The organism is Paenibacillus pinisoli (assembly GCF_003605435.1).
Classification (GTDB): domain Bacteria; phylum Bacillota; class Bacilli; order Paenibacillales; family Paenibacillaceae; genus Pristimantibacillus; species Pristimantibacillus pinisoli.
In genome coordinates, this window is record NZ_QXQB01000008.1 from 57,672 (window position 1) to 114,550 (window position 56,879).

60 protein-coding genes, 1 pseudogene and 1 riboswitch (2 of these 62 cut by a window edge) are annotated in these 56,879 nt (G+C 52.1%); of the genes and pseudogenes, 52 read left to right on the forward strand and 9 right to left on the reverse strand.

Annotated elements, in window-relative coordinates; genetic code table 11:
• The 3 genes from D3P09_RS25435 to D3P09_RS25445 all read left to right on the forward strand — a co-directional run.
• A protein-coding gene (locus D3P09_RS25435) for an ABC transporter substrate-binding protein (protein WP_120114250.1) crosses the window boundary here: on the forward strand, positions 1-1,136 show its 3' portion. The gene continues 205 nt to the left of window position 1, outside the view; only the last 1,136 of its 1,341 coding nucleotides appear in the window; its start codon lies beyond the left edge, outside the window; the stop codon is at positions 1,134-1,136.
• Between the two features lie 117 nt (positions 1,137-1,253).
• Positions 1,254-2,114: a carbohydrate ABC transporter permease gene (locus tag D3P09_RS25440; protein ID WP_243644498.1), complete on the forward strand. Its 861-nt coding sequence runs from the start codon at positions 1,254-1,256 to the stop codon at positions 2,112-2,114.
• Positions 2,115-2,136: 22 nt separating this feature from the next.
• A complete protein-coding gene (locus D3P09_RS25445; RefSeq protein WP_120114252.1) occupies positions 2,137-3,009 on the forward strand; it encodes a carbohydrate ABC transporter permease in 873 nt (290 codons plus the stop codon).
• 123 nt (positions 3,010-3,132) lie between these two features.
• Here D3P09_RS25445 and D3P09_RS27870 read toward each other — a convergent pair whose 3' ends face one another.
• Positions 3,133-3,276, reverse strand: a complete 144-nt coding sequence (locus tag D3P09_RS27870; protein WP_165867582.1) for a hypothetical protein — start codon at positions 3,274-3,276, stop codon at positions 3,133-3,135.
• Between the two features lie 209 nt (positions 3,277-3,485).
• Between D3P09_RS27870 and ychF the strand changes: the two genes are divergently transcribed.
• On the forward strand, positions 3,486-4,586 hold the full coding sequence (ychF, locus tag D3P09_RS25450; protein WP_120114253.1) for a redox-regulated ATPase YchF: 1,101 nt from the start codon (positions 3,486-3,488) through the stop codon (positions 4,584-4,586).
• A 48-nt stretch (positions 4,587-4,634) separates the two neighbouring features.
• Here the strand turns inward: ychF and D3P09_RS25455 are convergent, their stop codons facing one another.
• Together D3P09_RS25455 and D3P09_RS25460 are read right to left on the reverse strand one after the other, a co-directional pair.
• Positions 4,635-4,997 (reverse strand): hypothetical protein, encoded by a 363-nt coding sequence (locus D3P09_RS25455; RefSeq protein ID WP_133305057.1) that lies wholly within the window; start codon positions 4,995-4,997, stop codon positions 4,635-4,637.
• 176 nt (positions 4,998-5,173) lie between these two features.
• Positions 5,174-5,530, reverse strand: coding sequence for a transposase (locus D3P09_RS25460; RefSeq protein ID WP_165867583.1), 357 nt, complete (start codon positions 5,528-5,530; stop codon positions 5,174-5,176).
• Between D3P09_RS25460 and D3P09_RS28540 the strand changes: the two genes are divergently transcribed.
• The 3 genes and pseudogenes from D3P09_RS28540 to D3P09_RS25475 all read left to right on the forward strand — a co-directional run bounded on the left by D3P09_RS28540 (position 5,439) and on the right by D3P09_RS25475 (position 6,994).
• Positions 5,439-5,690, forward strand: a complete 252-nt coding sequence (locus D3P09_RS28540; RefSeq protein ID WP_120114256.1) for a DUF6444 domain-containing protein — start codon at positions 5,439-5,441, stop codon at positions 5,688-5,690. The two genes, D3P09_RS25460 and D3P09_RS28540, sit on opposite strands and share 92 nt — an antisense overlap.
• Positions 5,671-5,874: pseudogene (locus tag D3P09_RS28545) on the forward strand (IS66 family transposase zinc-finger binding domain-containing protein); the annotation flags it as partial. The gene D3P09_RS28540 and the pseudogene D3P09_RS28545, both read left to right, overlap by 20 nt.
• 97 nt (positions 5,875-5,971) lie before the next feature.
• Positions 5,972-6,994, forward strand: a complete 1,023-nt coding sequence (locus D3P09_RS25475; protein WP_120114258.1) for a hypothetical protein — start codon at positions 5,972-5,974, stop codon at positions 6,992-6,994.
• A gap of 76 nt (positions 6,995-7,070) precedes the next feature.
• Here the strand turns inward: D3P09_RS25475 and D3P09_RS25480 are convergent, their stop codons facing one another.
• From D3P09_RS25480 to D3P09_RS28260, 3 genes are all read right to left on the reverse strand, one after another.
• Entirely contained in the window at positions 7,071-7,274 is a 204-nt protein-coding gene (locus D3P09_RS25480) for a fibronectin type III domain-containing protein (protein WP_120114259.1), read from the reverse strand.
• A gap of 217 nt (positions 7,275-7,491) precedes the next feature.
• Positions 7,492-7,647: a stalk domain-containing protein gene (locus D3P09_RS28550; protein ID WP_120114260.1), complete on the reverse strand. Its 156-nt coding sequence runs from the start codon at positions 7,645-7,647 to the stop codon at positions 7,492-7,494.
• On the reverse strand, positions 7,607-7,897 hold the full coding sequence (locus D3P09_RS28260; protein ID WP_165867584.1) for a stalk domain-containing protein: 291 nt from the start codon (positions 7,895-7,897) through the stop codon (positions 7,607-7,609). Before D3P09_RS28260 ends, D3P09_RS28550 begins: the two co-directional genes overlap by 41 nt.
• 218 nt (positions 7,898-8,115) lie before the next feature.
• Between D3P09_RS28260 and prfA the strand changes: the two genes are divergently transcribed.
• The 4 genes from prfA (at position 8,116) to sdaAA (ending at position 12,123) form a co-directional block, all read left to right on the forward strand.
• Entirely contained in the window at positions 8,116-9,186 is a 1,071-nt protein-coding gene (prfA, locus tag D3P09_RS25495; protein WP_120114262.1) for a peptide chain release factor 1, read from the forward strand.
• 127 nt (positions 9,187-9,313) lie between these two features.
• The gene (gene prmC / locus D3P09_RS25500) at positions 9,314-10,273 is read left to right on the forward strand and encodes a peptide chain release factor N(5)-glutamine methyltransferase (RefSeq protein ID WP_120114263.1); all 960 of its coding nucleotides are present in this window, start codon (positions 9,314-9,316) and stop codon (positions 10,271-10,273) included.
• A gap of 229 nt (positions 10,274-10,502) precedes the next feature.
• Positions 10,503-11,255: an L-serine ammonia-lyase, iron-sulfur-dependent subunit beta gene (gene sdaAB / locus D3P09_RS25505; protein ID WP_120114264.1), complete on the forward strand. Its 753-nt coding sequence runs from the start codon at positions 10,503-10,505 to the stop codon at positions 11,253-11,255.
• On the forward strand, positions 11,233-12,123 hold the full coding sequence (sdaAA, locus tag D3P09_RS25510) for an L-serine ammonia-lyase, iron-sulfur-dependent, subunit alpha (RefSeq protein ID WP_120114265.1): 891 nt from the start codon (positions 11,233-11,235) through the stop codon (positions 12,121-12,123). Before sdaAB ends, sdaAA begins: the two co-directional genes overlap by 23 nt.
• Positions 12,124-12,191: 68 nt before the next feature.
• Here the strand turns inward: sdaAA and D3P09_RS25515 are convergent, their stop codons facing one another.
• Both D3P09_RS25515 and D3P09_RS25520 read right to left on the reverse strand, forming a co-directional pair.
• Positions 12,192-12,629, reverse strand: a complete 438-nt coding sequence (locus tag D3P09_RS25515) for a carboxymuconolactone decarboxylase family protein (RefSeq protein ID WP_120114266.1) — start codon at positions 12,627-12,629, stop codon at positions 12,192-12,194.
• Between the two features lie 55 nt (positions 12,630-12,684).
• Entirely contained in the window at positions 12,685-13,587 is a 903-nt protein-coding gene (locus tag D3P09_RS25520; protein WP_120114267.1) for an RNA polymerase sigma-70 factor, read from the reverse strand.
• 147 nt (positions 13,588-13,734) lie between these two features.
• Here D3P09_RS25520 and spoIIR point away from each other — a divergent pair, with 147 nt between their 5' ends.
• The 12 genes from spoIIR (at position 13,735) to D3P09_RS25580 (ending at position 26,212) form a co-directional block, all read left to right on the forward strand.
• Positions 13,735-14,463: a stage II sporulation protein R gene (spoIIR, locus tag D3P09_RS25525; protein WP_120114268.1), complete on the forward strand. Its 729-nt coding sequence runs from the start codon at positions 13,735-13,737 to the stop codon at positions 14,461-14,463.
• Positions 14,464-14,602: 139 nt separating this feature from the next.
• Positions 14,603-15,691 (forward strand): L-threonylcarbamoyladenylate synthase, encoded by a 1,089-nt coding sequence (locus tag D3P09_RS25530; protein WP_120114269.1) that lies wholly within the window; start codon positions 14,603-14,605, stop codon positions 15,689-15,691.
• Positions 15,692-15,757: 66 nt separating this feature from the next.
• Positions 15,758-16,315: a manganese efflux pump MntP gene (locus D3P09_RS25535; RefSeq protein WP_120114270.1), complete on the forward strand. Its 558-nt coding sequence runs from the start codon at positions 15,758-15,760 to the stop codon at positions 16,313-16,315.
• Between the two features lie 37 nt (positions 16,316-16,352).
• A complete protein-coding gene (locus tag D3P09_RS25540; protein WP_120114271.1) occupies positions 16,353-16,934 on the forward strand; it encodes a low molecular weight protein arginine phosphatase in 582 nt (193 codons plus the stop codon).
• 60 nt (positions 16,935-16,994) lie between these two features.
• A riboswitch (ZMP/ZTP riboswitch) is annotated at positions 16,995-17,076 on the forward strand.
• Between the two features lie 124 nt (positions 17,077-17,200).
• Positions 17,201-17,659 (forward strand): ribose 5-phosphate isomerase B, encoded by a 459-nt coding sequence (gene rpiB / locus D3P09_RS25545; protein WP_120114272.1) that lies wholly within the window; start codon positions 17,201-17,203, stop codon positions 17,657-17,659.
• Between the two features lie 23 nt (positions 17,660-17,682).
• A complete protein-coding gene (locus D3P09_RS25550; protein WP_120114273.1) occupies positions 17,683-18,297 on the forward strand; it encodes a TIGR01440 family protein in 615 nt (204 codons plus the stop codon).
• Between the two features lie 84 nt (positions 18,298-18,381).
• Positions 18,382-19,629 (forward strand): serine hydroxymethyltransferase, encoded by a 1,248-nt coding sequence (locus tag D3P09_RS25555; RefSeq protein WP_120114274.1) that lies wholly within the window; start codon positions 18,382-18,384, stop codon positions 19,627-19,629.
• Positions 19,630-20,534: 905 nt separating this feature from the next.
• The gene (locus D3P09_RS25560) at positions 20,535-22,217 is read left to right on the forward strand and encodes a peptide ABC transporter substrate-binding protein (RefSeq protein ID WP_165867585.1); all 1,683 of its coding nucleotides are present in this window, start codon (positions 20,535-20,537) and stop codon (positions 22,215-22,217) included.
• 126 nt (positions 22,218-22,343) lie between these two features.
• The gene (locus tag D3P09_RS25565) at positions 22,344-23,276 is read left to right on the forward strand and encodes an ABC transporter permease (protein ID WP_120114276.1); all 933 of its coding nucleotides are present in this window, start codon (positions 22,344-22,346) and stop codon (positions 23,274-23,276) included.
• A 3-nt stretch (positions 23,277-23,279) separates the two neighbouring features.
• Entirely contained in the window at positions 23,280-24,224 is a 945-nt protein-coding gene (locus tag D3P09_RS25570) for an ABC transporter permease (RefSeq protein WP_120114277.1), read from the forward strand.
• A 33-nt stretch (positions 24,225-24,257) separates the two neighbouring features.
• A complete protein-coding gene (locus D3P09_RS25575; protein ID WP_120114278.1) occupies positions 24,258-25,259 on the forward strand; it encodes an ABC transporter ATP-binding protein in 1,002 nt (333 codons plus the stop codon).
• The gene (locus tag D3P09_RS25580) at positions 25,256-26,212 is read left to right on the forward strand and encodes an ABC transporter ATP-binding protein (RefSeq protein WP_120114279.1); all 957 of its coding nucleotides are present in this window, start codon (positions 25,256-25,258) and stop codon (positions 26,210-26,212) included. Before D3P09_RS25575 ends, D3P09_RS25580 begins: the two co-directional genes overlap by 4 nt.
• 106 nt (positions 26,213-26,318) lie before the next feature.
• On the opposite strand, the gene D3P09_RS25585 is transcribed toward D3P09_RS25580, so the two are convergent.
• On the reverse strand, positions 26,319-28,526 hold the full coding sequence (locus tag D3P09_RS25585) for an Ig-like domain-containing protein (protein ID WP_133305059.1): 2,208 nt from the start codon (positions 28,524-28,526) through the stop codon (positions 26,319-26,321).
• Between the two features lie 257 nt (positions 28,527-28,783).
• Here D3P09_RS25585 and D3P09_RS25590 point away from each other — a divergent pair, with 257 nt between their 5' ends.
• The 29 genes from D3P09_RS25590 to D3P09_RS25730 all read left to right on the forward strand — a co-directional run.
• On the forward strand, positions 28,784-29,887 hold the full coding sequence (locus D3P09_RS25590; RefSeq protein WP_243644500.1) for a mechanosensitive ion channel family protein: 1,104 nt from the start codon (positions 28,784-28,786) through the stop codon (positions 29,885-29,887).
• A 163-nt stretch (positions 29,888-30,050) separates the two neighbouring features.
• Positions 30,051-31,127: a D-alanine--D-alanine ligase family protein gene (locus D3P09_RS25595; protein WP_120114281.1), complete on the forward strand. Its 1,077-nt coding sequence runs from the start codon at positions 30,051-30,053 to the stop codon at positions 31,125-31,127.
• Between the two features lie 5 nt (positions 31,128-31,132).
• Entirely contained in the window at positions 31,133-32,239 is a 1,107-nt protein-coding gene (gene alr, locus D3P09_RS25600; protein WP_120114282.1) for an alanine racemase, read from the forward strand.
• Between the two features lie 10 nt (positions 32,240-32,249).
• On the forward strand, positions 32,250-33,092 hold the full coding sequence (locus D3P09_RS25605) for a D-alanyl-D-alanine carboxypeptidase family protein (protein WP_120114283.1): 843 nt from the start codon (positions 32,250-32,252) through the stop codon (positions 33,090-33,092).
• The gene (locus D3P09_RS25610; RefSeq protein WP_165867586.1) at positions 33,073-34,125 is read left to right on the forward strand and encodes an acyltransferase; all 1,053 of its coding nucleotides are present in this window, start codon (positions 33,073-33,075) and stop codon (positions 34,123-34,125) included. Before D3P09_RS25605 ends, D3P09_RS25610 begins: the two co-directional genes overlap by 20 nt.
• A gap of 444 nt (positions 34,126-34,569) precedes the next feature.
• A complete protein-coding gene (upp, locus tag D3P09_RS25615; protein ID WP_120114285.1) occupies positions 34,570-35,199 on the forward strand; it encodes a uracil phosphoribosyltransferase in 630 nt (209 codons plus the stop codon).
• A 37-nt stretch (positions 35,200-35,236) separates the two neighbouring features.
• Positions 35,237-36,385, forward strand: coding sequence for a non-hydrolyzing UDP-N-acetylglucosamine 2-epimerase (gene wecB / locus D3P09_RS25620; RefSeq protein WP_120114286.1), 1,149 nt, complete (start codon positions 35,237-35,239; stop codon positions 36,383-36,385).
• Between the two features lie 191 nt (positions 36,386-36,576).
• Positions 36,577-36,810, forward strand: a complete 234-nt coding sequence (locus D3P09_RS25625; protein WP_120114287.1) for an AtpZ/AtpI family protein — start codon at positions 36,577-36,579, stop codon at positions 36,808-36,810.
• Entirely contained in the window at positions 36,803-37,183 is a 381-nt protein-coding gene (locus D3P09_RS25630; RefSeq protein ID WP_120114288.1) for an ATP synthase subunit I, read from the forward strand. The genes D3P09_RS25625 and D3P09_RS25630 overlap by 8 nt, the downstream gene beginning before the upstream one ends.
• A gap of 9 nt (positions 37,184-37,192) precedes the next feature.
• Entirely contained in the window at positions 37,193-37,963 is a 771-nt protein-coding gene (atpB, locus tag D3P09_RS25635) for a F0F1 ATP synthase subunit A (RefSeq protein ID WP_120114289.1), read from the forward strand.
• A gap of 109 nt (positions 37,964-38,072) precedes the next feature.
• Positions 38,073-38,291, forward strand: a complete 219-nt coding sequence (atpE, locus tag D3P09_RS25640) for a F0F1 ATP synthase subunit C (protein WP_119802130.1) — start codon at positions 38,073-38,075, stop codon at positions 38,289-38,291.
• Positions 38,292-38,377: 86 nt separating this feature from the next.
• Positions 38,378-38,863 (forward strand): F0F1 ATP synthase subunit B, encoded by a 486-nt coding sequence (gene atpF, locus D3P09_RS25645; protein WP_120114290.1) that lies wholly within the window; start codon positions 38,378-38,380, stop codon positions 38,861-38,863.
• A complete protein-coding gene (locus tag D3P09_RS25650) occupies positions 38,860-39,408 on the forward strand; it encodes a F0F1 ATP synthase subunit delta (protein WP_120114291.1) in 549 nt (182 codons plus the stop codon). Before atpF ends, D3P09_RS25650 begins: the two co-directional genes overlap by 4 nt.
• Before the next feature lie 15 nt (positions 39,409-39,423).
• A complete protein-coding gene (atpA, locus tag D3P09_RS25655; RefSeq protein WP_120114292.1) occupies positions 39,424-40,929 on the forward strand; it encodes a F0F1 ATP synthase subunit alpha in 1,506 nt (501 codons plus the stop codon).
• Between the two features lie 156 nt (positions 40,930-41,085).
• Positions 41,086-41,946 (forward strand): ATP synthase F1 subunit gamma, encoded by an 861-nt coding sequence (atpG, locus tag D3P09_RS25660; protein ID WP_120114293.1) that lies wholly within the window; start codon positions 41,086-41,088, stop codon positions 41,944-41,946.
• Between the two features lie 32 nt (positions 41,947-41,978).
• Positions 41,979-43,382 (forward strand): F0F1 ATP synthase subunit beta, encoded by a 1,404-nt coding sequence (gene atpD, locus D3P09_RS25665; RefSeq protein ID WP_120114294.1) that lies wholly within the window; start codon positions 41,979-41,981, stop codon positions 43,380-43,382.
• A gap of 24 nt (positions 43,383-43,406) precedes the next feature.
• Positions 43,407-43,808: a F0F1 ATP synthase subunit epsilon gene (locus D3P09_RS25670; protein ID WP_120114295.1), complete on the forward strand. Its 402-nt coding sequence runs from the start codon at positions 43,407-43,409 to the stop codon at positions 43,806-43,808.
• Positions 43,809-44,160: 352 nt separating this feature from the next.
• Positions 44,161-46,785, forward strand: a complete 2,625-nt coding sequence (locus D3P09_RS25675; RefSeq protein ID WP_165867587.1) for an S-layer homology domain-containing protein — start codon at positions 44,161-44,163, stop codon at positions 46,783-46,785.
• Between the two features lie 175 nt (positions 46,786-46,960).
• A complete protein-coding gene (locus D3P09_RS25680) occupies positions 46,961-47,326 on the forward strand; it encodes an NADH-quinone oxidoreductase subunit A (RefSeq protein WP_120114297.1) in 366 nt (121 codons plus the stop codon).
• Positions 47,317-47,835: a NuoB/complex I 20 kDa subunit family protein gene (locus D3P09_RS25685; RefSeq protein ID WP_120114298.1), complete on the forward strand. Its 519-nt coding sequence runs from the start codon at positions 47,317-47,319 to the stop codon at positions 47,833-47,835. The genes D3P09_RS25680 and D3P09_RS25685 overlap by 10 nt, the downstream gene beginning before the upstream one ends.
• Positions 47,832-48,671 carry an NADH-quinone oxidoreductase subunit C gene (locus tag D3P09_RS25690; RefSeq protein ID WP_243644502.1) on the forward strand — a complete coding sequence of 280 codons (840 nt, stop codon included), beginning with the start codon at positions 47,832-47,834 and terminating at the stop codon, positions 48,669-48,671. The genes D3P09_RS25685 and D3P09_RS25690 overlap by 4 nt, the downstream gene beginning before the upstream one ends.
• A 7-nt stretch (positions 48,672-48,678) precedes the next feature.
• Positions 48,679-49,779, forward strand: a complete 1,101-nt coding sequence (locus D3P09_RS25695) for an NADH-quinone oxidoreductase subunit D (protein ID WP_120114299.1) — start codon at positions 48,679-48,681, stop codon at positions 49,777-49,779.
• Positions 49,779-50,792 (forward strand): NADH-quinone oxidoreductase subunit NuoH, encoded by a 1,014-nt coding sequence (gene nuoH, locus D3P09_RS25700; RefSeq protein ID WP_120114300.1) that lies wholly within the window; start codon positions 49,779-49,781, stop codon positions 50,790-50,792. Before D3P09_RS25695 ends, nuoH begins: the two co-directional genes overlap by 1 nt.
• Positions 50,793-50,814: 22 nt before the next feature.
• Complete coding sequence (gene nuoI, locus D3P09_RS25705) at positions 50,815-51,264, forward strand: NADH-quinone oxidoreductase subunit NuoI (protein WP_120114301.1); 450 nt, start codon at positions 50,815-50,817, stop codon at positions 51,262-51,264.
• On the forward strand, positions 51,265-51,780 hold the full coding sequence (locus D3P09_RS25710; RefSeq protein ID WP_120114302.1) for an NADH-quinone oxidoreductase subunit J: 516 nt from the start codon (positions 51,265-51,267) through the stop codon (positions 51,778-51,780).
• Entirely contained in the window at positions 51,781-52,083 is a 303-nt protein-coding gene (gene nuoK / locus D3P09_RS25715; protein WP_120114303.1) for an NADH-quinone oxidoreductase subunit NuoK, read from the forward strand.
• 5 nt (positions 52,084-52,088) lie between these two features.
• A complete protein-coding gene (gene nuoL / locus D3P09_RS25720) occupies positions 52,089-53,960 on the forward strand; it encodes an NADH-quinone oxidoreductase subunit L (protein WP_120114304.1) in 1,872 nt (623 codons plus the stop codon).
• Positions 53,957-55,576, forward strand: a complete 1,620-nt coding sequence (locus D3P09_RS25725; RefSeq protein WP_120114305.1) for a complex I subunit 4 family protein — start codon at positions 53,957-53,959, stop codon at positions 55,574-55,576. The genes nuoL and D3P09_RS25725 overlap by 4 nt, the downstream gene beginning before the upstream one ends.
• A gap of 3 nt (positions 55,577-55,579) precedes the next feature.
• Positions 55,580-56,879 carry the 5' portion of an NADH-quinone oxidoreductase subunit N gene (locus D3P09_RS25730; protein WP_120114306.1) on the forward strand. Its footprint extends 437 nt past the window's final position, so only the first 1,300 of its 1,737 coding nucleotides appear in the window; its start codon is at positions 55,580-55,582; the stop codon falls past the right edge of the window.

Below are 56,879 nucleotides of genomic sequence, written 5' to 3' on the forward strand. Positions count from 1 at the left end.
GCGAAGCTTTCCAAAAAGCGCTGGACGAGTTCACAGCTGCTAATCCGCATGTAAAAATCGAGAACGACACAATGTCCGCTAACGATGACGGTTTTAGAACAAAAGTAAATACAGACATGACAAGCGGCAACGAGCCGGACCTTCTGTTCTACTTCATCGGCACTGACGCTTCAGAAATCATCAAGTCTGGTAAAGTTGTACCTCTTGACGAGGTTCTTGACGGCGACCCAGAGTGGAAAAACGGTTTCGCTCCAGCGGCTCTTGAGTTCGCTAAACACGAAGACGGCAAAACATACGCAATTCCTTTGACAGGTTTCTTCGAAGGTCTGCTTGTTAACAAAAAGATCTTCGCTGACAACAACATCGAGCTTCCAACTGATTGGGAGAAAATGAAAGCAGCTGTTTCCGGCCTGAAAGCTAAAGGCATCATTCCTTTGTCCGGTCCATTCGACCAATCCCACTACCTGCTTGAGCACTTCATTCTGGCAGCAGCTGGTTCCGAGAGCCAAAACAAAGGTCTGAAAGAAGCTGTAGATCCAAACTGGGCAAAAGGCCTGGACGCTATGAAAGAACTGTATGACCTTGGCGCATTCCCAGAAGACGCTGCTACAATCGACCTTGGTATGGCAGCGAACTACTACTCCGAAGGCTTGGCTGCTATGGTCCTTGAAGGATCGTGGGCAATCGGCGGTCTGTCCGACGAGACAAAAGCTAACACAACTGTTCTTCCTTTCCCTGCTATCCCAGGCGGCGCAGGCACAGGCAAAGACGTTGTAGGCGGCTTCGGTACTGGTTTCTACGTATCCAAAGCAACTTATGACGACGCTGCTAAGAAAGAAGCTACAATCGCATTGCTGAAACACCTGACTTCCCCTGCAACAATCAAAAACATCGCTACAGCTAACGGCGGTACGCCAGCAGCTGCAGGCGTTGAGCCAGAAGGCATGGCACAAGCAGTTCTTGACGGATTCAAAATGGTATCGGAAGCTACTTCCGTTAACTCGCCAATTGACTCCAAAGTTACTCCAGAAACATTCTCCGAGCTTCGCGCTAACGTACAGCCTGTCGTAACAGGCAAGAAAACCGGTGCTGAAGCGATTGATGCGGCTAAGAAAATCGAGGACGCAGCGAAGTAAGAACGTTTCTAACGATTCATTCGCGCAAGGAAAAATGATAGCCGCCGCCCCTCTGATTCAAGGGCGGCGTCATCATTTCCGAGCCTTGCGGCAGAAAATAAACATCAAAGGTGATAAATGATGAAGGGCGATCGCAAGTATATCGTGATGTTTCTGTTGCCGGCGGCAGCATTTATGTCAGTGTTCCTGTACTATCCGTTCTTTAAGAGCTTGTTTCTGAGCTTCTTCAGAACAAAAGGGTTTACGACAAAAACGTATGTCGGCTTGGATAACTATGTCCGTATGTTCTCAGACAATTTACTTGGCGCCGCCACCCTTCATACATTGGAATTAATGTTTTATGTAATCGTGTTCCAAGTGGGTATCGCGCTGATTCTGGCAGTTTTAGTCGACAACATTACTTGGGGTAAAGGTTTTTTCAGAACGGTGTTTTTCTTCCCGGTCGTGATCTCGGGTACGGCAATCGCATTGCTTTTCGTATTGTTCTACAATTACCAATTCGGATTGCTGAATACAATCCTGCAAAACCTCGGCTTCTCGAAAGTAAACTGGCTAAGCGAAAGCACGGCCCTCAAAGCGGTTGCGATTCCAACCGTATGGCATTATGTAGGCTTCTATTTCGTACTTTTCCTTACCGCGATGACCAAGATTCCATCCGACTTTTACGAAGCGGCTAAGCTGGAAGGGATTACAGGCGTTAAGAAAACGTTCCTGCTGACCATTCCGCTTATTATGAGCGATATCAAAGTTGTTATTACGCTGGCGATTACGGGCACGCTCAAGGTGTTCGAATTCATCTACGTATTGACTAGAGGCCAGAACGGAACCGAAGTGCTCGGTACGTACATGTACAAGAAAGCGATGGTTGACCTGAACTACGGTTATGGCTCAACAATTGCCATCTACATTGTAGTGTTCGGCGTACTCTTGTCTCTGCTCGCCAACCGACTTCTGAAAAGAGATGAAATCACATACTAAGCTGGTTTAGGGGTGTACGTTTATGCAGCAATTAGCAAGAGGAGAGCAAAAAGTATACAAACGGAAGAAAATCAATTTCAGCGTTGGGCAATTGATTTCCTACCTCGTGTTGTTCGCTTGGTCCCTGTCGACGATATACGCCATGTTCTGGATCGTGAACAACTCGTTCAAGGTATCCCGTGACGTTATGAACAGCTCGTTTAAAATCGCATTTGATCCTGTAATGGTTAACTATACAAATGCATTCGACCGTATCAATATCGGCAAAGGCTACCTGAACAGCTTGATTATGTCCGGCGGCACGGTACTGCTGGTGCTTCTGTTCGGCGGCCTGGCGGCGTATGTACTCTCCCGGTTTAACTTCCGGGGCAGAAAAGCGCTGTTCTCGATCCTGTACGCAAGCCTGCTTATCCCGGCATTCGCAACAGTAGTTCCAGTCTACGAATTGCTGATCAAGACGCAATTGGTCAACACGTATTTCGGCTTGATGTTCCCTCAGACGGCGGGCAACTTGACCTTCGCGATTCTTGTTCTGGCTGGCTACATGTCTACGATCCCGAAGGAGCTTGAGGAAGCGGCCTTTATTGATGGATGTAACCGATTTACGTTATTTACCAAGATTTTATTGCCGATCTCGAGACCTGCATTTGCTTCCGCAGCGATTTTCGTCTTCCTGTGGTCGTATAATGACTTGTTCTCCGCGCTCATCTTTGTTAACAAAGAAGCAGTCCGTCCAATCGTATTGCTCCTGAGCGAGATCAGCTCCCAGTACGGTACGGATTTTGGTCTGATGGCTACTGCCGTTTCGTTGACCGTCGTTCCTGTTTTGATCGTATACCTGTTTATTTCGAAGTATATCGAGAAGGGCCTGACAGAAGGCGCGGTGAAGGGCTAATCCTTTCCTTGCCCTGTCTTATAGGTGGGAGACTCTGCAGCCACGCAGTGGCCGGTATGAACCGGCTGCAGCGTGGCTGTATGAGTTTACGGTACTGAATGAATGCCATTATCGTGTTCGGGGCTAGTCTGTCTTCTTATTGGCGGATGAGAAGTTGGTCACCGATTTAGCGTCCTCCACGTTATCGTTCACAAAAGCCATATCTTGATTTTTGGCTTTCATCTTAGTGGTTCCTTTGTAATTGCCTTTATGGGATTGATTCTCCATTGTCTTCACCTCCTGCTGATCCATAGTATGGCCTGCAGGAGCAAGAGCATTCCTTGCTGCTTAGCTGTGGGATTGCTTAGGATGTGCCGGCCAGCGCGCTAATGCCGCAGAATGCGGTATGGATTGGCCGTAGCCCTTTCAAAGTGGAAGGCGCTAAGGTATAATTACGGAAGTTGTTTACTTTTCGGATAATAAGGAGTGTCTCATACATGGCTTTGAAAGCTGGGATTGTAGGTCTGCCGAACGTGGGCAAGTCGACCTTGTTTAATGCGATTACGCAAGCGGGAGCGGAGTCTGCGAACTACCCGTTCTGTACGATTGATCCTAACGTAGGGGTAGTAGAGGTGCCGGATGAGCGTCTGGACAAGCTTGTGGAGCTGGTTGTTCCGAAGAGCATCGTGCCAACGGCATTCGAGTTTGTGGATATTGCCGGACTTGTTGCAGGCGCGAGCAAAGGCGAAGGACTCGGCAACAAATTCCTTGCCCATATTCGCGAAGTTGACGCAATCGTGCATGTGGTGCGCTGCTTCCAGGATGAGAACATTACGCATGTCGCGGGCAAAGTAGATCCGATCAGCGACATTACGACAATTAACCTGGAGCTGATTCTCGCTGACCTGGATACGGTGGAGAAACGGATCGAGCGCGCGCGTAAAAACTTGAAGGGCGGCGACAAGAAAGTCGCTCAGGAAGTGGAAGTGCTGGAGCGTTTGAAGGAATCGCTATTCAATGACAAGCCTGCCCGCAGCCTGGAGCTGACAGACGATGAGAAGGTGCTTGTTCGTGATCTTCATCTGCTTACGATGAAGCCGGTGCTGTATGCGACGAATGTCAGCGAAGCAGAGGCAGGCGGTACTGACGACAACGAATACGTACAAATCGTGCGTAAGTTCGCTGCTGAGGAAGGTGCGGAAGTGGTGCCAATCAGCGCGAAGGTGGAATCCGAGATTGCCGAGCTTGAAGGCGAGGACAAGGAGATGTTCCTGCAAGAGCTGGGCATGGCGGAATCTGGCCTTAACCGGTTGATTCGCGCAGCCTACAAGCTGCTTGGCCTATACACGTACTTCACAGCAGGCGTACAGGAAGTCCGCGCATGGACGATTCGCCAAGGCACGAAAGCGCCTCAAGCGGCAGGCGTGATTCATACCGACTTCGAGCGCGGCTTTATCCGTGCAGAGGTCGTGTCGTTCGATGATTTGGCCGCGGCAGGTTCCATGGGCGTGGCTCGCGAGCGAGGACAGCTCCGTCTGGAAGGCAAGGAATATGTGGTGCGCGACGGAGACGTTATGCACTTCCGCTTCAATGTATAAGGGATAGCTAATCAATGTCAACAGGTTAAGACTTATCAATGTAAAAAGTCAACAATTCACCTTGTGATTATGATGGAATTTGGATTTTCCGGGTGAAGGATTTCTAGGAATCGAGCGCCCCAATCGCTTAGGTACGACAGATCGGGTGATTTCATCAATGATACTCTGAATCATAGCGGTACTTGTGTCAGGATCTTCCTGAACAACAGCTGGAAGAAACCGGTCTTTAAAAATACCGATCAACTCATTCCGACTGGTTTGGTAGTCATATCGGTTCTCTTTATCTTTACGTGCTTCGTCGATTTCGACTTGCGCATCATAAGTCGTAATCGCAACCGTATTGGCCAGATAAAGCGTCGCATAAAAGTCCTGTTGGATCCCTTCAACCGTACGTGAAGTGAAATTTTCCATCTGCAGTTTATTCTTAACCAGATCGTATTTGGTTTTCACGGGCCAGCGCAAAAAATAGAGCTTTTTGACGCCTGGATTCCCATGCGCTTTTCGGTGAGTTGCGTGATGAGCGTTTCGGTTTCGCCGCTATCCAGCTTGAATTTGACCACACGTATGCGTTTGCCGTTCTGTTCTAGCTATACGATGCCATCTGGACGGGGTTGCGCATCAATGGCCAAGTTGAACTTTTCTCGGACTCGCATGACGAATTGACGCCCGTTTTGAACAAGCAAATCGATCAATTCGAACGAAGCATAGCCACGATCACACACGAACAATTGCTTCTCGTGATTATCCAGTGCTTTGCAGTTTTCCAGATGTCGATTAGCTAAGGTACTCTTGTCGGTCGATAAGGGAGCCAGAAGCGCATCCATCACGATGTCGTTGAGGACATCATAAGCGATGGAACCTTGTGCGATTGCGAAGAGGCGTGCCTTCTCGTTCCACCAAAATAGCCGCAATTCCAGAAAACCGCCATCTTCAGATGGATACAAGAAACCTCAACCGAAAAGTCTGCGTGAAAAAGGAAATCGCGCTCCCGGTGGGCAAGTCGGCCACACCACAAAGGACAAACGCCTCAAATTCTCCACGACCCCGGATAAGGTCGTGGAGAATTTGAGGCGTTTGTTCATGCGGTTACAGTTTGGAAAATAAACCTGCACTTCATCACAAAAAACGTCAAGTGCACGATTTGCCGCCCAATAATCTGGAAGTAACGGAGCATAAATCCGAAGTGAAGCGTTGCCCCTGTTGCGAACACGTCGTAAAAGGAAAAGCTCCCAGCAGATATATATGGTTACAGACTACGTGCTGCCGAGATTTACTTGAGGTTACTTAAGGTAATAAAAAAATTCCATAAATTATATAAAATGATCTTGACTTTAATAAATTTAATATATATGCTAAAATTAACATGATATAGGAGGTTATTGATTATGAGAAGAAAAGCGTTCGTTTTGCTGTTATGTGCATTATTCTTAATGGCGATTTCATCTAATGCTATTGCAAAAAGTAATCCTGATGTACATCAACAAGATAGAACAGTAACATTCCAAAATCTTAATTTAAAAACACTTATCCCTAGTAATTGGGAAACTAAAAATCTATCAAATACTCTTTATTTGATTCCAGAAAATGAAGAAGAAAAGGATAAGGCAAATATAATAATTAATAGTCTAAATATTACAACCAAAGGCATCCAGCATCTATCCAGAAACTTATTAGATAAGGCGGGGGACACTTCAGAGTGGGTTAACTTAATTTTCGAAGAATATAGAAACCAAGGAATTGAGATAAACAGATATGAAGATCCGGAGCTGGGAACTGTATTTACAAATGAGACGGAAAGTCTTTATACATTTTCAATTTATTTATTGCAGGATGGCCAACCGTATTCAATTTATTTGATACTATCTAAACAGAATGGTTTTGAAGATCCGACAATCAGTTCCTATTTTTCGGATTTCATAAATATTGCAAAAAATCTAAGCCCAATTAATAATTCAATAGAGTTTACTGTATTGGATCCGATTGGAGAGGAATATGGTATTTCAGAACTCATAGACAATAATGAGTTTAATATTAGGTCGGTAAACTATAAACAACACGCAGTGCCTATAATTGGTGCAGGTTCTCTCGTGAGATTCTTAACCTACTCCAAGAGTGGTTCTACTATGACTAGCACGATGTTGACTAATGATTTAAAAGTTGAATCATGGTACATAGGCGCCTCAAACTGGAGATTAGATAGGTCCGGTATTACGAATGGGCCGAATTATAACTGTTTCGAACCAGACCTTGCAACAAAAAATATGGTTAAGCAAGTCGATCCGAATACACTTACGGCTTACGACAGTTGGTATCACAATGTAAATGTTTCAACGGCATCGGTTCCTTACACCGTTGTGTGGACAGGATTCGCCTCAGTATGCGAGAATTCATGGAATCCTTACAGTTAATTGTTTTTATTGAGACTGTCTATTAACCTATACGAGAGCGTCAAACGCCTTCATCTGCCTCGGATGCTATGGGACATTATCCCACAGAAAACGTGTAGGTCACATCGGCCGTAAGACCGGCGATCGTTGCGCTCGTGCCGGTGACATTGACGTTCGTCGCGCCGTAAGAAACGGTGTACCCCGTTGCGCCCACGTTGTCGGTCGACGCGGTCCAGGAGAGGCTGATGGAGGAGGACGTTGTCGAAGTGACCGTCAGATTGGTCGGCGCGGTCGGTTTAATCGTATCGGTCGGAGCTGCGTTCGTCGTGCGGACAGCGCATTGTGCTGGTACCCGACACGTTGTCGACGGCGTCTCGGGCCTTCACGGTGAACGTATACGTGGTGTTCGAGGAGAGAGATTCCCTTGTTGCTAAATCATCCTTAACCTTCTGGATTACGTAGTCATATTCTTTTTGGTTTGCTGATCTGTAAGTATGCTTACCGTGTAGGACGTTGATTCATTTACAGTAGTAATTTCTTCGGTAGGAGTTGGCTTTGGTGTTGGGTTCAGGTGTTACAGTTCCTCTGCCACTCGTTATGGTTGCAGTGAAAGTATTTACATCCCACTTCAGATCAGCGCCCAATGCCTCGCTGACGAAACGGAGTGGAATCATGGTGGAGCCGTTGAGTAATCTCAGCTTTAGCGGCTAAGGTAACGGTTTTACCGTTTACAGTAGCTGTTGTCTTGCCAATCGTTAAAACAACCGTAGTGTTACCCTTTGTTGCGGTAACTGTTTGGGTTGCTTGATCCCATTTGACATCTGCCTTTAAAGCCTCAAATACCCCACGAAGTGGTACAAATATGCTACCGTTTTTAATGATTGCTGACTGATAGCTAAGCGTCAAAAGGGCTGCGAGGAACAAAATCCAGCCCCTTTTTTAAAAGCGCGTGAGATTGTCCATAACAAGGGCGCTCACGCGTTTTTTTTGAATAAATTGACCCCGATGTGGACAAGATGTGCACAGTATGTGGATGGATTGTGGATAAAAAATAACCTGGTGGTTAAAACCTCATATCGATACACCTTTCGGGTTGTGCTATAATAATGTATATCTTAATGGAATAACAGAGGTGAATAAACGTGTTTGACCGATTACAAGCACTCGCCGACCGATATGAGAAGCTAAGCGAGCTTCTATGCGATCCGGACGTAGCCAGCGATCCTAAGCGGCTTAGAGATCTGTCCAAGGAGCAATCCGATTTACAAGAGGCGCATGACGCCTATACAGAATATAAGCAGGTTACGGAGCAGCTGGAAGACGCCAAGCTGATGCAAGGCGAGAAGCTCGACGACGAAATGCGCGAGATGGTGAAGATGGAAATCGAGGAACTGTCCGCACGCAAGGCTGAACTGGAAGAGACCATGCGTATCTTGCTTCTGCCGAAGGACCCGAATGACGACAAAAACGTTATTGTGGAAATTCGCGGAGCGGCAGGCGGCGACGAAGCGGCGCTGTTCGCATACGAGCTGTATCGCATGTATACGAAGTTCGCCGATTCCCAAGGCTGGCGCGTAGAGCTGATGGAGTTCACAGAGAATGATCTCGGCGGTTTCAAAGAGGTTATCTTCTCTATCAACGGCAAAGGCGCTTACAGCAAGCTGAAGTATGAGAGCGGCGCGCATCGCGTACAGCGCATTCCGGTTACAGAGTCTGGCGGACGTATTCATACATCCACATCGACAGTAGCCGTTATGCCGGAAGTAGAAGAAGTTGAAGTCGAAATTTTGGACAAAGATATTCGTATTGATACGTTCTGCTCCAGCGGCGCTGGCGGACAGTCCGTTAATACAACCAAGTCTGCGGTTCGCGTGCTTCACGTGCCGACAGGCATTATGGCGACTTGCCAAGACGGCAAATCGCAGAACGACAACAAAGCGAAGGCGCTGCAAGTGCTTCGCGCGCGCATCTACGACATCCGCCGTCAGGAAGAGGAAGCGAAGTATGCGGGCGAGCGCAAGAGCAAAGTGGGAACAGGCGACCGAAGCGAACGTATTCGGACCTACAACTTCCCGCAAAGCCGCGTGACCGACCATCGCATCAACTTGACTCTGCATCGTCTGGATTCCGTGATGAATGGCGACATTGCTGACATCATTTCCTCGCTCACCATTGCGGAACAAGCGGAAATGATGGAACGAGAGTCGATGTAAGCTAATAAAGATAAGCCAGCATGCATTGTATGCATGCCAGAGAGAAGCCGGATTGCCGCGCGCTTTGCTTCGTACAAGCGCAGGCGAGCCGGCTCTTTTTGTGATAAAGGCAACAAAGAGAGGGGCAATGGCTGTGAATCAAGTGAAGGATCAAAACTGGCACAGCTTGCCGATGACGCTCAGGGAAGCGCGTGACCGTGCCGGAGCATGGCTGGATGCGCAGGGGGTGGAGGATGGCAGGCATCATGCGGAGCGGCTGCTCCAGCATGTACTGGACATGGATCGCGCTGCGCTGTTGATGGCTTGGCATGACCCGTTCCCCGAGAGCAGACTGGAGCTGTGGCAGTCGTTCATTCGCCGCAGGGGGACTGGCGAGCCGCTGCAGTACATCATCGGGGAGGAATGGTTCTACGGGCGTCCGTTCGCGGTGACGCCCGCCGTCCTTATTCCGCGCCCCGAGACGGAGCTGCTCGTGGAAGCGGTGCTTGCGGCTGCCGATCGCCTCTGGCCTCCGGCAGCCGAAGACGGCGCCGCCGTGCCGGCGGTCGTCGACGTCGGCACCGGCAGCGGCACCATTGCCGTGACGCTGTCAGCTGAGCGTCACGGCTGGCGCGTAAGCGCGTCCGACCTGTCGCCGGACGCGCTTGAAGTCGCCCGCGCGAATGCGGCCCGCCACGAAGCATCGGTCCGCATGGCTTTCGCGCAGGGCGACCTGCTCGCGCCCTTCATAGCTTCTGGGCGCGGGGGTACTGCCGTCGATGGCGGCAAGCGCATCGACGTGCTTGTGAGCAATCCGCCGTACATCCCGTCGGCGGATATGCCAGACTTGCAGCGCGAGGTGCGGGATTACGAGCCGCATCTCGCGCTGGAGGGCGGGGCGGACGGGCTCGATCCGTACCGCCGTATGCTGGAGCAGCTGCCGCTGCTCCCGGCCATGCCGCGCATCGTTGCCTTCGAGCTCGGCATGGGCCAGCCTGCCATCGTCGCGGAGCTGATGCGCGTGATGGGTGCCTGGGATGACATTCGGATTATTACGGACTACAACGGTATTGACCGTCATATTGTGGCGGTTAGAACTGCGATTTAATGGCACGCCTGCCGCTTCGGCGGTGCTGCATGGAAGGACGGAATCGTCGCTGCGTAACGATTGGCTAAGCTAATCGGCGGCGGCTATTCCGTTTTTTTTTGTGCGGATGGACATGGTTGAAGCGACTCCCGCCGGCATACACTACAGGGAACGAAGGTTAGCGGTGCCGGATAACTCCGAATGGCGTAATCCAGACAGCTGAACGACTTGTACGAGAGCAGGGATAAGGATGAGATTCAAGGATGTATTCTCCATAATTGGACCGGCGATGGTCGGGCCATCCAGCTCGCATACAGCGGGAGCTGCCCGGATCGGCCGTTCGGCCAGGCATCTGCTTGGCGCAGCGCCGGTGAAGGCGGACGTGGTATTCTACGGTTCTTTCGCCGCTACGTATGCCGGTCATGGTACGGATGTCGCCATAATCGGCGGCATTCTCGACTTCAGTACCGACGACGCCCGCATTCCAGATGCCATCCTTCTGGCGGAAGAGCTGGGGATGGAGATTAGCTTTCGCGAGGGAAAGGGGCTCTATCCGCATCCCAATACGGCTCGAGTGAAGCTGACAAGTGAAGCGGGAGAAAGCATAGAGGCTGTGGGGACGTCCATAGGCGGAGGCAATATCGAAATCGTGGAGATTAACGGCTTCAGGGTGAAAATGACGGCGATCTATCCGACACTCGTGATCTTCCACACGGATCTGCCCGGCGTCATTGCGGATATTACGGGAGAGCTCAAGGAGGAGCATTCCAATATCGGCTATATGTCTGTCGACCGGAAAAGCCGCAGCGGGGATGCGCTCACCGTCATTGAGCTGGATACGGAAATTACGACAGATATGCTGAACCAATTGGGGGACATTGAGGCGATTCAGTCCATTCGTGTCGTAGATATTACAGACCGATTCTCGGCGGTTAAGAAGCTGCAAAGCCCTGAGCTAGGCCCGAAAGGAGCGGATGAAAATGAGATTTCGCCATCTGAATGAGCTCGCCAAGCTATGCGCCGATGAACAGCTTGGCATCGGAGCGTTGATGCTTGCGGAGCAGGCTGCGGAATCGGGGCAGTCGCCTGAAGCCGAATTTGCCAAGATGGCCGATTATTACGCGGTGATGAAGGACGCTGTTCGCCGCGGGCTAACGGAGGACACGACTTCCCGCAGCGGACTGACGGGTCTTGATGCGCAGAGGGTGGCTGCTTATAACGAACGCTCCTCCCCTAACCTGGGCATTGCGGGAGAGGCGATGGCCTATGCGCTGGCGGTCTCCGAAGTGAATGCTTCCATGGGACGCATTATTGCCACGCCGACAGCGGGTTCTTGCGGCATTATTCCGGGAGTGTTCGTCAGCTGCCAAGAGCGGTTCGGCTGGTCGGACGAGCATATGACATACGGCTTATTCGCTGCGGGCGCGATCGGATACGTCATTGCCAACAATTCATTCGTCTCCGGCGCGGAAGGCGGCTGCCAAGCGGAGGTCGGCTCTGCCATCGGGATGGCGGCGGGGGCGCTAACCGAACTGCAAGGCGGCAATCCGGCACAGGCTGTGCATGCGGTAGGGCTGGCGCTCAAAAACACGCTTGGCCTCATCTGCGACCCTGTAGGCGGGCTTGTGGAGGTGCCGTGCATCGTGCGCAACGGCTTTGGCGCGGTCACGGCGCTTGCGGCCGCCGATATGGCGCTGGCGGGCGTGCGCAGCGCCATTCCGTCGGATGAAGTGATTCAGGTGATGCTGGAGGTGGGATCGGCGATGCCGGAGAAGCATCGCGAGACCGCAGGCGGAGGGCTGGCCCAGACACCGACGGGCAAAGCGATCCTGCGCAATCTGAGCGCGCTGCGCAACAGGCCCGGCAACTAAAGAGAACCTCCCCTTCGCATCGTCTGCGGAAGGGAGGTTCTTGCGGCATCAGGCGTATGAGAACGAATTTACTCCGGCATCATGCCGGTTGAGATGGCAATCCGATTCCAGCTGTTAATGGTGATAATCGCCATGATGAGCTCGGACAACGCTTTGTCGCCGAAGTGCTTCGCGGCTTCTTCATACACATCTCCTGGCACATGATTTGTTGAGATCAGCGTAACTGCTTCCGTTAAGGCGAGAGCGGCTTGCTCCTTCTCCGTGAAATACGGCGTATCTCTCCAAGCGCTTAGCGCATAGATGCGCTGTTCCGTCTCGCCTTGGCTGCGGGCATCCTTCGTATGCATATTGATGCAGAACGCGCAGCCGTTTATTTGCGAAGCGCGTATTTTGACAAGCTCAATAATCGTCTTCTCCAGGCTGGAGGCCCTTACGAATTTCTCCATGCCATACATCGCCGCATACGCCTCCGGGTTTACTTGCTGCATATTGATTCTAGTGCTCATCTCATCCACACTCCTTGTCTATTGTGGCCGGCTCTCGGAAGAAGCGGCTATACATCTAAGACAAAGCAGCATCCGAGTTTGTGACATGAGAGAGCTTATCCGGATTCATAACGAGATAAATTCGATCAATCTTCTCACCGGAAGCATCCCACTGGAAGGTGAGCACCCTTGTTGCCTGGCCGTCCTGAAGCAGCATGAGGCCGATTTGCCCGCTGACCCTGACAGGAATATAGTCCATGCTGCTTGGCTGAGTGCCTTTGCGGGCAAGTCCTTCGTAGAAGGCCGCAATGCGCTCGCGTCCCAGGATGGGGAAGATTGCCGCACGCACTTTGCCGCCGCCATCCGAGACCATGATTGCATCTTCTGTCAGCATGCCGACTAGTGCGGCTGTGTCTCCAGTCTCTGCTGCCCTTATAAAGGCGCCTGCCAGCTCCATCGCCCGCTCGTTATGGAAGACGGGCGTACCTTGCAGGCTTCCCAGTTTCTCCTTGGCTCTGCTTAGCAGCTTGCGGCAGTTCGCTTCAGACTTGCCGACGATCTCGGCGATGCTCGCATAGTCGAAGTCGAACGTCTCCCTTAGCACGAATACGGCGCGTTCGATGGCGCTCAGATTTTCCATCATCACCAGCATGGCATATGTAATCGACTCCGTTTGCTCCAGCTTGTCAGCCGGATTGACGGGTTGATAATCGCTGTAGCTCACATCCGGCTCGGGAAGCCAGTTCCCGACATACGTCTCCCGCCGCTTGCGGGCGGACTGCTGTTCATTCAAGCAGCGATTGGTGACCATTTTGGCCAAATAGGCTTTTTCATGTGCAATAGCTTGGCGGTCCAGCTGATAATAAGCCAGGAATACTTCCTGTACGATATCTTCTGCGTCGCTGACGGATCCAAGCATTCGGTACGCCAGACTAATTAGCAAAGGCCGGTAAGTTTCATATGGCTGCAGCTCATGCATGGTGATCCTCTCCTTCTACTTGGGCATCTTGAATATTAATAGCAGCCTGATAGGTTTATAGATTTGCAATCGCGGGCATAATGACGGATAGAGACGTTCCGGAACGCAAGCAGACGCACCGGCGGGTGCGCGAGAGGAGCTTGTGTCATGTCCCGTACTTATTCTTATTCTTCCTATCGTTCCGCTTCACCTTTCCGTTTCCCTTATCGCAAGTCCTATGGGTTTATTATAATGATTTTGATGGTTTTGATTATGAGCTGGGAGTCGCAGCAGATGGATGCTGCCTTGGCGAAGGGCGGCATTCCGGAAGAAGCGATCCGGCTTCGCATATTGGCGAATTCGGACAGCCCGTCCGATCAGCTTGTTAAGCGTATCGTCCGCGATGAAGTCGTGAAAGCCATGAACAGCTGGGCAACTGGCCAACAGACTATTGAGGAGGCTCGCGCGACCATCCAGTCCAAGCTGCCGGAGCTGCAGCAGATTGTATCGAATGTGCTGGAGAGCAGAGGCTTCGCGTATGATTCCAGCGCTGAGCTGGGGCTGGTTGATTTTCCGACAAAGATGTACGGCAACAAAGTGTATCCGGCAGGTCAATATGAAGCGCTGCTGATCACCATCGGCGAAGGGCAAGGGCAGAACTGGTGGTGCGTGCTGTTCCCGCCGCTGTGCTTCGTAGACGCAGTGTCTGGAGAAGCTTCGGCCGCATCCGGTCAGGTGGAAGCAGGAGCAGTGACGGTGTCGGCCGGGACGGATACGGCAGCTAATGACAACGCCGTGACTATGGATCAAGATCAAGCGCCGGATACGCCCAAAGCGAAGTTTTTCCTCTGGGAGCTGCTGCAATCGTTGATCGATTGGATTAAATCCTTATTCTAATAAGACTCTGCGCCGTTATTCCTGATGCATAAGGGATGGCGGCGCTTGTTCGTTCTGCATGGCCAGGAATCCATGCGATTGTGCTATAATAGCGGTGATATGGAGACTACTAAAGGCAGAGTAAGAGGAATGAATAAATATGGCTTTGAATACGAAAGTATGGATCGTTCAAGATAATCAACCGGCTGCAGCCGGCGCCAACGAAGCGGATGAATCGCTTCGCGAGGCGGCCGATAGCGTGAGGCAAGGAGGGCTTGTTGCTTTTCCTACGGAAACGGTATACGGGCTCGGAGCGAATGCGCTTATGACAGAGGCAGTGGAGGGCATCTTTCAGGCCAAAGGAAGGCCTTCGGATAATCCCCTAATCGTGCATGTTGCAAGCGAGACGGACCTCGAGGAACTCGTGCTTCCGTATCCGCCGCTTGCAGCGCGTCTGATGGAGCGCTTCTGGCCGGGACCGCTTACGATTGTGCTGCCCGTGCGTCCGAATGTGTTGTCTCCGCTGGTGACAGCTGGCCTGCCGACCGTTGGGGTTCGCATGCCCCGCCATCCTGTCGCGCTGCAACTGATCAAGCTTGCGGGCTGTCCGGTAGCCGCGCCAAGCGCGAATCGCTCCGGCAGGCCGAGCCCGACGCTCGCCAGCCATGTGCTGGAGGATTTGGCTGGCCGTATAGACGGCATCATTGATGGCGGAGCTGCAGGCGTAGGGCTGGAGTCGACGGTCGTCGAGCTGGAGGGCGAACGCGGCATCCGCATCTTGAGGCCGGGCGGTGTGACAGCAGAAGCGATTCGCCTTGCGCTTCCTGACGCGGAAGTGATCAGCGAGCCTGAGACGGGCGCTGCGCCAGAGCAGCCAAGATCGCCAGGCATGAAGTACACGCATTATGCGCCCAAAGGCGAGCTGGCTATTGTGCAAGGCAAGCCAGAGGCCGTTGTCTCGTATGTGAATGAACAGGCAAAACTGCTGAAAGCAGATGGAGCGGCAACGGGCGTACTGTCTTTCAGTGAGCGCGCAAGCCGTTATGATGCGGATCTGGTGCTGGATCTCGGGAGCGAGAGCAAGCTGGAGGATGCGGCTCATCGGCTCTACAGCGCGCTTCGCCGATTTGACGAGGCCGGCATTGACCGGATATGGTCGGAAGCATGTCCCGCTGAAGGAATAGGCGGCGCGCTTATGAATCGGCTTGTGAAGGCTTCTGGAGGCACGATCGTTGAATTAGACAAGTAGTATGTTTGTCCCCTTGTCCGCATATGTTGGATAGAGAATGCGGTCTTACATGGGGGAGATGTGCGAATGGACGTTAGTGCTTATTTGGGGCAGTTTTTGACGCTGCTTATCATTGCTGTGGCGCTTGGATTCGATGCGTTCTCGCTCGGACTTGGCATTGGGCTGAAGGGTATTCGGCTTCTCGATATTTTAAAGCTGGGTATTGTGATCGGACTCTTTCATATTATAATGCCTATCGGGGGATTGCTGACGGGGCAATTGGTAAGCGGGCTCCTTGGCAATGTCGCTACGACTGCCGCGGGTGTGCTGCTTCTCCTGCTTGGAGGCCATATGATTTACAGCTCGATTCGCGGGGAAGAGGTGCCCTCCTTCAATCATCGTTCCTCTGTCGGGCTGCTGGTTCTGGCTCTAAGCGTAAGTGTTGACGCATTCTCAGTAGGCGTAACGCTAGGAATGTTTTCCGCTGATTTATGGCTGACCATATTGCTGTTTGGCTTTTTTGGCGGTGCGATGTCCATGCTGGGGTTATTGCTGGGACGCAAGGTGAGCAGCAAGCTGGGCGAGTATGGGGAGGCATGCGGCGGGGCTATTTTGCTTGTGTTCGGCATTTTATTTATTGTCTAATGGATAAGGAAATCAATCTTATGAAGGAGCTGGCGCAATGAAGCGTATTTTGTTCGTCTGTACAGGAAATACATGCCGTTCGCCCATGGCGGAGGCGCTGCTGCGCCGTCATGCCGCTTTGCGGGGCATTATGGTAGCTGTCCGCTCTGCCGGCGTATCGACGATTGACGGATTGCCGATTTCTTCGAATGCCTTGTCTACCTTAAGATTAAGAGATATTGAGCATTCGGGCTCCTCGCGGGCCATGACGGCGGAAGCCGTTGATTGGGCGGACTTGATTTTGACGATGACTTCAAGCCATAAGCGCTCATTGCTTCATTATTATCCGGATGCGGTCGACAAGACGTATACGCTCAAAGAGTTCGCTTATCAAGATGACAGCGTGCTGCAGGATATATGGGAGCTGGAAGGGTTATATACCGAAATGCAGATGAAGGGAGCGCTTGGCCAGCAGCTTAGCGCATCCGAGAGGCAGCGTCTGCTGGAGCTGGAGAAGCGCATTCCAAGCTTTGATATTGCAGACCCCTTCGGAGGATCTCAGTCCATCTATGACAGCTGCTCCCGCGAGATTGAAGCTTCCATTCAGAAGCTGCTCGACAAGCTGTCGAATCGCGCGTAATTAGGGGGACGAAACGATTGATTTCTGCACCAATATGAGCTATGATGATGGAGACAAAAGGGTTTCCGATGTAACTGGCGACGGAAGTGGGTTAACCACGGTGGAGCATCGGAATATACGGCCGGTCGCCTGGGCAAAGAGCAGCATGCTGGATAAGCATGTCTTGCTCTTTTTTCGTCTTTTTGGCCGGAACAAGGTATACTATCACCATAGGTTATTTGCAGGAAGCAATGACTCTAACAACTTAAGGCAGGATGGTGTTCACATTGAAGATTGCGATTGGTGCCGATCACGGCGGCTACCGTCTGAAGGATGAGCTTGTTCCGATTATTGAAGCACTGGGTCATGAAATTGAAGATGTAGGCTGTGATTGCGAGCAGTCGGTCGACTATCCGGATTACGCATTGCCGGTATGCGAGCTGGTTGCTAGCGGCAAGGCAGACCGCGGCATACTGATCTGCGGCACCGGCATTGGCATGTCGATTGCGGCGAACAAGTATCCGGGCATCCGCTGCGCGCTGGTGCACGACATCTTCTCGGCCAAGGCGACGCGAGAGCATAATGATACGAATGTACTTGCTATGGGTGAGCGTGTTATCGGTCCTGGCGTAGCTGGAGAGATTGTGAAAGTATGGCTGGAGACGTCGTTCTCCAATGAAGGCCGCCATACAGGCCGCATCGACAAAGTCATGCAGCTCGAGAAGCGCTTCTCCACTCATCCCTAACGGTAATGGACAGGGAAGGGGGCATGACGCAATTGAGCAGCGGGCATGAAGAGCACCAAGCGCTGATTGCGGCGCAGGTGGAGACGGTTGTCAGAGAGCTTGCAGAAGCCGGCAAGCTGGAAGCGGGTCATCTCTTGGCGATTGGGGTAAGTACAAGTGAAGTGCTTGGCAAGCATATCGGCACATCGGGAGCCGTAGAGACAGCTGCAGCGATCTATGCAGGTATCGAAGCGGTCAGGAAGCAATTTTCGTTCATCCCCGTGTACCAATGCTGCGAGCATCTGAACCGTGCGCTTGTCATCGAAGAGGATGAAGCTATCCGGCGCGGACTGGAGATTGTCCATGCCGTGCCTGTCCCGAAAGCGGGAGGCTCCATGGCTGCTTACGCATACAGCCAATTCGCCAAGCCATGCTTGGTAGAACGAATCGAAGCGCATGCAGGCATAGACATTGGGGACACGTTCATCGGGATGCATCTGAAGCGGGTTGCCGTTCCGGTCAGACCGTCCATCAAGACGATTGGCGCCGCCCATGTGACGATGGCTGTGACAAGGCCGAAGCTGATTGGCGGAGCTAGAGCGGTATATGATCCAAGCAGCAGCTTGAGGGCGGAGCAGCGCGCAGAGACTTGCGAGTAAAGTGAACTAAGCGAAGGAAGCTTTGGCAGGATGGAAGTGTGATTTCGCTATTATACATGCATCTATAATAAGGAGGAACTAAAGGTGGAACAACTACGCAAGCAAGATCCAGAAGTATTGAAGGCGATGGGCCTTGAGCTTCAACGCCAACGCGACAACATTGAGCTGATCGCATCTGAGAATATCGTAAGCGAAGCGGTACTGGAAGCGATGGGCTCCGTACTGACGAACAAATACGCGGAAGGCTATCCGGGCAAGCGCTACTATGGCGGCTGTGAGCATGTCGATATCGTCGAAGATATTGCGCGCGACCGCGCCAAAGAGCTGTTCGGTGCCGAGCATGTTAACGTACAGCCGCATTCCGGCGCGCAAGCGAATATGGCGGTATATCTCGCGGCTCTGAAGCCTGGCGATACCGTGCTTGGCATGAACCTGGCCCATGGCGGCCACTTGACGCACGGCAGCCCTGTCAACGCTTCTGGCTTGCTGTACAACTTCGTGGCATACGGCGTTCAAGAAGACTCCTTCACGATTGATTACGAAGAAGTGCGCAAGCTTGCTTTCAAGCATCGCCCTCGCATGATCGTAGCAGGCGCTAGTGCGTACCCGCGCATTATCGATTTCGAAAAGCTTGGCCAAATTGCCAATGAAGTTGGCGCATTGTTCATGGTCGACATGGCGCATATCGCAGGTCTGGTTGCAGCTGGCCTGCATCCAAGCCCGGTTCCGCATGCCCACTTCGTTACGACTACGACGCACAAGACGCTTCGCGGTCCTCGCGGCGGCATGATCATGTGCAGAAAAGCATGGGCGGCGGCTATCGATAAAGCGGTATTCCCGGGCTCCCAAGGCGGCCCTCTGATGCATATTATCGCGGCTAAAGCGGTAGCTTTAGGCGAGGCTCTGGAGCCTTCCTTCAAAGAATATCAACAGAATGTTGTAACCAATGCCAAAGTTCTGTCTGAAGAGCTGATCGCCAAAGGCATCAACATCGTCTCTGGCGGCACAGACAATCACCTGATGCTGATCGATACGCGCAACCTGAATATTACAGGAAAAGTTGCGGAGCATGTACTTGATCAAGTAGGCATTACAGTGAATAAAAATGCAATCCCATTCGATCCGACAAGCCCGTTTGTCACTAGCGGCATTCGTGTAGGTACTCCTGCAGCGACGGCTCGCGGCATGAACGAAGAGGCTATGAAGGTCATTGCAGAGGTTATCGCACTGGTTCTGAAGAACCCGGAAGATCAAGCCGTGCTGGATCAAGCCAAAGGAATGGTACGCGATCTGACTGCGAAATTCCCTCTTTACCCGAGCATCACTTACTAATCTATACGGTAATACTCAAGCTCTCGGTTTCTAAGCCGGGAGCTTATTTACGTGTTTCGATCAATCAAAAGTTGGAAACAGTGTAAAAAACAGTTGGTAAACGATTATGAAATGCATAGGCTGGTCAAAATGTATACAAGCATAAGTAATGGATGAAAGTTTCTTATTCCGTGAATTTGGTAACTTTTTACGTATGCTGCAATGGCTTTAAAAAAGAGTTAGTATAGGAGAGGCGTATTGTCCAGTTGAAGCCTGAATAGGGACAAATTATGCCTACAAGGTTTCAAGGCAGGTCAAATAGGGTATGAAATGTAGGAAAAAACGAACGATTGGCATGTTTTATTGGAAATCGATGGTTTTTTATTTCATTCATACAAGAAATAATATAAATACTATTATATACCATTTAAGGTAATTCGGTTTGCGGTGAATAGACCTTAAAATCGAATGCATATGATGGGTAATAATCCTGTGAATACGAGTGCAAAAAAACGAGTTTCTTCTATAATATACGTTAAAGCCGCGTTGTGTTAATGCGAGCCTGCATTAATACAGGGTCGAGTCATTACATACAAGCATTAATGCTAGCCTGCATTAATGCTTGTATGCATTAATCCTAGAATGTTTTAACGCTTATATGTACTGACGCAGTAAAGAGAGGCGAACGTGAATAAATAAACCAATTCGCTCATAAATTTTCTTCAATAGGACATAGTAAAAACGCTTATTGGAAGGATTTAAGCGCATCAAATAGTTGACAATTGTTCAATTGAAGTTGTATATTGTTTAACGTCGAATAATTATTAATACCATGTTAATTATTGTTACATCCCAGCAATTTGTGAGCTTTATCTCATTACTTACGGTTTTAAAAAAATTATTATAGAAAGTGGGAGTTGATGTTGGTGAAAGAAAATTTCAAAAAGCCAGTGCAATTCATGCTGGTGCTGCTGATCGCTTTCAGCATGCTGCTCGCAGCTTGCTCCAGCGACAACAACAAGCCGGCGCCTTCGAACAATGGCGGCGCTAACGGTAACAACGGAGGAGAGACAAAAGCACCTCAAGAGTTCCGTTTCACGCTTGCGAGTGAGCCACCAAGCTTGGACCCTGCATTGATGACGGACGCACAGTCCAGCATCGTAGCAGCAGGTCTGTACGAAGGTCTGACTCGTCTGAACACTAAAGGCGAGCCTGAGAATGCACTTGCAAAAGAAATCAAACATTCTGAAGACGGCAAAACTTACACAATCACCCTTCGCGACGACGCTAAGTGGAGCAACGGTGACCCTGTAACAGCGCATGACTTTGAATATGCTTGGAAACGTTCTTTGAACCCTGAAACAGCTTCCGAGTACGCATACATGTTGTTCTACCTGGAGAACGGCGAGAAGTACAATTCCGGCGAAGGCACTGCTGATGAAGTTGGCGTTAAAGCAACTGACGATCACACGCTGGAAGTTAAACTGTACACGCCAGCTCCTTACTTCCCAAGCCTTCTGGCTCACTACACGTACCTGCCAGTTCACGAAGGAACAGTTGAAGGCAAGCCTGAATGGGCTGCTGAAGCGAATACGATCGTATCGAACGGTCCATTCCTTCTGAAGCAATGGGTACATGCTGACAAGCTGGTTCTTGAGAAAAACCCTGACTACTACAACAAAGACGCAATCAACTTCGACAAAGTAACCATTTCTCTGGTTGAAGATGAGAACACGGTTTACCAATTGTTCGAAACGAACAAAATCGACTGGATCGGCGCTCAAGCTGGTTCCGTTCCGACTGACCTGACTAAAAAGCTGATCGACGAAGGCAAAGCTGAAGTAACAGCTGTTGCATCGACGTACTACTACCTGTTCAACAACAACAAAGTTCCATTCAACAACGCTAAAGTTCGTAAAGCGTTCTCGATGTCCATCGACCGTCAATCCCTGATTGACAACGTGGCACAAGCGAACCAACAACCGGCATTCGGTCTGGTACCTCCGTCCATCGCAGGTCCAGAAGGCAAAATGTTCCGCGAAGCTTTCCCGGACAGCTACTTCCAAGAAAACACAGAAGAAGCGAAAAAATTGCTTGAAGAAGGTTTGTCTGAGCTTGGTCTGACTGCATTCCCAGAAGTAACGCTTCTGTACAACACTTCCGAAGGCCATAAGAAGCTGGCTGAAGCAGTTGTAGACATGTGGCGCAAGTCCCTTGGCGTTGAAGTGAAACTGGCTAACCAAGAATGGGGTACATTCCTGGAGTCTAGAAAAGCGGGTCAATTTGATATCGCACGTTCCGGCTGGGGCGCTGACATCAACCACCCAATCAACTTCACTTATGACTTGATCCATCCGAAATCCGGCAACAACGACGGCAAATACAACAACCCTAAAGTTGAGCAACTGCTTGACGGTTCCCTGGTAGCTGAATCGGCTGAAGAAAGCATGAAAATGATGGCTGAAGCTGAGAAAATCGCTATCTCCGAAGACATGGGCGTATTGCCAGCTTACTACTACACGACTGTAACAATGGTTAAAGAGGGCTTCGAAGGCGTTATCTCCGATTACGCTGGACACCTTGACTGGGTACACGGTAGCAAAAAATAGGTCACTCAACCTGTCCTATCTATAGCGACTAACTAGAGTAACTTAAGTTCCAGAAGGGTATATATAGTCTCTCTATATATACCCTTTTGAAATGCAAATAAAGATTGTGAGAGAGTGGGTGATCGTTTGCTCCGCTTCATTTTAAGCAAGTTTATGTTTATGCTTTTGTCGCTCTTTTTGCTCGTGTCCGCGACGTTCCTGCTAATGAATGCGATCCCAGGAAGCCCGCTGCAATCGGAGAAAGCGACAAGCGAGGCCGTTCAGAAAAACTTGGAAGCGTATTACGGCTTGGACAAGCCGCTTTATGTTCAGTACGGAACATATTTGAAAAACCTTCTTCAAGGCGATATGGGTATCTCCATGAAGAAAAAGTTCCAATCCGTTGATAAAATGATTGCGAACTCGTTTGGACCTTCCCTTAGACTGGGATTAACTGCAGTTGTCACATCAGTAGTTGTAGGCTGTGTATTGGGTATGATAGCAGCCATGCATCATCGAAAGTTGCTTGATAATTTAGCTATGATTATTGCGGTTATAGGCATGGCCATACCGAGTTTGGTCATGGCGCCGCTCATGCAGTATTATTTGGCCTTTAAGTGGGGTATTTTTGAAGTAGCAGGTTTGGATAAACCAATGGATTACGTACTGCCGACCATCGCGCTGGCATCGGGTCCGATTGCCTTTATTGCAAGATTGCTTAGATCGACCATGATTGAAGTATTGAATGCTGATTTTATTAAAACTGCCAAATCCAAAGGACTTTCCGGATATGTCATCGTAGTGCGTCATGCTCTTCGCAACTCGATGCTTCCAGTCGTTACGTACCTTGGTTACCTGACGGCTGGTATTATCACAGGTTCCGTTGTCATTGAGAAGATCTTCGCGATTCCTGGCATCGGCAAGTACTTTGTTCAGAGCGTAATAGATAGGGACTATCCACTCATTATGGGCATCACCATTTTCTATGCAGTAATCTTGATGGTAACCCGTTTCTTGGCGGATGTGGCCTATGTGCTGGTTGATCCGCGCATGCGGGCCGGCGGCAAGGGGGCGAAATAAGAGATGTCTAACACGAATCATACGAATACATCCGACAAACTCAGTCCCGAAATGTTCGAGAAGCTGAAAAGGGATAGTGTTATAAAGGACGAGGCTGGTCGCAAAAGCCTGACGGCATGGCAAGATATCCGTCAGCGCCTAGTGAGCAATAAGCTTGCGATGACAGGCTTCTGGATTATTGTTTTTATCGCGGTCGCAGCAATATTTGTACCAATTATTTCGCCGCATGACCATTTCACCAACAACCTGACCAATACGAACCAGCCACCTAATGCATCTCACTGGTTTGGTACGGATGATTTGGGCCGGGACGTGCTCGAGAGAACATGGAAGGGCGCTCAAATCTCGTTGTTTGTCGGTTTGATGGCTGCGCTGATTGACTTGATTCTCGGTATCATTTATGGCGGCATCATGGGCTACTACGGCGGCAAAGTCGATGAGGTCATGAACCGTTTCGCCGAGATTCTGTATTCGATTCCTTACCTTCTGGTTGTAATTCTTCTGCTTGTCGTCATGGAGCCGAGTTTAACGACCATCATCATAGCCATGTCGATAACGGGCTGGATCAATATGGCTTGGATCGTTCGCGGTCAAATTATGCAGCTCAAAAACCAAGAATATGCACTAGCTTCCAAGTCTCTGGGCGCAGGGGCGATGCGTATTATTTTCCGTCACTTGATTCCAAATGCAATGGGCCCGATTCTTGTCACGCTGACATTGACTGTGCCTAATGCGATCTTTACAGAAGCGTTCTTGAGCTTCCTGGGCCTTGGCGTACAATCCCCTGTTGCATCATGGGGCACCATGATTGACGATGGTGTTAAGGCCATGTCGATCTACCCTTGGCGTCTGTTGTTCCCGGCTCTCTTCTTGAGCTTGACGATCTTTGCCTTTAACGTCTTCGGTGACGGACTGCGCGACGCATTCGATCCGAAGCTGAAAAAATAATAAAACAGCTTGGCTGAAAGGAGGTCACCACCAATGAAGACCTTGCTTGAAGTGAATAATTTAAGTGTCTCCTTTGATGTGTACAGCGGTGAGGTACAAGCGATTCGCGATATCAGCTTTCAAGTGAATAAGGGGGAAGCGGTCGCTATCGTTGGCGAATCCGGCTCCGGCAAGAGCGTAACGGCGCAATCCATTATGAGATTGAATCCCTCACCGCCAAGCCGTATCAAACAAGGCTCGATTAAATTCGAAGGACAAGAGCTGCTGTCTCTGTCTGAAAGAGAAATGCAGTCCGTGCGCGGCAACAAAATCGGCATGATTTTTCAGGATCCGATGACATCCTTGAATCCTACTCTTACGGTTGGCGCTCAGATCATGGAAGGCTTGATCAAGCACCAGAACGTAAGCAAATCCGATGCCAGAGCCCGTGCGATTGAGATGCTTAATCTGGTCGGCATTCCGAATCCGGAAGCACGGATCAAACAATATCCGCATCAATTCTCCGGCGGCATGCGCCAGCGTGTTATGATTGCAATCGCACTGGCTTGCAATCCTTCGCTGCTGATTGCCGACGAGCCTACGACGGCTCTTGACGTGACGATTCAAGCGCAAATTATGCGCGTGATGAAGGATCTTCAGCAAAAAATGGGCACTTCTATTATTTTGATTACGCATGACCTTGGTGTTGTTGCCGACGTATGCGACCGCGTTATCGTTATGTACGCAGGCCGTATCGTAGAACAGGGCACGAAGTGGGAGATCTTCTCCAACCCGCAGCATCCTTATACAAGAGGCCTGTTGCGTTCCTTGCCTCGTCTGGACCAAAGAAAAGACGAGCCGCTTATTCCGATTCCGGGCACGCCGCCGGATCTGATCAAGCCGCCAGCGGGCTGCAGCTTCTGCGCGCGCTGCGATGAAGCGATGAAAGTCTGTGTGGACAATGATCCGAATCTGCATGCAATCAAGGGAAGCGACTCCCATGCGGCTGCTTGCTGGATGCTGCATCCTTACGCCAATCGGGAGGTGCCGGTATGAGCTCCCCATTAGTTCAAGTCAATGATTTGCGCAAGTTCTTCAACTTGGGCAAAGGCAATATCCTGAAAGCCGTCAACGATATCTCCTTTGAGATCGGACGCGGCGAGACGGTTGGTGTCGTAGGCGAATCCGGCTGCGGCAAATCTACTGCGGGACGCACTATTCTCCGTCTGTACGAGCCGACTAGCGGAGGCGTTACATTCGACGGGAAGGACATCTACAAGCTGCGCGGCTCCGAATTGAAGGCTCTGCGCCGCAACATGCAGATGATCTTCCAGGATCCGTATGCCTCGCTGAATCCGCGCATGACGGTAGGCGATATTATCGGAGAAGCGCTGGATATTCATAATCTGGCAGGCAGCAAAGCCGAGCGCAAGCGCAAGGTAGAAGGCCTGCTCGATCTGGTCAACCTGAACTCGGACCATGCAACGAGATATCCGCATGAATTCTCTGGCGGACAGCGCCAGCGTATCGGGATAGCCCGCGCGCTTGCGGTAGATCCGAAATTCATCATTGCCGATGAGCCGATCTCTGCGCTTGACGTATCCATCCAGGCACAGGTCGTCAACCTGATGCAGGAGCTGCAACGGAAGATGGGTCTGACTTATCTGTTCATTGCGCATGACCTGTCCATGGTTAAGCATATCAGTGACCGCGTAGCGGTTATGTACCTTGGCAAGATTGTCGAGCTTGCGGAAAGCAGCGAGCTGTACGACAATCCTCGCCATCCTTATACAAGAGCGCTTCTGTCCGCGATTCCGATTCCGGATCCGAAGGTTGAAGCCGAGCGCGAGCGCATCGTCCTGAAGGGCGATCTGCCAAGCCCGATCAACCCGCCGTCCGGCTGCCAGTTCCATACTCGCTGCCCGATTGCGACAGAGAAGTGCAAGACTGACGCTCCTAAGCTGGCGGAAGTAAGCAAAGGACACTTTGCCGCTTGCCATTACGCATAAGAAGCCAATGAAGAGGCGAGAGAGGATGTTATTCATCCTCTCTCGCCTCTTTTAACGTTTAAGGCCCTCTGTCGTTCGACAGAGGGCCTTAAACGTTAATGCTGTGTTATTTTACCGTAACACGGATGGTCGCGCTCTTGCCCCCAAATGTGGCCTTAATCGTGGCCGAGCCCTTGGCGACTGCTGTGATTTTGCCGTCCTTGACTGTTGCTACGGTTGTTTTGTTGGACGTCCATACCGCGCTCGCCGTTGCATTCACAGGATTGCCTGTATAATAGACGGCTTGAACGCTTGCGTTAAAGGATCCGCCCGGTGCCAACTGCACTGTTTTGGAGGACATCTGCAGCGATTTCAGCTTCGGTGTAACGATAACGGTCACTTCGATCGGCTTGCCTTGATAGGAGCCCGTTACTTTGGTTGTGCCAACGTCGATTGCTTTGACGGAGGAGGCTCCGCTAATGGCTGCAACCTTGGTATTGCCGACCGCCCAGTCAATTCTGGAGCCGACAGATACTTTTTTGCCGTTTTTGTAATAGCCTGTTACCTTGATGGATTTCGAACGCCCCGGGTTAAGTTCGACCACAAGAGGGTCTACTTCCAGCTTCACAATCTCTTCCTCGATCTTCACGCGCACGGATACGGTCTTCGTCAGGTATGTGCCCGTCAGCGTTACTGTGGAGGCTTCAAGGCCTTTCATGCTGTCCTCAAGCAGAAGAATATTGTCGGAAGTGGTTTTCCACTCGATCGACTTGCTGATGTCGGCTTCCTCGCCGTCCTCATAGATGACGGTTACGGCCGGCAGCGTCGTGGATCGGCCCAGCACAATGCTTAGATCTTTGTTCTCCGCAATCAGCTTGACCGGCTTCAGATGCACAATCAGCTTAGTCTCGGCTTTCATGCCTTGAATCGTAGCGGTGAACGTTGTTTCGCCCAGCTCTTTGGCTGTCCATTCATTGCCTTTGATTTCAGCGATGTCGTCATCCTTTACAGTCCACTTTACCAGCTTGGATACATCAACGCTTGATCCGTCGAAGGTAGTTGCGGTCACTTTCGGAAGCGCGGCGCTGATGCCTTTGAATCCGTCGATCGTCTCTTTCTCTACCTTAAGCTTCGTAATGCTTGGGTAGACGGTGACATCAATGCTCTTGCTGACGCCTTTATGCGATACCGTGATTTTGGTCGATCCGACCGCCTTTGGCGTTACTCTGCCCTGTACGACGGTTGCGACTGTCACATCAGAGGATGTCCACTCGCCTTCAACTGTAATGTCATAAGACACATTGTCATTGTTCAGCACTTCTGCGCGAACCTGGAGCGGAGAATCCTGCAATTGCATATGGAATTCCTTCTCCGGGGACAGCTTAATCGATTGGTACGGTGTCCGTACTACTGCGGTAATCGAACTTGTAACGCCGAGATGGCTGACCGTAATGGTTGTTTTGCCGGTGCCCACGGCTGTGACAACGCCTTTTTCGACGGTTAGCACTTTTGTGTTGCCGCTTGTCCATTTTGCATCTTCCGTTACGTTCACCGTTCCGCCAGTCTTCGGCTCGGCAATCGCTTGAAGGATATGGTCGTCCATTCCGATCTCAAGCTCGAGCAGATCATTGGACGGCTTAGGCAGAATTTCAATGCCTTTGTAAGGAGAGACGACGGTCAATTTCACCGTATCGCTTTTTCCTTTGTACTTGGCAGTAATCGTGGTTGTGCCTGTTCCGACAAGCGTGATTTTGCCATCGGCAACCGTGGCTACCGATGAGCTTGAAGTTGTCCATGTAGCTTCGGTTGTAATGTTCGTCACGTTGCCTTGCTTCTTGCCGTCAAGAGTGAAGGTCAGCGATTCGCCCAGCTTGATGTCGTCGATCGATGCGGGAGCCGCTTTATCGTCCTGCATAATGATGACTTCATCATAGACGTAATCGGACGTAGCTTTGATCGAAGCGGTAAAGCCTTTATACGTAGCGCTGATCGTAGCCGTGCCTTTGCCGACGCCGGTCAATACGCCCTTTTCTACTTTGACGATAGAGCTGTTGGATGTTTTCCACGTAGCATCGGTGGTTACGTCTTTTTTGGACGCCGACCCTGACAGGCTTGCCAGTACAGATACATTAACTTTGTCATCCTCTACAAACATGACAAGCGATGATGTGCCTGAGTTATAATCCGACGAATCGTAATCCAACTCTATTCCGGTTATGGTATCCTCCGCGGCGCTTGCGACGCCTGCAAGGCTGGACATGACAAGGACGAACGCCATCATGGCTGCCAGCGATTTGCGCGCGTTCATAAGCGACTTGCCCCAACTTGAACTCAATTTCACTACATCCCTTTCCTTTCGTAGGTGGATTTTTATTCCTCTCTATATGTTTAACGGCAAGTAAGGGCCAAAAATGAACACGAAACGCTAGGCCATTGGTACGATATTGCGCAAATAATCCGATAGATGAGCCTTGTCGTCCGGCTGTCCTCGGCGGTCATTCTTAAACTATGTTAAAATGTAGCTTTACGCGAGACGCTCAGCATGACCTTTCGCAACCTAACCGTGAGCGCCCGGAAAGGAGCTGTATAGCAATGACAACTATGGATTGGATAATGGATAAGGTTGAAGTGTGGCGATTGCTCGATTTGGGCATGGCTATAGGCATATTTTTGCTGTTTATTTTGTTCCGCGGGCTATTTGTCCGTTTCTTGTTCAAATTTCTGATGAGAAGGCTGGCGAGATTGGAGCTGGCTGCGCGAGTGCTGGAAGCGTTCGAGAAGCCGCTCCGGGGGATATTTGTGCTGCTGGGGGCTTATTTGGCCATTCTCTATTACGTCCCGGCTCATTGGATGTCTCTGTTCGTTGTTCACAAGCTGTTCCGCAGCGGCATGATCCTGCTGATCGGAGCAGGCTTGTATAATCTGTCGGCGGCTTCATCCTTATTTATGGAAGGGGTACTGAGGCGCTTCGGAGGAGACGACTCCAGCATGCTGATTCCGTTCCTCTCGAAGGCCGTCCGCTTTGTCGTGATTGTGATTGCCATTACGGCCGTTATTTCGGAATGGGGTTTTAACATTAACGGGGTCGTGGCAGGCATGGGGCTGGGAAGCCTGGCGCTTGCGCTGGCGGCCAAGGATACGCTGGGCAATATTTTTGGCGGAGTGATCATTATATTGGAGAAGCCGTTCTCTAAGGGGGACTGGATTCTGACGCCGTCAATCGAAGGCGTAGTAGAGGACATCACGTTCCGCAGCTCCAAGATTCGCACATTCGCGGATGCGCTCGTAACGGTACCGAACTCTACTCTCGCCGACCAGCCAATTACGAATTGGAGCCAGATGGGGCGGCGGCGCATTACCTTTACGCTGAATGTGGCGCTGGATACGGATGCGGACCGGCTGACTTCGGCTATAGACCGCATTGAGCGCTATTTGATGGATCACAAGGAGATCGATAATGGGACGATTATGGTGAAATTCAATGAATTTAAGGAAAGCAGCCTTGGGATTATGCTTTATTATTTCACCAAAACGACGGCATGGAAGGATCATCTTACCGTTCGCCAGGAGACGCAGCTGGCCATGCTCCAAATTCTTAAGGAAGAGGGCGTTCAGCTGGCACTGCCAATTCAGCGCATTGTAATCGGCCGAGAGCGGGATGAGGAGCGGAGCGAAGGGAATTCAGAGGCAGGCTGAGAGTTGGCCGGCCCCAGGTAGCGTAGGCTCATTATTTTAAGAAGTTCATAATCAAACCTGATATTAACTTAAGTATTTTTTAAGTTTCACTTACATGCCTCTTAACGTTTGACGGTTATCTTGGTAACAGGTAATCAGTCGAGCGTATAGGAGGCTATTTTTTATGAAAACCAAGCTTTTTGTTATATATGGCGGCAAATCGGTGGAGCATGAAATTTCACTCAGAACGGCGTTTACGGTGCTGGGATCCATTGACCGCGAGAAATTCGAGGTATACCCGGTCTACATTACACAGGAGGGAGCCTGGTGCTGCTCCGGCGTGCAGCGGGAGCCGCGCGCAAGCATCAATGAGCTGGCGATGGAGCCTGAAGCCTCGTCTCCGCCCGAGTCAATGGGTTCGGTGCTTCTGCGTTATATGTCGGGCGAGGGCAAGAAAGTGGTTCTGCCGCTGCTTCATGGCTCGAACGGGGAAGACGGAACGATACAGGGGCTTATGGAGCTGCTGGACATTCCTTATGTCGGCAATGGCGTGCTGTCCGCTGCGCTGACGCTGGATAAAGCCGTGTCCAAGGGGCTGCTGGCCCAAGCGGGCATCCGGCAGACGGAGCATATCAGCTTCCGCCTGGAGCAGTGGGGCGAGGAGAGCGCTATGCTGCTGGATCAGATGGAGGAGGCGCTGGGCTATCCGTGCTACGTCAAGCCTGCAACATTAGGCTCCAGTATCGGCATAAGCCGCTGCGAGGACAGAGACGCATTGATTAGGGGTGTCGAGCTTGCGTTTCAATTCGATCGTAAGCTCGTAGTGGAGCGTGAGGTGGCAGGGCGGGAAATTCAAGTTGCCGTCATGGGCAACGAGCGTCCGCTTGCTTCCTTGCCAGGCGAATTCATTCATCGCCATCGTTTCTTCGACTTTGAATCGAAATATATGGACAAGGAACTGGTCATGTCGATTCCGGCAGAGCTGCCCGAAGACGTCACGTCCCGTATCAGAGAGTACGCCGTTCAGGCTTACCGGGCGTTATGCTGCTCGGGGCTTGCGCGGGTGGACTTCTTCCTGGATGCCGGCGGCAGCATCTATTTGAATGAAATCAACGCGCTGCCGGGCTTTACGGGAACTAGCATGTATCCCGTCATGTGGGAGCGTACGAACGGAACGGCATACAGCGAGCTTATTGAGAAGCTGATCGACTACGCTTTTATGCGCCATGCGGACAAGCAGACCGTTCAATACGCAAGGTGATGGATATGTACAGGGATACCAGAGCGGAAGTGAATCTCGGCGCGATTAGAGAGAATACGGCGGTGATCCGCCGGCTTATGCCGGAGGGAACGAGGTTGATGGCTGTTGTGAAGGGAGACGGGTACGGACATGGCAGCGTGGAGTCGGCACGGGCGGCTGTACAAGGCGGCGCTGATCAATTGGCCGTGGCCTACCTGGAGGAGGCGCTGCAGCTCAGGTCGAAGGGGATAGAACTTCCCATTCTGATCTTGACTCCGATTCATCCCTCAGAGGTGATGCTTGCTGTCCGGCATCAGCTTATGGTGACAGTGACACATGCAGAGTGGTTCCGGCAGATAGGCTCTCACCGAGACCAGCGCTGCAAGGAGAAGCTGAAGGTGCATGTGAAGGCGGACACAGGCCTCGGGCGAATCGGGCTTCGGACCAGAGAAGAATGGGATGAGCTTGTACCTTGGCTGCAATGGGATTTTGTCGAAGTGGAAGGGTTCTATACCCATTTCGCGACCTCAGCGAGAGAGGACACAGCCTTCCTGAAGAAGCAGCACGGCAAGTTCCTGGAGATGAAGGAGTGGTGCCGGGCCTCCGGTGTGGAGGTTCACCAATATCATTGCGCGGGCAGCAATGCGGCGCTCCGCTTCCCTGAGCTTGCTATGGATATGGTGCGGATCGGTGCGGCTTTGTTCGGCTTTTATCCGGAGGCGCTTGTGCCGGACATTCAATTGCGTCCCGCTTTAAGCCTGTATAGCAAGTTGATTCAAGTGAAGCGGCTGCGCCAAGGGGAGTGCATCGGATATGACAACTCTTACGTCGCTTCGGGGGATGAGTGGATTGGCACGGTGCCGATCGGCTACGGGGACGGCTGGTCCCAGAGCATGCAGGGCTCCGAAATACTGGTTGAAGGACGAAGGGCGGAGGTCGTGGGCAAGATCTGCATGGATCAGCTAATGATCCGCCTGGATCGTAAGTATGACACGGGCACGGAGGTTGTCCTCATTGGAAGCCAGGGAGAGGATCGAATTACGGTCAGGGAGCTGGCTCTGCATGCAGGGACTGTGCCTCAGGAGATATCGACACTGCTGTCAGGACGGGTTGAGAGAAACTATGCAGATTAGGGGGATAGATATGGAGAGAATCGCTGAGCAATTAAGCGCAGGGAAGCGGGAGGCGTCCTTCACGCTTCAGTTAGACCGGGAAGAAGTGCACAGAGGGCATCTGCTGCTGGTGAATGCGGACAACCCTGTGCGGACGGCAAGAGCTTGCCTGTCGCCAGTGACCTCTGCTGGCCATGTATATGCGCTTGAATCTGCAATCGAGCTGGAGGAAGTGTGCATGCGGCATTTGGCGGCATTGCTGGCGGCTGCCGAGGCATCGGATGACATTGTCGTCGTGAGCGGCTATCGGTCGCAGGAGGAGCAAAGGGCCATCTATGAGGGCTCTCTTCGCGACAACGGGCCGGAATATACGGCGAGCTATGTTGCGCTTCCGGGCAGGAGCGAGCATCAGACGGGGCTGGCTGTCGACGTAGGCGAGCGGAAGGCGGGTGAGCTGGACTTTATCGCGCCTTCGTTCCCTGATGAAGGCAAATGTCTGGCATTCAAAGAAGCTGCTGCTCTCTACGGCTTCATCCAGCGTTATCAAGAAGGGAAGCGGGCGATTACGGGCATCGCATGCGAGCCATGGCACTTCCGCTATGTCGGTACGCCGCATGCGCAGTGGATGGGGCGCCTCGACTACTGCCTTGAGGAATATATAGAGTATGTGAAGTCATTTGAATTCGAAGGGGAATGGCTTGAGTGGGATAGCGAAGGTCTGAGAGCCGCAGCTTACTATGTACGAGCCGAAGAAACGGGTCCGACGGAAATCCCTTTGCCAGCATGCGGAAGCTATCAAGTGTCGGGCAATAATGTGGACGGCTTTATTGTGACCGTATATGGGATGAATGAAGATGCAGCCGCGGGGCGCTAATCGAAGATTGGGCGGAATCGATCTCGTCAAGCTGGCCGCTTCCTTCCTCGTGATTGCCATTCATACAGGGCCTTTGCTGACTTATGACGAATATGCCGATTTTCTGATTACAGGCATTCTGGGACGATTGGCGGTGCCGTTTTTCTTTATGGCTTCCGGCTACTTGCTCTTCCGCAAGCTGAAGGGCAGCGGCAGGGAGGACCTCAGCATGGTCAACCGTTATGCGCGCAAGGTAGCCGTTCTGTATTTGGCAGCGATTATGATCTACCTTCCTCTTAATATTTACAAAGGAGACTTCGATCACGGCATTTCCTGGCCGGAGCTTGCAAGAGATATCGTGATGGACGGAACCTTCTATCATCTATGGTATCTGCCGGCGCTGCTGATCGGCGTCTATATCGTCTACGGCTTGTACCGGCTGTTGCCGCTATGGGCATTCAGTGCTGCAGTAGGCGCATTGTATGCGATCGGTCTGTTGGGGGACAGCTACTATGGACTAGCCGAAGGGACGCCGGCCCTGCATGCGATGTATGAATGGTTATTCGCACGGTTCGACTACACGCGCAACGGGCTTTTCTTCGCTCCTGTTTTTCTGGCGATGGGTTTGTTCATGGCGAAGCGCCAGGCCAAGCCAAAGATTCGCCATCTCTATTCTTTCGTATTCCTGGCCAGCATGGTCTTGCTGTTCCTGGAAGGCATCCTGCTGCGGGAGGCCGGCTATCCCAGGCATGACAGCATGTATATCGCATTGCTGCCTGCGGTATACGCTTTGTTCGGGATGGCGACGCAGCTTAAGATTGGTTCAACTCCCCGTACAGGAGCTATTGCCCAGTGGATCTATCTGCTTCATCCGGCCGTACTCGTTGCGGTTCGAGGGATAGCGGGGGCTGCAGGACTGAAGCCGCTGCTTGTCGATCATTCGCTTATCCATTACGCCGCCGTATGTCTTGCAACGGCAATAGTCTCTGTCGTTTTGGCGCGGCTTCTCGACACGCTGGGGAGACTGCCGCTGCGTCCGGCCAAATCCTTATAATCATAAGCTGCCTGTTAGCTTTGGAATGTTCTAATGATTCCGAAGGACAGGCGGCTTTTTTGGCATGGAGAGCTATTCGCTGAGAGGGGTAAATTGGGGCTTAGGTTTTTTTGAATTCCAGATGCAACGCTTTCTTTACAGTGCTATAATATATGGGATTGTGACCATGCTATAAGAGGTAGTTCAAAAAGTCGTCTTTTGATCACGAAGCCAGCCTAGAAGCGTATTCGACATCGAATCTTGCGTTCACCTTTGAAGTCCGGTGCTCATGTAGGTTTGCCTACACTCCGCTCCTCCTTCTTCAGGTTCTCGCAACCTTCCCGGATGCATGGGCGAGCAGTTCGCCGTCAGGCGAACGACCAGCCTTGGTGCTGAAAACCCGACTTTTTGAACACGTTCTATAAGCATGTCCGTCGAAAAGGAAATTGGGAGGAATTACGCTCCATGAGCAAACTGGTTATATGTGACCATCCCTTAATTCAGCATAAGCTGACGTTTATTCGCAACAAGGAAACGAATACGAAGGATTTCCGCGAGCTGGTGGATGAAGTTGCAACATTGATGGCTTACGAAATTACGCGGGATATTCCGCTGGACACGATTAAGGTGGAGACGCCGGTCGCGATTACCGATGCGAAGGTTGTATCCGGCCGCATGCTCGGCCTTATTCCGATTCTGAGAGCGGGCCTCGGCATGGTGGACGGCATTCTGAAGCTGATCCCGTCGGCCAAAGTCGGCCATATTGGGCTTGCGAGAGACCATGAGACGCTCCAACCGAAAGAATACTACATTAACTTGCCGACGGATGCGCCGAACCGGCTTCTGATCGTGATCGATCCGATGCTGGCAACGGGCGGATCCGCTATTGCCGCGATCTCTTCGCTGAAGAAGCGCAATTGCGATCAAATCAAGCTTATGTGCCTCATTGCCGCGCCTGAAGGCGTAAAGGCTGTGCAGGAAGCGCATCCCGATGTTGATATCTATATTGCCGCACTGGACGAGCGTTTGAATGAAAAAGGCTACATCGTGCCTGGACTTGGCGATGCGGGCGACCGCATGTACGGCACGAATTGAACATTTTCAGCCAACTATGATGTAGGAGTGGAATCTTTTGTCTAAACTAAAAGTAATGACGATTTTCGGCACGCGCCCGGAAGCGGTCAAGATGGCCCCGCTTGTTCTTGAGCTTCAGCGGCGCGAGGATGACATCCAATCCATCGTATGCGTAACGGCGCAGCATCGCCAGATTCTAGACCAGGTGGTTGATTTCTTCGAGATCAAGCCGAACTATGATTTGAACGTTATGAAAGAGCGCCAGACGCTGACGGAGACGACCGTACGGGTGCTGGAAGGGCTTGAGCCTGTGCTTGCGGAAGCGAAGCCGGACATCGTGCTGGTGCACGGCGATACGCAGACTACCTTCCTGGCCAGCTACGCTTCCTTTCTGAAGCAAATTAAAGTAGGCCATGTCGAAGCGGGTCTTCGCACCTGGAACAAGATGTCGCCATATCCGGAAGAGATGAACCGCCAGCTGGCGGGCGTGCTCTCCGACATTCACTTCGCGCCTACGGAATGGTCGGCGAACAACCTGCGCAAGGAGAACAAGTCGGAGGAGTCGATCTACGTGACGGGCAACACGGCTGCCGATGTATTCCAGTACACCGTCGATGAGTCGTTCGAGCATCCCGTCATTGAATGGGCGAGAGGCAAGCGGATGATTCTGATGACGGCGCACCGCAGGGAATCGCTTGGCGAGCCGCACCGCAACATCTTCCGCGCGGTGAAGCGCCTGGCGGATGAGCATGAGGATATCGTGTTTGTCTACGCCGTTCACCCTAACCCTGCTGTGAGAGAGCCGGCTAACGAGATTCTCGGCGATCATCCGCGCATCCGCCTGATTGAACCGCTGGATGTATTCGAATTCCATAATTTCTATCCGCATACGTATATGATCATGACCGATTCCGGCGGCTTGCAGGAAGAAGCTCCTTCATTCGGAGTTCCAACGCTGGTGCTTCGCGATACGACAGAGCGTCCGGAAGGGATCGAGGCTGGGACGCTGGAGCTGGTCGGCACGAATGAAGAGGATGTATATGGAAGAGCGAAGGCGCTGCTTAACGACAAAGCATTATATTGTCGAATGAGCCAAGCGGCTAATCCATACGGCGACGGCAAGGCATCGGAGCGGATTGTTGACGCAATCCTTCATCATTTTGGAAGAAGCAAGCAGCGCCCTGATTCGTTCACACAAAGTTCATAGTTTACGTCGGGGAATCGGACTAAGCGCAGAATATACAGCATACAGTGGCACTGTACGGTTTCGCGGCTTCAGAAACCTTGTAGTATAAGGGTTTTCAGCCTTTCGTTCACGGAAAAATCGCCGTTATTTCAATTGACAAACCTTGCGCCGCTTCGATAAAATAAATGAGGATTGACAGGGGTTGGAGCAATATGAATGGGAAAAGCAGCAGTGACAATCCGTGGAAGGCTGCCGCGCTAGTCGGGGCGCTGGGCGTGGATGTCGGGATTTGTGTTTTCTTGGGATATTGGCTCGGCCAGGCGGCTGGAGAACGCTTCGGCGATCCAAAGGCCGGAACGGTCGGCGGGCTGCTTGTTGGTCTGGCTGTCGGTATTCTTTCAGCCATTCTGATTGTCAGGAAGGTGTTGAAGGATTCCGATGGATAACATTTTTAAGATGGCGATGCGCGGGGCGCTTTTTTTTGCGGCTGCCTGCTTGCTGCTCTGGGGTATCTTTCCGGAGTGGAAGAGCGTATTCGCTGGTCTTCTGCTGGGCGTAGTCGCGAGTTTCATGAATGCGCTTTTGCTTAGACGCAGAGTGGAGATTGTAGGACAAGCTATGGCTAATCGCGGCATGCGCAAGATGGGGCTGGGACTTGGTAGCCGCATGGCGATGGTGCTGCTGGTTGCGATGGTTGCCTACAAATATCCGGAAACGTTCAACCTGCCGGCAACGCTTGCGGCAAGTATGGTGATGCCGTTCATTTTATTGGTATCAGCTTTGATTCACCAGAAACGACTTAACAGCGGAAAGGGGTGAAAAATTAACATGCATGAATTTCCGGTATGGGATGTAGGCGGCTTTCGAATTGATTTCTCAACTTGGGGAACGATTATCGTCACCATGATCATTACGTTCGCGCTTGCTCGTCTGGCGGTTCGCAATCTGTCGGTCGAGAATCCGTCCAAGATGCAAAACTTCATGGAATGGATTATCGAATTCGTTCACAATACCGTTGCAAGTACGATGCCGCTGGAAAAAGTAAAGCGCTACCTATCGCTAGGACTTACGCTCATACTGTTCATCTTCATCTCTAACTTGCTAGGTCTTCCGTTCGGTGTCGTGTTCGAATACTCGGAGCCTAATGCCTTCCTTGGCATTACGAATGAGCTGCTTGAGAAATATCATGGACACGTGCATATTGCCTTCTGGAAATCGCCAACTGCGGACTTGTCCGTAACAGCTGGCCTTGCGATTGTCGTGATCTTCCTGGTTCATTACCTGGGCCTGAAGGAGAACCGCAAGCATTACCTGAAGCACTATTTCGAACCATTCCCAATCTTCTTCCCTCTTAACCTGATCAAGGAGATTTCGAAACCACTGACGCTGGCTCTTCGTCTATATGCGAACATTTTCGCGGGCGAGGTTCTGATTGCAACGATCTTGATGCTAGGCCTATGGGGTCTCCCATTCCTCGCAGCATGGCAAGCTTTCAGTATCTTTGTCGGGGGCATTCAGGCTTTCTTGTTCACGATTCTTACGATGGTGTATATCTCGCAAGCGACCATTCATCATCACGACGAAGAAGAAGCGCATTAAGCATGGGTTTAAACCCCGTATAAGGATCGGTTCGATTACTTGCGCGGGATTAGTTATAAACAAGATCTGACATTAAATCTAAAAACCTATTTTTGAGGAGGATTTTTAAATGGATTACGGAGTTTTGGCAGCAGCAATTGCAGTTGGTTTGGGCGCACTTGGCGCTGGTATCGGTAACGGTATGATCGTAAGCAAAACAATCGAAGGTATCGCTCGTCAGCCTGAGCTTCAAGGCAAGCTGCAAACGACAATGTTTATCGGCGTAGGTATCGTAGAAGTTGTACCTATCATCGGCGTCGTTATCGCTTTCCTGGCGTTCTTCGGCTAATAATTAGAGACCTGGAATTGGCGGGGAAGGCCTAGCCCTCTTCGCCTTCGTTTTGATTACAAGCATGTAAGGAAGGAGTTGCAGCTATGGATAAGTTTATTTGGGAGTCGACAGTCTTCGCGATCGTTGCGTTTCTAGTTCTGTTATGGCTGTTGAATAAATATGCATTTGGCCCATTGTTCGCTGTTATGGAAAAGCGCAGACAGCTGATTCAAGAACAAATGAGCACGGCAGAAACAAGCCGCAAAGCGGCAGAGGCTTCGTTGGATGAACAGAAGGTTGCACTCGAGCAAGCGCGCAAAGAAGCTTATGCGATTATTGATCAAGCAAGATCGACAAGCACGAAGCAAGCGGACGAGATCGTACAATCCGCGAAGAACGAGGCTGCCCGTCTGAAAGACGATGCGCTGAAGGATATCGAAAGCGAGAAGAACAAAGCGATTGCCGCTCTTCGCACAGAGGTTGGCGGAATCTCCGTGAAGATCGCTTCCAAGATTATCGAGAAGCAAGTGGACGAGAAGTCGCAAGAGCAGCTTGTTGATCAATACCTGAAAGAGGTTGGAAGCAAATGAGCCGGGACACGGTCGTAGCGAAGCGCTACGCAAAAGCGTTGTTCGAGCTTGCTTCCGCCGCAGGAACTGTCTCCGAGGTTGAGGCTCAGCTTAAGCTGATCGCCGAAGCTATACAGCAGGACGCGGACATCGAGAAATTCCTCTCCTTGCCAAGCGTTGCTCCATCCGCCAAGATCGACGTATTGAAAGCGGCATTCGGCAACAACGTATCCGAAATCGTACTGGACACGCTGAAAGTACTCATCGCACGCGGTCGCCAAGCGATCATCGTGGAGGTATACGAAGCGTTCACCAAGATTGCGGGCGAGGCGCTCGGTCAGGCGCATGCGACGGTTTACTCCGCGCAGAAGCTGACAGACGAAGAGCTTTCCGGCGTTGCGGCGCAATTCGGAAGCATCACAGGCAAGAAGATCCTTGCACAGCAAATTGTCGAGCCAGCGCTGCTTGGCGGCATTCAAGTCCGCATCGGCGACCGTCTGTATGACGGAAGCCTGTCCGGCAAGCTGGATCGTTTACAAAAAACGTTAAATTCTAAAGCACTGTAGATAGGGGTGAACGAATTGAGTATCAGACCTGATGAAATCAGCACGCTGATTAAACAACAGATCGAACAATATAAATCCGAAATTCAAGTCGTGGATGTCGGCACGGTCATCAATGTCGGTGACGGTATCGCACGTGTGCACGGCCTTGAGAACGCGATGCAAGGCGAGTTGCTCGAGTTCGCGAACGGTGTTGTAGGTATGGCGCTCAACCTTGAGGAAAGCAACGTGGGTGTCGTTATCCTGGGTCCTTACACGGACATTCGCGAAGGCGACCAAGTTAAGCGTACTGGCCGCATCATGGAAGTACCAGTAGGCGACGAGCTTCTGGGCCGCGTAGTTAACCCGCTTGGCCAGCCAGTTGATGGCAAAGGTCCGGTTAACACAACGCAAACTCGCGCGATCGAATCCCCGGCTCCGGGCGTAATCGACCGTAAATCCGTTCACGAGCCAATGCAAACGGGTATCAAAGCGATTGACGCCATGGTACCAATCGGCCGCGGTCAACGCGAGCTTGTCATCGGCGACCGTCAAACGGGTAAAACAACGATCGCGATCGATGCGATCATCAACCAAAAAGGCAATGGCGTTAAATGTATCTACGTTGCCATCGGCCAAAAACAATCCACTGTAGCGAACGTAGTGGAAACGCTTCGCCGCCACGGCGCATTGGAATACACCATCGTTGTAACTGCAGGCGCATCCGATCCGGCTCCACTGCTGTATCTTGCACCGTACGCAGGCGTATCGATGGCTGAGTACTTCATGTACAAAGGCGAGCATGCCTTGATCGTATATGATGACTTGACTAAACAAGCTGCGGCATACCGCGAGCTTTCCTTGCTTCTTCGCCGTCCTCCGGGCCGTGAGGCTTACCCGGGCGACGTATTCTACCTGCACTCCCGCTTGCTGGAGCGCGCTGCGAAACTGAGCGACAAGCTCGGCGGCGGCTCGATCACAGCGTTGCCGTTCATTGAGACGCAAGCGTCCGACGTATCGGCTTATATCCCAACCAACGTAATTTCTATTACGGACGGACAGATCTTCCTGGAGTCCGACTTGTTCTACTCCGGTCAACGCCCAGCGGTTAACGTTGGTATCTCCGTATCCCGCGTAGGCGGTTCCGCGCAGATCAAGGCGATGAAGAAGGTTGCCGGCACGCTCCGTCTTGACCTTGCGGCTTACCGTGAGCTTCAAGCGTTCTCGCAGTTCGGCTCCGACCTCGACAAGTCGACGCTCGCTCGCCTTAACCGCGGTGCGCGTACGATGGAAATCCTGAAACAAGGCGTTAACCAGCCAATGCCGGTAGAGAAGCAAGTTATCTCGCTCTATACAGCGGTTAAGGGACACCTTGACGATGTTGCGCTTGAGAATATCTCCCGTTTTGAGAGAGAGTTCCTGGCATTCATGGACTCCAACCATCCGGAGATCGGCGCTTCTATTCGCGACACGAAGGATCTTGTTGCTGACAACGAGAAAGCTCTTGTTGACGCGATCAACCAATTCAAGAAAAGCTTCGCCTAGTAGAGTCGGCTTCAATGCGAGCGGCCATGTTGCCGTGCGGATTGAATCTCTACAGGCTTAGACATATTTCCCTACGCCCGTCCGCTTAAAGTCCGGGCGTAGGCCCTTACCACGCCCCGAAGGCATTCGAGGGCATACGAAGGCGGGTGAAACCAAATGGCAAAAGGCATGCGTGATATTAAACGCGAGATCAAGAGCAAACAAAGCATGAAGCAAATCACGAAAGCGATGGAGATGGTTGCCGCATCCAAGCTCAGAAGAGCGCAGGGAGCTGCTACCGCTGCCCGTCCTTACGCGGATAAGCTGAAAGAAGTTGTTGCTAGCATCGCCGCAGGCACAAAGGATGTGAAGCATCCGATGCTGGAGACTCGTCCGATCAAGAAGACGGGATATCTGGTCATCACATCCGACCGGGGTCTGGCAGGCGGCTACAATGCGAACATCTTGCGCAAAGTAACGCAAACCATTCAAGAGAAGCATACGTCTACCGACGAGTATGTATTGTTCGTGATCGGCCGCAAAGGCCGTGATTACTTCCGTCGCCGGAGCATGCCTATCGTTGAAGAAGTAGTCGGTTTGTCCGATGCACCAACCTTTGCAGACATCAAGACAGTTGCTACTGCAGCTGTACAGAAGTTCGCAGAAGGCGCTTATGACGAACTGTATCTATACTACAACCAATTCGTAAACGCGATTACTCAAATCCCGACGGAATCCCGTCTGCTGCCTCTGGATGAGATCAGCGAGGGTACGACGGTTTCCGCTTATGAATACGAGCCATCGCCGGAAGGCGTACTGGAAGTGCTGCTGCCGAAATATGCGGAGACGCTTATTTACAGCGCGGTACTGGACGGCAAGGCATCCGAATTTGGCGCTCGTATGACGGCAATGGGCAGCGCAACGAAGAACGCGACGAAGATGATCAACCAGCTGACGCTGACGTACAACCGTGCCCGTCAGGCTGCGATTACCCAGGAAATTTCCGAGATCGTTGCGGGAGCTAACGCACAATCGTAAGTTCATATAAGAAGGAAGCAGGAGGGAAAGCAATGAAAAAAGGACGCGTTGTATCCGTCATGGGTCCGGTCGTCGACCTTGAGTTCGAACGCGGCAACCTGCCGGAGATTTTGAACGCCGTCAAAATTGTGCACAAAGCCGACCAAGGCGGAGTGGACATTAACCTGACGCTGGAAGTAGCTGTTCACCTCGGTGACAACATGGTCCGTGCCGTTGCGATGAGCACGACAGACGGTCTTGTTCGCGGCATGGAAGTTGTAGACACAGGCGCACCAATCACAATTCCGGTTGGCGCTCCGACGCTGGGCCGCGTATTTAACGTACTTGGCGAGCCTATCGATGAAGCTGGCGACGTTACGTCGGAAGTCAATCTTCCGATTCACCGTACAGCACCTGCATTCGACGAATTGTCCACGCAAGCGGAAATTCTTGAGACAGGCATCAAAGTTATCGACTTGCTTGCACCATACGCAAAAGGCGGCAAGATCGGCTTGTTCGGCGGTGCCGGCGTAGGTAAGACGGTAACGATCCAAGAGCTTATCAACAACATCGCGCAAGAGCATGGCGGTATCTCCGTATTCGCTGGTGTAGGCGAGCGTACCCGTGAAGGTAATGACTTGTACCACGAGATGAAAGATTCCGGCGTTCTTCCAAAAACAGCGATGGTATTCGGTCAGATGAACGAGCCGCCAGGAGCGCGTCAACGCGTAGCCCTGACTGGTCTGACTATGGCTGAATACTTCCGTGATGAAGAAGGCAAAGACGTACTTCTGTTCGTCGACAACATCTTCCGCTTTACACAAGCGGGCTCCGAGGTTTCGGCCCTTCTGGGACGTATGCCATCGGCGGTAGGTTACCAGCCAACGCTGGCAACTGAGATGGGTCAGCTTCAAGAGCGTATCACATCCACGAAAAAAGGTTCTGTAACGTCCATCCAGGCGATCTACGTTCCTGCGGATGACTATACGGATCCGGCTCCTGCAACAACGTTTGCTCACTTGGACGCAACGACAAACCTGGAGCGTAAAATTTCCGAGATGGGTATCTTCCCGGCGGTTGATCCGCTCGCTTCGTCTTCCCGTATCCTTAATCCGGAAGTTCTGGGCGAAGAGCATTACAATGTTGCTCAAGGCGTCAAGAAGATTCTTGCTCGTTACAAAGAGCTTCAAGATATTATCGCAATCCTCGGTATGGACGAGCTGAGCGAAGAAGATAAAGTAACAGTTGGCCGCGCACGCAGAATCCAATTGTTCTTGTCCCAGCCGTTCCACGTTGCTGAGCCGTTCACAGGAACGCCAGGCAAATACGTACAAGTTAAAGAATCCGTTCGCAGCTTCAAAGAAATTCTCGAGGGCAAATATGACCACCTGCCGGAAGAAGCTTTCCGTTATGTAGGTGTCATTGAAGAAGCCGTGGAGAAAGCCAAAACGCTTTAATAGCGAAAGGCGGGAGGAATCCACATGAGTACCTTTCTGGTAGAAATCGTAACGCCTGAGCGTAAGGTGTATCAGGAAACGGCGAACATGGTTAGCGTAACAGGTGTTGAAGGCGAGCTAGGCATTCTGCCTAACCACATTCCGCTTGTGACGCCGCTGCGTATTGCTCCTGTAACGATCAAACGTGATGGCAAAGTCGATATCGTCGCTGTGAACGGCGGCTTTATCGAAGTCCGCAAGGACAAAATCGTAATTCTTGCTGAGAGCGCTGAGCTCGCGCAGGACATCAATATCGAACGTGCGGAAGCTGCGAAGCAGCGTGCGCAACAGCGTCTTGCTGCCAAGCAGGACGAGGTTGACTTCCGCCGTGCCGAGATGGCTATGCAGCGCGCAATGAACCGCTTGAACGTAAGACAAAAGATTTAGCATCGGTACAACAACCTGTAGGAGATCGCTTTGCAAAAAGCGGCCTCTTACAGGTTGTTTTTTTATAAGAACCATTCGAGTATTAAATACTATGGAAACTTTTTTGGGGCTTGCGTCTATAACCGAAGCTATAACCGGAGGTAGATCTCAATTCGTCCAATTTCAGATATAATTTAGTTTTGGATCGGGTATACACCAAGAGTGAGGAGGATTTGAACAGAACATGAGGCGTTTTTCTGTTTTATTAATCGGGGCGGTCCTGTTTGCTATGCTTGGGCAAACGGGATACATTACTCCAAGAGCGTTAGCCGCTGCAGACTTGGTTCCACCCGAGTCAGAGGGATGGGTGCAAGTGTCAACAGCGGAACAGCTGGCCTATATCGACGAGAATCAATCGTTATATTTGTCACGTCATATTCAGTTAATGAACGATATTGATATGTCTGGCTATCATTGGATTCCCTTTGGAGGGAATGGTGAAGAACGTTTTAGCGGTATCTTTGACGGTAATGGGTATCGAGTCTCGGGCATTCATATTCCTCTTACTTCCTTGCAATATGTCGGTTTCTTCGGTCAGTCCTCCGGAATCGTCAAAAATTTGGGCATAGCTGTAGACATTGAAGGCGGAACCTTTAATAGTGATGGCAGTACTACGACTGGCGGCATGATTGGGGAGCTCTATGGAGGCAGCATTGATCGCAGCTACGTTCATGGAAAAGTAGTTGGCGTCAATGCGACTTCTGGTTTCGGGGCAATCAGCAGCATTACAGGGGGGCTTGTGGGGGAGTCTCAATATTCTACGATTACCAACTCCTCTTCCACCGCAACCGTAATTGCCGGCATTGGTCCCAATACGATAAGCGGAGGCTTGGTGGGTGCGCAAGGAGCCGGAACGATTAGTGATGTTTACGCAAGAGGAGAGGTCATGAATCAGGCGGATAAATTTGTTGACGTGGGCGGAGTTATTGGTTTTATGGTTTCAGGAACGATTGATAAAGGCTATGGAACGGGAAAAGTAAGTTTGCAGGGATCCAGATATCAGGGAGGCTTTGCGGGCAGCTTATTTGTTAAAACGAATATTTGGAAGTCCTATTTCGATTCGGAGACCACAGGACAATCGAACGGCATCGGCTTTTTCTATGAAGGTGCGACTGAAGCATTTGGTAAAGCAACGGACGAGATGAAGCAGCAATCCACCTATTCAGATTGGGACTTTGTACATACCTGGGCGATTCATCCGGGCGTAAATGACGGTTATCCGTTTCTCCGTCCGGCGATCTTGACGACGGCTTTGCCGAATGGGGATAAGGATATTCCCTATTCCAGTAAACTTACGGCATTTGATGGAGCATCTGGCGGTTTGACCTGGCAAGCGGACGGGCTTCCGGCAGGGATTAGCCTCAGCAGCAACGGTCTACTTCAAGGTACGCCACGGCAATCCGGAAGCTTCAATATCGAATTTACCGTTAAGGATGCAGGTGATGCACAAGCTGCGGCCATGCTCCAGCTTGTCATCAAGGAACCGGCCCCGGATATCCAAGGCTTCAAGCTTGAACCCGGGAGCGCGATCGGCACAACGATTGTGACGGCTGAGCCCGGCCAGACCGGTCATACCTTCGCCTATGTGTTGAGTAATCATGGTAACGCTCGACCGTTAGTAGGGGATGTGCTTCCTGCTGAAGCGGCAATGTATACTCTAGGACTTGATATACCGAATGTTCATGCGGGTCAGTATCTGGAAGTCTATGAAACGGACGGACAGTTCCTGATTCAGGCATGGTATACCGTTCAACTGACGGACGCCCATATTAAGTCGGGCGCAGCGCTGCAATGGCCGGACGGCAGCCGCCTCGCAATATCGGATATTACGCAAACAAGTGTGAAGCTGTCATGGCCAATGGCGACGGATAATGCGGGAGTTAGCGGTTATCGGATTCATGTCAATGATGTCGAGCGTAGAACGGTAAGCGCTAGTACGCATGAAGCCATTATGAATGAGTTGACCGCGAATAAGACTTATACGTTCAAGGTTACGGCATTCGATGCAGAAGGAAATGAAGGCGAAGCGTTAAGCAACCAAGCAACGACAGCCCGTTCATCGGCAGGAGGCGGTTATCCTTTATCCAACAATGCTGACCTGATGGATTTGCAAGTATGGGGAGAGGTTGGCCAATTGAAGCTAAGTCCGTCCTTCTCCTCTGAAACGGCAGAATATACGGCTCGAACAGAAGCCGAGCAAGTTGAAATCGCGGCAATCCAATCACACGTTATGGCAAATGTGACTTTGGGAGACAACGTGATGACAGACAAAGTCAAAGTCAATTTAATAGAGGGAGACAACAAATTTGTATTGACTGTGCATGCAGAGAATGGTGCCAAGCGTGAATACATACTGATTATTCATCGAGAGCTCGCGAAGCCAACTGCCCCGCTCATCGAATTAACCGACATCGCTGGACACTGGGCAGAAAGTTACATCGAGCAAGCTGTGTCACAGGGCATAATAATCGGTTTTCCGGACCGGAAGTTCAAACCGGACGACGCTGTCACACGCGCCGAGTTTACCGTCATGCTGGCAGCTGCTTTGAATCTGAATGAACAGGGTGCTGCGCCGGGATTCACAGACGATGATCAGATTGGACAGTGGGCTAAGCAAGCCGTTTCGCTCGCCCTGAAAGCAGGAATTGTTGATGGATATAAGGACGGCAGCTTCCGACCGGATGTGCAAATAACTCGCACGGAGATGGCCTCGATGATCGCCAAGGCCTTGAATGTGCCTCGCAACACAGGTGCAACAACTGGTTTTGCTGATGACAAAGACATTCCGATATGGGCGAAAGACGATGTGGAAGCACTCCGCAAGCTTGGTATTGCAAATGGTCGCGGCGGCAATGCATTTGTGCCGAACGATACGGCCACGCGTTCAGAGGCGGTCGCTATTCTGCTTAAAATGCTGGAAATCAAAGAAAGAAAATAGATACATGCTTGATGTCTGCAGTAATAATTCTTTTATTTTACGATACAATCTAAAGATGGACGGAGCATATCATAGACGGACAGATACAGGATTTGTTATAATTGTGAGGAAAAATTGGCCATGAACAGACAGCGTACAGACATCCTGCATACCATCCTTTAACGGAGGCGATTGTGTGGATAACTATGTCAACCACTACGTCGTCGTCGCGATTTTTCTCGTACTGGGCATTTTGCTTCCGGTCGTGGCTTTGACAGTCGGAAGGCTGCTGAGGCCGCATAAGCCGACCGAACCAAAACGAAGTACATACGAGAGCGGCAACGAGCCCGTAGGCGAAGGTCAGGTCAGATTCAACATCCGGTATTATATGTTTGCTCTTATGTTTGTCATTTTTGATGTAGAAACCGTTTTCTTATACCCGTGGGCCGTAGCGTATAATAAGCTCGGTCTTTTTGTGCTGGTCGAAATGGTCATTTTTGCGGGAATGCTGCTCGTGGGACTTCTATACGCATGGAAGAAGAGGGTGCTGAAATGGAATTGAACCTGGAGTCAATTACACTCGAAGAGCGCAAGGAGCTGGAACGCAACGTATTTATGGGAACGCTGGAGCAATTGAAAGGGTGGGCAAGGAGCAATTCTTTGTGGCCTCTTACATTCGGTCTTGCCTGCTGCGCGATTGAGATGATGGGCACGGGCGCTTCCCATTATGATCTGGACCGGTTCGGGGTTATGTTCCGCACGTCACCAAGGCAGTCGGATGTCATGATTGTCTCGGGCACGGTAACGAAGAAGATGGGGCCATTGCTGCGCCGCCTGTATGACCAGATGCCGGAGCCGAAGTGGGTCATCGCCATGGGGTCATGCGCTACCGCCGGAGGCCCGTACGTAAAGTCCTACGCGGTCATTAAGGGTGTCGATCAGATCGTGCCGGTAGATGTGTATATTCCAGGGTGCCCGCCTAACCCGGCGGCGCTCATCTATGGCATCAACAAGCTGCAGGAGAAAATTCGCTATGAGGCCAAGACCGGAAAGCAGGTGACGAGCCGATGAGCGAGGAGGAAAAGAAGGGCCCTGAAGCGGCCCAAAGCTCGAAGGAGCAGGAGGAGGCCACTGCTTCTTCTGAATCAATAGCCGAAGAGATGGCACCTCCGGCTGAGGAAGCGGCGCAGTCTAAGGCGGCAGAAGAGGCCTCCAGCGCGGCGAAGCCTGATGCAGAAGCTGCCGCTCAATCTATAGAGCCGGCAGAGTCTGAGCCTAAGCCGGCGCCTTCTCCGGCAGACGCGGAGCGTGAAGCGAAGCTGAAGGCTGCTGCCGAAGCGCGTGCGGCGAGAGCGGCAGCCAAGGCGAAAGCAGAAGCGGAAGCTGCCGAGGCGGCGCAGGCAGAGCAGGATACGCCGAAGGAGCCTTCGCCAAGGCAAGGCGATCTGGATCGCTATGTTCGCTTGATCGAGGAGACGATCGGTGTCGGAACCGTCCAGGAATCCGGTCTGAACGAATTGAACGCCGATATGCCAATGCTGGTCATTGCGGCCGAGCGATGGCCGGAGACGGGCTTGTTGCTCCGAGACAACGGAGAACTGGGATTCAATTACCTCCGCAATGTGTCCGGAATTGACTATGAGACGCATCTGGAGGTTGTCTATTTCTTGCTGTCGCTGGATACCGGACAGGATGTCGCGATTAAGCTGAAGGCGGATAGGGAAGCGCCGTCCGTTCCTTCTGCCACACCCATCTGGTCGACGGCGAATTGGAATGAGCGAGAAATCTACGATTTGCTTGGCATTCGATTTGTTGGCCATCCCGATCTGAGGCGGATTATGATGCCGGATGATTGGGTAGGCCATCCTTTGCGCAAAGATTATGAACCGCTCGATTCGGAGGTGTAGGCAACCGGTGATTCGGACAGAAGAACTGCTGCTCAACGTTGGCCCCCAGCATCCGAGCACGCACGGCGTGTTCAGGATCGTAGTCAAGCTTGATGGAGAAGTCATCACCGAGGCGACGCCTGTAATGGGATATCTGCACAGAGGAACGGAGAAGCTGGCGGAAAGCCTGAATTTCACGCAAATCATACCGTATACCGATCGGATGGATTATGTATCCGCCATGACGAACAATTATGTGCTGGTGCATGCCGTAGAGACGATGATGGGGCTGGAGGTCCCGCTGCGAGCTGAATTTATGCGCTTAATTGTGATGGAGCTGCAGCGGGTAGCAAGCCATCTGGTATGGTGGGGAACCTATCTGCTGGATATTGGCGCAATGAGCCCGTTTCTATATGCCTTCCGCGATCGGGAGACGATTGTTAATTTGTTCAACGAGCTATGCGGAGCAAGGCTCACCTACAATTACATGCGGGTTGGCGGCGTCAAGTGGGATGCGCCTCCCGGCTGGCTGGATAAGGTCAGCGACTTTATCCCGTATATGGAGAAGAAGCTGAAGGAATACGACAAGCTTGTCTCCGGCAATGAAATTTTCCTGGCACGCATTAAGGGGATCGGAAAGTACGATGCAGCCACCGCGATCGACCACGGCTTGTCCGGCGCCAATCTGAGATGTACGGGCGTCAAATGGGATTTACGCAAGGCGGAGCCTTACAGCCTTTATTCCCGCTTCGAATTTGATGTGCCCGTCGGGCACAACGGCGATTGCTACGACCGTTACCTTGTGCGTCTGGAGGAGATCAGGCAAAGCCTGCGTATTCTGAAGCAGGCCCTGGAGCAATTCCCAAGCGACGGTGAGACGATGGGCAAAGTGCCTCGCGTCATTCGCCCGCCCGCGGGCGAGACCTACGTGCGAATTGAATCGCCCCGCGGCGAGATTGGCTGCCATATCGTCTCCAAAGGCAAGGCGGAGCCGTACCGCCTAAAGTTCAGAAGGCCTTCATTTGTGAATCTTCAAATTCTGCCCAAGCTGCTTGTTGGGGAGACGATGACCAATTTGATTACGATATTAGGCGGAATCGATATCGTCGTTGGGGAGGTTGATTGCTGATGGGCGCATGGCTGAACGAGCCTCTGACGTGGGGCAGCGCTTTGATTCTGTTCCTGTGGGCGGCGTTGTTCCTGCTTATTGTATTAGGCTTTGTCACTTATGCCATTTATTACGAACGCAAGGTCATCGGCTGGATGCAGCTTCGCATCGGGCCTAACCGGGTCGGGCCGCTGGGCTTGTTCCAGACGGTAGCCGACATCTTCAAGCTTCTCATCAAAGAAGACACTATACCTCGAAAGGCGGACCGGCTGCTTTTTATCATCGCGCCCGCTCTCGCCTTCATCCCTTCATTCACCGTGCTTGCCGTTATTCCTTACACCGAGAAGCTTTATTTCGCCGACCTGAATGTCGGTCTCCTGTATTACGTCGCCTTGTCGGGCATCACCACACTTGCTATGGTGCTTGGCGGCTGGGCGTCCAACAACAAATATGCCTTGCTTGGCGGTATGCGTTCCGCTGCGCAGATGATCAGCTACGAAGTGCCGCTAGTCATATCGATTGTCGGCGTCATTCTGCTAAGCGGCAGCCTGAACTTGCGCGATATTGTGGCGGCACAGGATGGCGGCTGGTTCTGGAACTGGAACCTCTTCCCGCAAATTATCGGATTTATCGTCTTTTTTATAGCCGCGGTATCGGAGCTGAACCGGACGCCCTTCGACTTGCCGGAGGCGGAGTCGGAGCTGGTGGCGGGGTATCATGTGGAATATAGCGGCTTCCGCTTCGCTTTCTTCATGCTCGCCGAATATGTATACGTCTATGCGATCGCGGCATTGACGACCGTGCTGTTCCTTGGCGGCTGGCATGCGCCCGCGCCGTTCCTTGATTTTGTGCCGGGCATTATCTGGTTCCTGCTCAAGTTCGCTTTTATTGTCTTCTCGCTATTCTGGATACGGGCGACCTTCCCGCGTGTCCGTGTCGACCAGCTTATGAGTCTTGGCTGGAAAGTGCTCCTTCCGGTTGCGCTGCTCAACGTATTCCTCACCGCGCTTTATTTGGAGCTGTTCGTGAAATAAGGGTCTGAAAGGGGAGAGAAGCATGAAAGGACTGCTGCAAGGTCTAGGCGTCACGATGAAGGCGCTGACGGCACCGAAGGTGACCACCTCTTATCCGGATGAGCCGTTTCTGATGCCGGATCGCTTCCGGGGCATTCAGCATTTTATACCTGATCTGTGTATCGTGTGCAACCAATGCGCGCGAATATGCCCAACCGACTGCATTACGCTGACAGGCAAGCCGAATCCCGATCCGGAGAAGAAGGGCAAGGTCATCGATACCTTCGATATCAACTTTGAGATCTGCATTCTGTGCGACCTGTGCACCGAGGTATGTCCGACGGAAGCGATCGTTATGACCAATCACTTCGAGCTGGCGGCCTACAGCCGGGATGAGCTGTACAAGGATGCCGGCTGGCTGACGGACAACAATACGCTGGTTCGCCAGGACAATAACAATATCGGCGCTCCGGCCAAAGGGGGCGCCAAGTAATTGTTCAACGTCGACATAACGGGAGAATATATAGCTTTCTTCATATTCGCAGTTATCATTATCGCCGGGGCGGTGCTGATGATCAGCCTGGAGAAAGTCGTCCATATGGTGATCTCCATGGCAGCCGCTTTCCTGGGGCTGGCCGGCATGTATGTGCTGCTGGATGCGGAGTTTGTCGCTTTCGTTCAAGTATTGATTTATGCGGGTGCGGTCTCCATCCTGATGATTTTCGGCATCATGATGACGAAGCATAACGGTGAAGCAGTAGAGACTGCCAAGCCGCTTCACGAGACGCTTGCCGCCGTCGGCGCGCTATGCCTCTTCGGCCTGCTGTTCTATTCCATCCGCACAGCGGACTTTCAGAGCGCCGGGGCCTTCGACCCCGGGCAGGACAATACGCTGGCGATTGGCGAGCAGCTGTTCACCGGCTATATCGTGCCATTCGAGCTGTTGTCCATCTTGCTGACGGTCGCATTCATAGGCGCGATTGCCTTGGCGAAAAAGGAGGCGGACTAGATGCTACCATCCTATCTGACGATGGGCGCTATATTGTTTTGCATAGGCTTGTACGGCGCGCTGGCTAAGCGCAACGCCATTATCGTTCTGCTGTCGCTTGAGCTGATGCTGAACGGCGTCAATTTGAATTTGGTCGCTTTCTCCAAGTATGGCGTCATCCCTTCGCTAACGGGACAGCTCTTCTCCATCTTCACGATAACGGTAGCGGCGGCGGAGGCGGCGATTGCCGTGGCGATTCTGATCGCGCTCTTCCGGGCACGCGGCACCGTGTTGATTGATGCATTCAATCGGATGAGGAGGTAGAGAGCATGGACTTTTTTGCGAAAATCGCATGGATTATCCCGCTCTTGCCCCTTGCTGCTTTTCTTGTGCTGATGACGCTGGGCAGGGGATTCCGGAGAGCTGGCGCATGGATAGGCTCCATCGGCGCGTTGGGCGCCTTTGTCCTGTCCCTGCTTGTCTTGTCCGAGCGGCTGAAGCCGCATGCGATCGATTACAGCTATAATTTCAGCTGGATCTCGATAGGCGAATATACGCTTCGCATCGGATTTGAGATCACGAATTTGACAGCGCTGATGCTAGTCGTCGTGACATTGGTCGGTTTGCTGGTCAACATCTATTCGGCAGGCTACATGGCCTCTGATGAACGAATAACGGTCTTCTACGGGTACGTATCGCTCTTCACATTCTCCATGCTGGGGCTTGTGCTGTCGGATAATTTGCTGTCGTTCTATCTGTTCTGGGAGCTGGTAGGCGTGTGCTCCTTCCTGCTCGTCGGATTCTGGTATGCGCGCCCTGCTGCGCGGGCAGCGGCCAAGAAGGCGTTCATCGTGACGAGAATCGGGGATGCCGGCCTGCTTATCGCTATTCTGCTGTTGTTCTGGAATATGCCGGGCCATGCGCTCGACTTTACGAGTATTCAAAGCATATTCGGCGGGCATGGCGGCAGCTTTACGGATGGAATTACGACTGTAATCGCATTGCTTATCTTCCTAGGGGCGGTGGGCAAATCCGGCCAATTCCCGCTCCATGTCTGGCTGCCTGATGCGATGGAGGGGCCGACGCCGATCAGCGCGCTGATTCACGCCGCGACAATGGTAGCGGCAGGCGTGTTCCTGGTTGCCCGAACGTTCAGCATCTTCGAGGCCGCGCCGGCGGCCATGGAGACGGTGGCGTATGTGGGCGCGTTCACCGCCATCTTCGCGGCTGTAATTGCGCTTGCCCAGAACGACTTGAAGCGCATATTGGCCTACTCCACGATCAGTCAGCTGGGCTATATGATGGTTGCGCTTGGTCTGGGAACCATGACGGGAGCGATCTTCCACCTGTTCACGCATGCCTTCTTCAAAGCGCTGCTGTTCCTTGCGGCTGGCAGCGTCATTCATGCTGTACATACGCAAGATATCCGAGAGATGGGAGGCATCGGCTCGCGCATGCGAGTGACCGCATGGACGTTCGCAATCGGAGGTCTCGCCCTTGCGGGGATCCCGCCGCTCTCCGGATTTTGGTCGAAGGATGCCATTCTGACTGCGGCGCTGGAGCATAACCCGTTATTATTCGGTGTAGGGCTGGCGACGGCTTTCCTTACCGCGCTCTACATGACCCGATTGTTTGTGCTGGTATTCTTGGGCAAATCGGGATCGAAAGCCGGAGAGGCCAAGGAGTCGCCGCTGGTCATGACGATCCCGCTTATCGCGCTGGCTGTGCTCGCGGCCATCGCCGGATTCGTCGAGCTGCCATGGAACGGATGGTTAAGCGGATGGCTCACGGACGAGGTGATAGAGCCGCATGGAAGTGTAGCGGTTATAGGATTATCTATAGCTGCTGGTCTGCTTGGGATGCTGGCGGGATGGCTGCTATACGGGAAGGGCATTGCCGGAAGTCAGCCGCTGGCAAGCCGGCTGCCGCGGATGGTTAAGCTGGCGGAGCGGAAATTTTATATCGATGAACTCTATGAGATGGTGTTCGTGAAGTCGCTGCGCGGACTGGGCGCTTGTCTGGCTGCATTCGATACATATGTCATCGGCGGAGCCGTGAAGCTGGCCGGCTCGGCAGCGGGCGCAGCCGGCAAGCTCGGACTGCGGCTGCAGAACGGGCAGGTGCAGACCTATGGCGTCGCTGCAGTGCTGGGTGTTGTCGCGATTGCGGTTGTGGTTATCGGAAGGAGGATGCTGTCATGAGCGGTCTGGGGCAAATTCCGATTCTCTCGATCATATTGCTGTCTCCGCTGCTGGGCCTGGCTGTCATTCAGCTCCTGCCGAGGCAGCGGGCAAGCTGGCTGAAGATAGCGGCGGTGGCGGCTACCATGGTTCCCCTTGCACTGACGCTGTGGCTATACGCTGATTACGACAGGCAGCAAGGCGCTGCATCCTATAGCGAGACATACAACTGGGTGCAGGCTCCCCTGAAGATGAATGTGGGCGGGGACTGGTTCTTCTCTTTCCAATATGAGGTCGGCCTTGACGGCTTGTCGCTTCCGCTACTGCTGCTCACGGCGATTGTGACTTCTACGGCTGCGCTGGCGGCGGTCCATGTGAAGAAGCGCTGGAAGTCCTTCTTCAGCTGGTTTCTTTTATTGGAATTCGGCATGATTGGCGCGTTTATCGCGCGCGATGTCTTTCTGTTCTTCATCTTCTTCGAGATTACGCTGGTTGCGATGTACTTCCTGATTGGCGTCTGGGGTTATTACAACCGGGAGCGGGCAGCGGACCGCTTCTTAATCTACAACGGCATTGGCTCAGCTATCATGCTGATTGCTTTTATTATGCTGGTTAATACGGCGGGCTTTCATATCGTGGAGACGGCTATGAATCCGCAATATATCTATAGCGGAAGCTATGCCGATATATTGCGGAATTTATCCGACCCGGGCGCTTATGTGAATCTGCCTGCTGAGTCGGCGGGGGGCAATCCCTTCGCGCTTGGCGAGACCAAGCAATGGGCGATTTTTATTCTGCTTTTGGTCGCCTTCGGCATCAAGCTTCCGGTATTCCCCTTCCATTCGTGGATGCTCAAGGTGCATCAAGAAGCCCCGCCTGCCGTGGTCATGATCCATTCCGGCATTCTGCTGAAGCTGGGCGCTTACGGCTTGATGAGGTTCGGCCTGTTCCTCTTCCCGGACCAAGCGAGAGAATGGGCAAGCGTGCTGGCTATACTTGGCGTTATCAACTTGCTGTACGGAGCCATATTGGCTTTCCGGCAGCAGGAGTTCAAGCTGGTGCTCGCGTATTCCTCTATCAGCCATATGGGAATTGTGCTGATCGGTCTGGCCGCTTTCAACGAAATCGGCATGCAGGGCGCCTTGTTCCAGCTTATCTCGCACGGCTTGATCTCTGCGCTGCTCTTCCTGATCGTGGGCAGCTTGTATGAGCGGACTGGAACGACAGAGCTGCCGCAGCTTGGCGGTCTTGCCCGCTCTATGCCTTTCATTAGCGGCGTGCTGCTGGCGGCGGGCCTCGCCTCTCTGGGCCTGCCAGGGCTATCCGGATTTGTCGGAGAGTTCCTGTCCTTGCTGGGATTGTTCGAATCCATGCGGTGGGTGACTGCCATTGCGGTAATTGGAATTATATTGACGGCTGTCTACGTGCTGCGGAGCGTTCTAAAGATTACGTTCGGCCAGCAGCGGGAAGAGTTGTCCGCCATCAGAGATGCCCGGTTCATCGAGGCGCTGCCGATGGTTGTGCTGCTTGCATGCATCGTATTGCTGGGCTGTTATCCATCTGTGCTGACCGACACGATGCAGCTAAGCGTAGGCGGTTATATGGATCTATTACTTGCAACAAGGGCAGGGGGGTAGGCGATGCCGGAGCAAACGTTGTTTCAACCGTTAACATGGTCGGATTTGCTGGTAATGGCTCCTGAGCTCGCGCTTGGCGCTTGGTTTGTACTGCTTGTGGTGCTGGAGCTGCTGCTGCCGCGGAAGGCCAGCCCGAGCTGGATCGGCGGACTGACGCTGACAGGGCTGCTTGGAGCTTTTGTCCTGGTGCTGCTCCGGATGATCGAGTCGCACGGCGAGGTTATCTCACTGCTGGGCGACAGCTATCGCATTGATGATTTTGCGAGCTTGCTTAAGCTGGTGTTCCTCGCGGCGACGGCGCTTATCGTGCTGCTGGGGCTGGGTACAGTGCAGCAGGATGGGGTCATAGCAGACAAGGGGGAATACTTCTATCTGCTGCTGCCTGCAGTCATAGGAGCCATGACAATGGCTTCATCTCAGAATCTCGTGACGCTCTATATCGGTCTGGAGCTGCTCAGCATCACAAGCTATGTCCTGGTCGGGCTAAGAAGAAAGTCTTCCTTATCGGCCGAGGCTGCCTTCAAGTACGTGGTCACAGGAGGGATATCCTCCGCCTTCATCCTGTTCGGCATGTCCTACCTTTACGGGGTGACAGGCTCGGTGCAGCTTGCCGGCATCAATGCGGCGCTGCCCGGCGCGCTGGAGCAGTATGAGGCTCTTGTCTACGCGGGCTTTCTGATGATGATCGTCGGCTTCGCCATCAAAATCGCGGCAGCTCCGTTCCACGCTTGGTCGCTGGATGTATACCAGGGCTCGCCGACGCCGATCGCCGCTTTCTTAGCTGTAGTGTCGAAAGGGGCTGCGCTGGCGGTCGTCTTCCGGCTTATGTTCGCCACAGCCTTGTTCGCGAATTCCGATCGAACTGCGGTCAGCGGCGTAAGCGATGAATTGTTTTTCATCGTGCTGCTTGTTGCGGCTGCATCCATGCTGTACGGCACGCTGGCGGCGCTGCGCCAGCTGAACGTGAAGCGTCTGCTGGCTTTGTCGGGGGTTGCTAACGCAGGATATTTCCTTGTGCCGATCGGTATCGCCTTTACGGTCGGGCATCTGAACAATATATCCGAGTTTCTGTTCTATCTCATCGCTTACTTGCTGATGACAATAGGCGCGTTTGCGGTCCATACGGCAGTCAGCCGGGCGGCCGGGCATGATGAGATGAAGGGGTATGCCGGCATGTACTACCGCTCGCCATGGACGGCGATCGCGATGATTTTGTTTGTCCTCTCGCTCGCCGGTCTGCCCGTATCCGCCGGTTTCTTCGGAAAGCTGTTCATTCTCCTTGGCGCCGAGAGAGCGCAGGCTT

Bases quoted from the DNA above. Each gene is read 5' to 3' on its own strand.
- D3P09_RS27870 (WP_165867582.1), bottom strand. From the start codon at position 3,276: ATGGAGAATCAATCCCATAAAGGCAATTACAAAGGAACCACTAAGATG.
- sdaAA (WP_120114265.1), top strand. From the start codon at position 11,233: ATGAGATTTCGCCATCTGAATGAGCTCGCCAAGCTATGCGCCGATGAA.
- sdaAB (WP_120114264.1), top strand. From the start codon at position 10,503: ATGAGATTCAAGGATGTATTCTCCATAATTGGACCGGCGATGGTCGGG.
- D3P09_RS25670 (WP_120114295.1), top strand. From the start codon at position 43,407: ATGAGTACCTTTCTGGTAGAAATCGTAACGCCTGAGCGTAAGGTGTAT.
- D3P09_RS25540 (WP_120114271.1), top strand. From the start codon at position 16,353: ATGAAGCGTATTTTGTTCGTCTGTACAGGAAATACATGCCGTTCGCCC.
- nuoI (WP_120114301.1), top strand. From the start codon at position 50,815: ATGAAAGGACTGCTGCAAGGTCTAGGCGTCACGATGAAGGCGCTGACG.
- D3P09_RS28540 (WP_120114256.1), top strand. From the start codon at position 5,439: ATGGAACCTTGTGCGATTGCGAAGAGGCGTGCCTTCTCGTTCCACCAA.
- D3P09_RS25520 (WP_120114267.1), bottom strand. From the start codon at position 13,587: ATGCATGAGCTGCAGCCATATGAAACTTACCGGCCTTTGCTAATTAGT.
- D3P09_RS28550 (WP_120114260.1), bottom strand. From the start codon at position 7,647: ATGATTCCACTCCGTTTCGTCAGCGAGGCATTGGGCGCTGATCTGAAG.
- D3P09_RS25590 (WP_243644500.1), top strand. From the start codon at position 28,784: ATGACAACTATGGATTGGATAATGGATAAGGTTGAAGTGTGGCGATTG.
- D3P09_RS25610 (WP_165867586.1), top strand. From the start codon at position 33,073: ATGCAGCCGCGGGGCGCTAATCGAAGATTGGGCGGAATCGATCTCGTC.
- D3P09_RS25440 (WP_243644498.1), top strand. From the start codon at position 1,254: ATGATGAAGGGCGATCGCAAGTATATCGTGATGTTTCTGTTGCCGGCG.
- D3P09_RS25690 (WP_243644502.1), top strand. From the start codon at position 47,832: ATGAGCGAGGAGGAAAAGAAGGGCCCTGAAGCGGCCCAAAGCTCGAAG.
- D3P09_RS25595 (WP_120114281.1), top strand. From the start codon at position 30,051: ATGAAAACCAAGCTTTTTGTTATATATGGCGGCAAATCGGTGGAGCAT.
- prmC (WP_120114263.1), top strand. From the start codon at position 9,314: ATGGCTGTGAATCAAGTGAAGGATCAAAACTGGCACAGCTTGCCGATG.
- atpB (WP_120114289.1), top strand. From the start codon at position 37,193: ATGCATGAATTTCCGGTATGGGATGTAGGCGGCTTTCGAATTGATTTC.
- D3P09_RS25580 (WP_120114279.1), top strand. From the start codon at position 25,256: ATGAGCTCCCCATTAGTTCAAGTCAATGATTTGCGCAAGTTCTTCAAC.
- D3P09_RS25625 (WP_120114287.1), top strand. From the start codon at position 36,577: ATGAATGGGAAAAGCAGCAGTGACAATCCGTGGAAGGCTGCCGCGCTA.
- D3P09_RS25650 (WP_120114291.1), top strand. From the start codon at position 38,860: ATGAGCCGGGACACGGTCGTAGCGAAGCGCTACGCAAAAGCGTTGTTC.
- nuoK (WP_120114303.1), top strand. From the start codon at position 51,781: ATGCTACCATCCTATCTGACGATGGGCGCTATATTGTTTTGCATAGGC.
- D3P09_RS25455 (WP_133305057.1), bottom strand. From the start codon at position 4,997: ATGGAAAATTTCACTTCACGTACGGTTGAAGGGATCCAACAGGACTTT.
- D3P09_RS25725 (WP_120114305.1), top strand. From the start codon at position 53,957: ATGAGCGGTCTGGGGCAAATTCCGATTCTCTCGATCATATTGCTGTCT.
- upp (WP_120114285.1), top strand. From the start codon at position 34,570: ATGAGCAAACTGGTTATATGTGACCATCCCTTAATTCAGCATAAGCTG.
- D3P09_RS25535 (WP_120114270.1), top strand. From the start codon at position 15,758: ATGGACGTTAGTGCTTATTTGGGGCAGTTTTTGACGCTGCTTATCATT.
- D3P09_RS25685 (WP_120114298.1), top strand. From the start codon at position 47,317: ATGGAATTGAACCTGGAGTCAATTACACTCGAAGAGCGCAAGGAGCTG.
- D3P09_RS25515 (WP_120114266.1), bottom strand. From the start codon at position 12,629: ATGAGCACTAGAATCAATATGCAGCAAGTAAACCCGGAGGCGTATGCG.
- nuoH (WP_120114300.1), top strand. From the start codon at position 49,779: ATGGGCGCATGGCTGAACGAGCCTCTGACGTGGGGCAGCGCTTTGATT.
- alr (WP_120114282.1), top strand. From the start codon at position 31,133: ATGTACAGGGATACCAGAGCGGAAGTGAATCTCGGCGCGATTAGAGAG.
- D3P09_RS25605 (WP_120114283.1), top strand. From the start codon at position 32,250: ATGGAGAGAATCGCTGAGCAATTAAGCGCAGGGAAGCGGGAGGCGTCC.
- D3P09_RS25445 (WP_120114252.1), top strand. From the start codon at position 2,137: ATGCAGCAATTAGCAAGAGGAGAGCAAAAAGTATACAAACGGAAGAAA.
- D3P09_RS25475 (WP_120114258.1), top strand. From the start codon at position 5,972: ATGAGAAGAAAAGCGTTCGTTTTGCTGTTATGTGCATTATTCTTAATG.
- atpE (WP_119802130.1), top strand. From the start codon at position 38,073: ATGGATTACGGAGTTTTGGCAGCAGCAATTGCAGTTGGTTTGGGCGCA.
- D3P09_RS25630 (WP_120114288.1), top strand. From the start codon at position 36,803: ATGGATAACATTTTTAAGATGGCGATGCGCGGGGCGCTTTTTTTTGCG.
- D3P09_RS25550 (WP_120114273.1), top strand. From the start codon at position 17,683: ATGACGCAATTGAGCAGCGGGCATGAAGAGCACCAAGCGCTGATTGCG.
- ychF (WP_120114253.1), top strand. From the start codon at position 3,486: ATGGCTTTGAAAGCTGGGATTGTAGGTCTGCCGAACGTGGGCAAGTCG.
- nuoL (WP_120114304.1), top strand. From the start codon at position 52,089: ATGGACTTTTTTGCGAAAATCGCATGGATTATCCCGCTCTTGCCCCTT.
- D3P09_RS25575 (WP_120114278.1), top strand. From the start codon at position 24,258: ATGAAGACCTTGCTTGAAGTGAATAATTTAAGTGTCTCCTTTGATGTG.
- D3P09_RS25570 (WP_120114277.1), top strand. From the start codon at position 23,280: ATGTCTAACACGAATCATACGAATACATCCGACAAACTCAGTCCCGAA.
- atpD (WP_120114294.1), top strand. From the start codon at position 41,979: ATGAAAAAAGGACGCGTTGTATCCGTCATGGGTCCGGTCGTCGACCTT.
- spoIIR (WP_120114268.1), top strand. From the start codon at position 13,735: ATGTCCCGTACTTATTCTTATTCTTCCTATCGTTCCGCTTCACCTTTC.
- D3P09_RS25530 (WP_120114269.1), top strand. From the start codon at position 14,603: ATGGCTTTGAATACGAAAGTATGGATCGTTCAAGATAATCAACCGGCT.
- atpG (WP_120114293.1), top strand. From the start codon at position 41,086: ATGGCAAAAGGCATGCGTGATATTAAACGCGAGATCAAGAGCAAACAA.
- atpF (WP_120114290.1), top strand. From the start codon at position 38,378: ATGGATAAGTTTATTTGGGAGTCGACAGTCTTCGCGATCGTTGCGTTT.